The organism is Allostigmatella hybrida, from assembly GCF_020103775.1.
Taxonomy (GTDB): domain Bacteria; phylum Myxococcota; class Myxococcia; order Myxococcales; family Myxococcaceae; genus Hyalangium; species Hyalangium aurantiaca.
The window spans coordinates 114317-171987 of sequence record NZ_JAHXBH010000005.1 but is presented as its reverse complement, the minus strand read 5'-3'; the positions used below and the strand labels follow the sequence as shown (position 1 = coordinate 171987).

The 57671-nt window shown below is 68.0% G+C and carries 46 protein-coding genes (1 of these 46 cut by a window edge); 22 read left to right on the top strand and 24 right to left on the bottom strand.

Translation table 11 applies throughout. From position 1 onward, the window contains the following. A protein-coding gene (locus KY661_RS11535) for a hypothetical protein (protein ID WP_225410259.1) crosses the window boundary here: on the bottom strand, positions 1–219 show its 5' portion. It extends 201 nt beyond the left edge of the window; only the first 219 of its 420 coding nucleotides appear in the window; it begins with the start codon at positions 217–219; its stop codon lies beyond the left edge, outside the window. Between the two features lie 113 nt (positions 220–332). Here KY661_RS11535 and KY661_RS11530 point away from each other — a divergent pair, with 113 nt between their 5' ends. Then, entirely contained in the window at positions 333–1526 is a 1194-nt protein-coding gene (locus tag KY661_RS11530) for an LLM class flavin-dependent oxidoreductase (protein ID WP_225410258.1), read from the top strand. Positions 1527–1538: 12 nt separating this feature from the next. Here KY661_RS11530 and KY661_RS11525 read toward each other — a convergent pair whose 3' ends face one another. Together KY661_RS11525 and KY661_RS11520 are read right to left on the bottom strand one after the other, a co-directional pair. Continuing rightward, entirely contained in the window at positions 1539–3530 is a 1992-nt protein-coding gene (locus tag KY661_RS11525) for an ankyrin repeat domain-containing protein (protein WP_225410257.1), read from the bottom strand. 242 nt (positions 3531–3772) lie between these two features. Continuing rightward, on the bottom strand, positions 3773–4261 hold the full coding sequence (locus tag KY661_RS11520; protein WP_225410256.1) for a hypothetical protein: 489 nt from the start codon (positions 4259–4261) through the stop codon (positions 3773–3775). Positions 4262–5040: 779 nt separating this feature from the next. Here KY661_RS11520 and KY661_RS11515 point away from each other — a divergent pair. The 3 genes from KY661_RS11515 (at position 5041) to KY661_RS11505 (ending at position 9274) form a co-directional block, all read left to right on the top strand. Beyond that, complete coding sequence (locus KY661_RS11515; protein ID WP_225410255.1) at positions 5041–6213, top strand: hypothetical protein; 1173 nt, start codon at positions 5041–5043, stop codon at positions 6211–6213. Between the two features lie 124 nt (positions 6214–6337). Further along, on the top strand, positions 6338–6955 hold the full coding sequence (locus KY661_RS11510; RefSeq protein WP_225410254.1) for a glutathione S-transferase family protein: 618 nt from the start codon (positions 6338–6340) through the stop codon (positions 6953–6955). Positions 6956–7039: 84 nt separating this feature from the next. Further along, entirely contained in the window at positions 7040–9274 is a 2235-nt protein-coding gene (locus tag KY661_RS11505) for a glycoside hydrolase family 97 catalytic domain-containing protein (RefSeq protein WP_225410253.1), read from the top strand. Positions 9275–9292: 18 nt separating this feature from the next. On the opposite strand, the gene KY661_RS11500 is transcribed toward KY661_RS11505, so the two are convergent. Then, positions 9293–11197, bottom strand: coding sequence for a sensor histidine kinase (locus KY661_RS11500; RefSeq protein WP_225410252.1), 1905 nt, complete (start codon positions 11195–11197; stop codon positions 9293–9295). A gap of 426 nt (positions 11198–11623) precedes the next feature. Here KY661_RS11500 and KY661_RS11495 point away from each other — a divergent pair, with 426 nt between their 5' ends. The 4 genes from KY661_RS11495 (at position 11624) to KY661_RS11480 (ending at position 14983) form a co-directional block, all read left to right on the top strand. After that, on the top strand, positions 11624–12634 hold the full coding sequence (locus KY661_RS11495) for a hypothetical protein (protein ID WP_225410251.1): 1011 nt from the start codon (positions 11624–11626) through the stop codon (positions 12632–12634). Between the two features lie 86 nt (positions 12635–12720). Continuing rightward, positions 12721–13368: a 7-carboxy-7-deazaguanine synthase gene (gene queE / locus KY661_RS11490; RefSeq protein ID WP_225410250.1), complete on the top strand. Its 648-nt coding sequence runs from the start codon at positions 12721–12723 to the stop codon at positions 13366–13368. 23 nt (positions 13369–13391) lie between these two features. Beyond that, positions 13392–14174, top strand: a complete 783-nt coding sequence (locus KY661_RS11485) for an ABC transporter ATP-binding protein (RefSeq protein ID WP_225410249.1) — start codon at positions 13392–13394, stop codon at positions 14172–14174. A gap of 5 nt (positions 14175–14179) precedes the next feature. Continuing rightward, a complete protein-coding gene (locus KY661_RS11480) occupies positions 14180–14983 on the top strand; it encodes an ABC transporter permease (protein WP_225410248.1) in 804 nt (267 codons plus the stop codon). On the opposite strand, the gene KY661_RS11475 is transcribed toward KY661_RS11480, so the two are convergent. Then, positions 14980–15375, bottom strand: a complete 396-nt coding sequence (locus KY661_RS11475; RefSeq protein ID WP_225410247.1) for a DoxX family protein — start codon at positions 15373–15375, stop codon at positions 14980–14982. The genes KY661_RS11480 and KY661_RS11475 overlap by 4 nt on opposite strands. Before the next feature lie 328 nt (positions 15376–15703). On the opposite strand from KY661_RS11475, the gene KY661_RS11470 reads away from it, so the two are divergent. Beyond that, positions 15704–20998: an ATP-binding sensor histidine kinase gene (locus KY661_RS11470; protein ID WP_225410246.1), complete on the top strand. Its 5295-nt coding sequence runs from the start codon at positions 15704–15706 to the stop codon at positions 20996–20998. A 32-nt stretch (positions 20999–21030) separates the two neighbouring features. On the opposite strand, the gene KY661_RS11465 is transcribed toward KY661_RS11470, so the two are convergent. Next, positions 21031–21798 carry a polysaccharide lyase gene (locus KY661_RS11465; protein ID WP_225410245.1) on the bottom strand — a complete coding sequence of 256 codons (768 nt, stop codon included), beginning with the start codon at positions 21796–21798 and terminating at the stop codon, positions 21031–21033. 175 nt (positions 21799–21973) lie between these two features. Between KY661_RS11465 and KY661_RS11460 the strand changes: the two genes are divergently transcribed. Beyond that, complete coding sequence (locus KY661_RS11460) at positions 21974–23554, top strand: LVIVD repeat-containing protein (protein WP_225410244.1); 1581 nt, start codon at positions 21974–21976, stop codon at positions 23552–23554. A gap of 36 nt (positions 23555–23590) precedes the next feature. Here KY661_RS11460 and KY661_RS11455 read toward each other — a convergent pair whose 3' ends face one another. The 4 genes from KY661_RS11455 to KY661_RS11440 form a co-directional block, all read right to left on the bottom strand. Beyond that, on the bottom strand, positions 23591–24709 hold the full coding sequence (locus KY661_RS11455) for a S1 family peptidase (RefSeq protein ID WP_225410243.1): 1119 nt from the start codon (positions 24707–24709) through the stop codon (positions 23591–23593). A gap of 4 nt (positions 24710–24713) precedes the next feature. Beyond that, complete coding sequence (locus KY661_RS11450; protein ID WP_225410242.1) at positions 24714–25274, bottom strand: toxin-antitoxin system YwqK family antitoxin; 561 nt, start codon at positions 25272–25274, stop codon at positions 24714–24716. Positions 25275–25306: 32 nt separating this feature from the next. After that, positions 25307–26056, bottom strand: coding sequence for a hypothetical protein (locus tag KY661_RS11445; RefSeq protein ID WP_225410241.1), 750 nt, complete (start codon positions 26054–26056; stop codon positions 25307–25309). A gap of 172 nt (positions 26057–26228) precedes the next feature. Continuing rightward, positions 26229–26702: a peroxiredoxin family protein gene (locus tag KY661_RS11440; RefSeq protein WP_225410240.1), complete on the bottom strand. Its 474-nt coding sequence runs from the start codon at positions 26700–26702 to the stop codon at positions 26229–26231. Between the two features lie 149 nt (positions 26703–26851). Here KY661_RS11440 and KY661_RS11435 point away from each other — a divergent pair, with 149 nt between their 5' ends. Continuing rightward, on the top strand, positions 26852–27997 hold the full coding sequence (locus KY661_RS11435; RefSeq protein ID WP_225410239.1) for an alkaline phosphatase PhoX: 1146 nt from the start codon (positions 26852–26854) through the stop codon (positions 27995–27997). 16 nt (positions 27998–28013) lie between these two features. After that, the gene (gene malQ, locus KY661_RS11430; RefSeq protein ID WP_225410238.1) at positions 28014–29537 is read left to right on the top strand and encodes a 4-alpha-glucanotransferase; all 1524 of its coding nucleotides are present in this window, start codon (positions 28014–28016) and stop codon (positions 29535–29537) included. On the opposite strand, the gene KY661_RS11425 is transcribed toward malQ, so the two are convergent. The 10 genes from KY661_RS11425 to KY661_RS11380 are packed head-to-tail and all read right to left on the bottom strand — an operon-like array spanning position 29510 to position 41947. After that, on the bottom strand, positions 29510–30430 hold the full coding sequence (locus KY661_RS11425; protein WP_225410237.1) for a carbohydrate kinase family protein: 921 nt from the start codon (positions 30428–30430) through the stop codon (positions 29510–29512). The genes malQ and KY661_RS11425 overlap by 28 nt on opposite strands. A gap of 17 nt (positions 30431–30447) precedes the next feature. Beyond that, positions 30448–31464, bottom strand: coding sequence for an ROK family protein (locus KY661_RS11420; RefSeq protein ID WP_225410236.1), 1017 nt, complete (start codon positions 31462–31464; stop codon positions 30448–30450). Between the two features lie 13 nt (positions 31465–31477). Then, entirely contained in the window at positions 31478–32560 is a 1083-nt protein-coding gene (locus KY661_RS11415) for a sugar phosphate nucleotidyltransferase (RefSeq protein ID WP_225410235.1), read from the bottom strand. Further along, entirely contained in the window at positions 32553–34526 is a 1974-nt protein-coding gene (locus KY661_RS11410; protein ID WP_225410234.1) for a glycosyltransferase, read from the bottom strand. Before KY661_RS11410 ends, KY661_RS11415 begins: the two co-directional genes overlap by 8 nt. 12 nt (positions 34527–34538) lie before the next feature. Continuing rightward, positions 34539–36056 carry a phosphotransferase gene (locus tag KY661_RS11405; protein ID WP_225410233.1) on the bottom strand — a complete coding sequence of 506 codons (1518 nt, stop codon included), beginning with the start codon at positions 36054–36056 and terminating at the stop codon, positions 34539–34541. Positions 36057–36074: 18 nt separating this feature from the next. Further along, complete coding sequence (locus tag KY661_RS11400) at positions 36075–37367, bottom strand: aspartate aminotransferase family protein (RefSeq protein ID WP_075009592.1); 1293 nt, start codon at positions 37365–37367, stop codon at positions 36075–36077. Continuing rightward, positions 37357–37722: a cupin domain-containing protein gene (locus KY661_RS11395; protein WP_075009591.1), complete on the bottom strand. Its 366-nt coding sequence runs from the start codon at positions 37720–37722 to the stop codon at positions 37357–37359. Before KY661_RS11395 ends, KY661_RS11400 begins: the two co-directional genes overlap by 11 nt. Positions 37723–37778: 56 nt before the next feature. Next, positions 37779–38462: an HlyD family efflux transporter periplasmic adaptor subunit gene (locus KY661_RS11390; protein WP_225410232.1), complete on the bottom strand. Its 684-nt coding sequence runs from the start codon at positions 38460–38462 to the stop codon at positions 37779–37781. Between the two features lie 3 nt (positions 38463–38465). After that, positions 38466–40100 (bottom strand): ATP-binding cassette domain-containing protein, encoded by a 1635-nt coding sequence (locus tag KY661_RS11385; RefSeq protein ID WP_225410231.1) that lies wholly within the window; start codon positions 40098–40100, stop codon positions 38466–38468. Then, complete coding sequence (locus tag KY661_RS11380; RefSeq protein WP_225410230.1) at positions 40097–41947, bottom strand: ATP-binding cassette domain-containing protein; 1851 nt, start codon at positions 41945–41947, stop codon at positions 40097–40099. Before KY661_RS11380 ends, KY661_RS11385 begins: the two co-directional genes overlap by 4 nt. A 126-nt stretch (positions 41948–42073) precedes the next feature. On the opposite strand from KY661_RS11380, the gene KY661_RS11375 reads away from it, so the two are divergent. Genes KY661_RS11375 through KY661_RS11360 form a run of 4 tightly spaced genes read left to right on the top strand, consistent with a single transcriptional unit; the run spans position 42074 to position 46441 of the window. Further along, positions 42074–43177: a protein kinase family protein gene (locus KY661_RS11375; RefSeq protein ID WP_225410229.1), complete on the top strand. Its 1104-nt coding sequence runs from the start codon at positions 42074–42076 to the stop codon at positions 43175–43177. Between the two features lie 19 nt (positions 43178–43196). Then, positions 43197–44480: a family 4 glycosyl hydrolase gene (locus KY661_RS11370; RefSeq protein ID WP_225410228.1), complete on the top strand. Its 1284-nt coding sequence runs from the start codon at positions 43197–43199 to the stop codon at positions 44478–44480. Positions 44481–44504: 24 nt separating this feature from the next. After that, a complete protein-coding gene (locus tag KY661_RS11365) occupies positions 44505–45224 on the top strand; it encodes a phytanoyl-CoA dioxygenase family protein (protein WP_075009586.1) in 720 nt (239 codons plus the stop codon). Positions 45225–45235: 11 nt separating this feature from the next. Beyond that, a complete protein-coding gene (locus tag KY661_RS11360; RefSeq protein ID WP_225410227.1) occupies positions 45236–46441 on the top strand; it encodes a sedoheptulose 7-phosphate cyclase in 1206 nt (401 codons plus the stop codon). Here the strand turns inward: KY661_RS11360 and KY661_RS11355 are convergent. Then, complete coding sequence (locus tag KY661_RS11355) at positions 46428–47189, bottom strand: SDR family NAD(P)-dependent oxidoreductase (RefSeq protein ID WP_225410226.1); 762 nt, start codon at positions 47187–47189, stop codon at positions 46428–46430. The two genes, KY661_RS11360 and KY661_RS11355, sit on opposite strands and share 14 nt — an antisense overlap. A 151-nt stretch (positions 47190–47340) precedes the next feature. Between KY661_RS11355 and KY661_RS11350 the strand changes: the two genes are divergently transcribed. Next, a complete protein-coding gene (locus KY661_RS11350) occupies positions 47341–48459 on the top strand; it encodes a bestrophin family protein (RefSeq protein ID WP_317987249.1) in 1119 nt (372 codons plus the stop codon). Between the two features lie 10 nt (positions 48460–48469). Here KY661_RS11350 and KY661_RS11345 read toward each other — a convergent pair whose 3' ends face one another. Continuing rightward, positions 48470–49900, bottom strand: a complete 1431-nt coding sequence (locus KY661_RS11345; protein ID WP_225410224.1) for a BamA/TamA family outer membrane protein — start codon at positions 49898–49900, stop codon at positions 48470–48472. 158 nt (positions 49901–50058) lie between these two features. Here KY661_RS11345 and KY661_RS11340 point away from each other — a divergent pair, with 158 nt between their 5' ends. The 4 genes from KY661_RS11340 (at position 50059) to KY661_RS11325 (ending at position 55484) form a co-directional block, all read left to right on the top strand. After that, the gene (locus tag KY661_RS11340) at positions 50059–51390 is read left to right on the top strand and encodes a DsbA family protein (RefSeq protein WP_225410223.1); all 1332 of its coding nucleotides are present in this window, start codon (positions 50059–50061) and stop codon (positions 51388–51390) included. Between the two features lie 173 nt (positions 51391–51563). Continuing rightward, complete coding sequence (locus KY661_RS11335; protein ID WP_225410222.1) at positions 51564–54434, top strand: PAS domain S-box protein; 2871 nt, start codon at positions 51564–51566, stop codon at positions 54432–54434. A 3-nt stretch (positions 54435–54437) separates the two neighbouring features. Beyond that, entirely contained in the window at positions 54438–55004 is a 567-nt protein-coding gene (locus tag KY661_RS11330; RefSeq protein WP_225410221.1) for a class I SAM-dependent methyltransferase, read from the top strand. A 12-nt stretch (positions 55005–55016) separates the two neighbouring features. After that, on the top strand, positions 55017–55484 hold the full coding sequence (locus tag KY661_RS11325; protein WP_225410220.1) for a hypothetical protein: 468 nt from the start codon (positions 55017–55019) through the stop codon (positions 55482–55484). On the opposite strand, the gene KY661_RS11320 is transcribed toward KY661_RS11325, so the two are convergent. Further along, positions 55450–56409 carry a hypothetical protein gene (locus tag KY661_RS11320; protein WP_225410219.1) on the bottom strand — a complete coding sequence of 320 codons (960 nt, stop codon included), beginning with the start codon at positions 56407–56409 and terminating at the stop codon, positions 55450–55452. The two genes, KY661_RS11325 and KY661_RS11320, sit on opposite strands and share 35 nt — an antisense overlap. Before the next feature lie 148 nt (positions 56410–56557). Here KY661_RS11320 and KY661_RS11315 point away from each other — a divergent pair, with 148 nt between their 5' ends. Continuing rightward, on the top strand, positions 56558–57112 hold the full coding sequence (locus KY661_RS11315) for a hypothetical protein (protein ID WP_075009579.1): 555 nt from the start codon (positions 56558–56560) through the stop codon (positions 57110–57112). Between the two features lie 49 nt (positions 57113–57161). Here KY661_RS11315 and KY661_RS11310 read toward each other — a convergent pair whose 3' ends face one another. Continuing rightward, positions 57162–57671 carry a DUF3592 domain-containing protein gene (locus KY661_RS11310; protein WP_225410218.1) on the bottom strand — a complete coding sequence of 170 codons (510 nt, stop codon included), beginning with the start codon at positions 57669–57671 and terminating at the stop codon, positions 57162–57164.

Sequence of the window (57671 nt, the reverse complement as noted above, 5' to 3'; positions counted from 1 at the left end):
CTCCAGCGTGATGCTCACCAGCGTTCCGATTTCCGTCTCCGCCTGGCGAATGTCATCCCCCCGCGCACTCACTTCGCGCTGGCCATCCCGGTAGTGCAGCAACGGCTCTCCCGTGATGCTCGTCGCCGAGAAGGTGACGGAGATTCGCCGGTTGCGAACCGCGAAGGTATTGGCGGTGAAGCCTCGGGAGATGGGAGGTGACGCCACCGGCTCTGTCATCGTTGGATCCATGGCTGGAGAGAGAACGGATCTTCACGATGTGACGAACCTGGCCTCCGCGGGCAGGATGCGGGGGGACCTGGCTCCAGGAGAGCCTCAGTGGGGAGGGCAAGATGAGACTCGATATTTTCTCGGAGATGCAGCAACCGAAGGCGCTGTGGCGCGATGCGGACCACGAGCACCGCCTGATTCAGGAGACCCTGGCTCAGGCCCGCCTGGCGGATGAGCTGGGGTACGGCGTCTGGTGGCAGGTGGAGCACCACGCGGCCACGGAGTTCAGCTACAGCTCAGCGCCAGAGTGCATGCTCACGGCGATCGCCATGAGCACGAAGCGGCTGCACGTGGGCCACTCGTCCGTGCTCGCGCCCGCACGGTTCAATCACCCCATCCGCATCGCCGAACGGGCGGCCTTCATCGACCACCTGAGCGAGGGCCGCTTCCAGCTGGGCCTCGCCCGAAGCACCGTCCCCGAATGGCGCACCTTCAACATCGACCCGGATTCCACCCGGGGGCAGATGCAGCAGGCCTTCGAGATGATCCCCAAGATGTGGGGCCCCGAGCCCTTCTCCTGGGACAGCAAGGACTTCCAGATCCGGAACATCCACGTCGTTCCGAAGCCGTACCGCAAGCCGCACCCCGCGCTGTGGCAGGCCTGCTCCAGCCCTGCTTCGTTCGAGCAGGCGGGACGCAACGGGGTGGGGGCGCTCGGCGTGACGTTGTGGGCCTCCTTGGAGGAGGTGGCGGAGATGATCCACCTCTACCGGGAAGCCCTCCGCAAGCACTGCAAGCCGGTGGGCGAGTTCGTGAATGATCAGGTGGCCTTCTTCACCTTCGTGCATTGCGCGGACAGCGAGCAGGAGGCGATGGAGAACGGGGCCGCAAAGGCGGCGGCCTGGTACACCAACGGCTCACTGACCTTCTTCGAGGCGAAGGAGCACTTCATCCGGTCGGCCGCTGAACTGGATGTGCTGGCGAAGGATCCCGCGGGAGGAGGGCTGGCTGGCCAATACTCGCGAAAGAAGGACCCGAACGCGCCGCAGTCACGGGCGCAACGGCTCCTGGGCCGGGTGGTGCAGGGCGAGGAAGTGCCTGACGGGGAGCTGTGGGAGGTGCTGAGCGAGCAGGAGTCCTTGATCGTCGGCTCGAAGGAACAGGTGCGCAATCGGCTGAAGCGCTACGAGGCGCTCGGCATCGATGCACTCATGTCCTTCCACCAGGTCGGCGCCCTGGCGCACGAGAAGGTCATGAAGAGCATCCGCCTCACGGGAGAGCTGATTCCAGAGTTCAGCGCCCCCCGCGCGCCTTAGCGGAGGAGGCGCTCAGGTGAGCACGCTTCCCGTCTTGCGCAAGACATTGAACAGTCTTTCGCGGTCCAGCTGCGCCAGGGCGAAGGCCTTCGGCACGAAGACCTGTTGGAGTGACGCGTCCGAGGCGTCGAAGTCATCCACGGCGAAGTGATGCATGGCCTTCACCTTCGCCCGCACGTCGTAACCGTCCGCGATGACCGCCTTGGCCTTCAGCACACCGCCGACCCGGAGCGAGGTGTCGTTGCCGTGACCCCAGACCACCTGGGCCTCCAGGTCCTGGCCCACGATTCCCTCAGCATCCGTGTCCAGGCCGCTGGCGCGCAGCGAGCCGCCCACCACGAGCAACCCTTCAGGGCCCGCGTTGCGCAGCACGCCATCCACCGTGAGGTTGCCGGTCACGAGCAAGGGCCCATTCACGTGCACGTCACCTTTCACCACCAGGTTCCCTCGCACGAGGCGCGGGAGGCTGGAGAGGCGAGGCGTCTTCGCCTCGGCCGGTAGTGCATCCCGCGCGAGCTCCACCAGGGCCATGGCCGTCCAGGGAGGCTCGCCTTGTACCGCCCCCGCGAGCGCGTTCCAGGACGTGGCGCCTTCCAACGCGAGCCGTTGCAGGACCTGCTCGACGGCGTCCACGTCCTTGTCCTCGTAGTACCAGGCCTTGAGCACCGCCTTGCGCCGGAGGGCCAGCGCCTCCAGCATGGGCTGTACGTCGACCATGCCCTTCTTGCCCGTAGGCGCCCTGGCGCCCATGAGCTGGGCGAGGTGCGGATTGCCGTGCTCCAGCGCCTCCTTCACGGGCGTCTGGCCCACCGCGTTCTTGCGAGCCGCATCTGCCCCGGCTTGGAGGAGGACCTCGATGACGGGCCCTCGTTCCTTGATGCGCGCGTGTTGGTGCAGGGGCGTCCAGCCCTTGCCCGCATTGGGGTTGGCCCCCGCGTCGATGAGCGCCCGGGCCACGTCGGCCCGCCGCGCATCGAAGAGCGCCGTGCGCCCTGATGAGTCGAGTGCATCCACGGGCACGCCACCCTTGGCCAGCAGGGCGATGCAGGACGCACTGCTGTGTTCAGCCGCGGCATGGAGGGGCGTGGCCTTCGCCGCGTCGGTTGCGTCAGGAGAAGCCCCCAGACGAAGCAGTTCCTTCACCAGCGATGGGTCATCCACCCGCGCGGCCAGGTGGAGGGCTCGACGCTTGTGTTTGTCCTGGGCCTCCAGGTTGGCTCCCAGCGCGGCCAGGGCCAGCACCCGGCCGGTCCGGCTGTCGCCCTCGAAACCAGGGCCGAAGAAGGGGGCCGCGTCGAGCCCTGCCGCCAGCAGGAGTCCTTCGTCCAGGGCCTTGGCCTCCCTCTCCGGAGGACGCGGCGCGGGCGTCTGCTTCCGGAGCCAGGCGTGGAAGCCTTTGTCGGAGAAGGCGCCCTCCAGTCCTTGGAAAGCGATCAGGTTGCCGTCGCTCGCCGCCTCGCCGGCGCGCATGCAGGGAGACTTCTTCACCAGGGCGAGCAGTTTCCGGTAGCCCTGCTCCGGCGGGCCGCGCCGCAGCGCTCTCCACGCTTCGAGCCCGCGACGCGCGCACGCGTGGTCCACGAGTTCACGCAGGCCTTCGGCCTCTTCCAGCGCGGTCTCCGCCTGATCGAGCTGGCTCGCCGTTGGCTTTCGCCGCACCAGATCCTCGGCCCATTGGCTCAGGGCCAGTGAGCGCGCCTTCTGGGCGGTCGTCAGTTCTCCGCCGGACTTTGTGCCCTGGGTCAACTCGAGGACGCGGTCGCGAGCCCGCCAGTGCTCGGACTTGACCTCGCGTTCCCAGCGATGGGGCTCCGCGCGCCGCGTGGGCTCCCACGCCCAGTTGAGCGAGTGCAGCGCCAGCAGGTGGTCCGGGTCTGACGCCACCACCTCGCGCAGCAGCGGGATGGCCTCGTCCAGTTGGGGCGGCATCTCATCGAGCAACTGGTCCGCCTTCTTCATCAAAGCGGAGACATCGGGCTTCTTGGGCGTGGGGGGACGCGGCATGGTGGGCATCCTGCCAAGAGGAGGCGGCCACTGCTTGCTTGGCGGCATCTCCTCCACGCCGGTGGGAGCGGCTTCCTCAGTGAAAACAGGTGCTTGCGCGCGACGGCGCCCTGACCACAGTACGCGATCGCGGACGATGCCCGTCAACGGTACCAACCAGTCGGTAGCAGCCGCTTCACGGTACCAACCAGTGCTCACGTCGACGTGTCCGGCCTGGATGCGCGCCACGTCCCTGCACGGACTCAGCGCTCAGGCTTGATTCCCGCTGCTTCAGCAACGCGCCGCGCGTGCGCGATAGCCTGTAACCCCTCTCTGCGGAGGTAATGAGTCTTGCGGATGCGCAGCGCCATCCGCTCGACTTCGCGCAGCATGGCGAACGCCTGCGGGGCTTTCTCGGGGAAGTGAGGCAACGACTGGACGAAGAGGCAGGCCACATGGATCCGATGCGTCAGATCCGCGAATCCAAGCCGTTGACAGCGACGCAAGAGCGGCCCGAACTCATCCCATCCGGCACCGTAGGAATATGCCTCGCTGATGATGTCCTTAGCGGTGATCTGCTGGATGCGGCGCCGCTCAGCGGGTGAACGCGCCTCGCGGAGAAATTCCTTTTCCTGCTCTAGAAGACCCCGCGAGTACTCCGCAAGGGGCACCTTCGCCTGGAGCAATTCGATCATGCGCTGCTCGCGGCGCTCGCGGACACTGGCCCGCCATGCGTTGCGCGTCTCTCTCACGATCAACCCCCTGGACACGGCTTCCCGTTTGCCTCGTCCGGCCATACGCCTGTGCGCTTACAGAACTCCCAGCACGCTTTACACTGGCTCTCGTCGAACACGCGCCCCCATTCTTCGCCCTTCACCGTGTGTTTGCACCGCACGTAGTGATCAAGGCATCGCTCGCGCCATTCCGTTTGCTGCTCGGGCGTTGGAATGGGCGGGATGAACGGCTCGGGGCTCTGCTCGGGTTCGGGCTGCTTCTTGGGCTTGGGCTGCTTCTTGGGCTTGGGCTGATCCTTGGGTGGGGGTCTTGGCCTCCCTGTGCATCGCTCCCAGGCTCCAGGATGCTCCTTGAGACAGCACGTCTCGGTATCGTCTCCTGCCTGGCATCCCATCCCGTTCATGTAGCAGCCCGTCCCCGAGAGAAGGACTGGGAGCAGCAGGAGCACCCAACGTGACCGACGTGCCGCCCGACATGCAAACACGCTCGGTCGATCCATGAGACGGCCCCTATAAAAGCTGCGGGATCAGTCAGCTCCGGAATTATCTGAACCACTGCGCCCCTGTTGCGTAGGCGCGCACCACCCGGCCCGTGTCCGACGTGGCCTGCCTGGACGCTCGCCATACTCCACGAGCCGCGCGTCGAGGGGGGGCTTGGTCCCGGGATTCCGGGGACCAAATCCGAGGGGGGGCCGTTTTCCCCCTACACGGCTTCGAAAGCCGCCGCTTCCACACAGATCAACCCGCCATTCTCAGGGACTGAGCCTCAGTCTCGGGTTTGAGTGACAATGGCGGACATGACGGCTCGCCTTGCTTCCTTCTTCTGCCTCCTCGTTGCCTTGCCTGCTGCCGCCAACGTGGCCGCATCCACACGCACGCCGTCGGCTTTCGCCCTGTCTCCGGGAAGCGCGCGCACGCGCTCGGAGGTGCTCGGCGAGGAGCTGTCCTTCGACTGCTCGGGGGCGGAGCGCGAGGAGGCCTGCCGCTTCGAGGCGCGCTACCGGCTGCGCAACAGCACCTCCGAGGCGGAGGTCATCGACGCCGCCTTTCTGGGTATCCGTGTGAGCGAGGTGAGCGTGGCGTTCGACGGGGAGCCACTCCCGGTGGCGCAGGGACAGAGGGACCCACCCGAGTCCACATCCGAGGAAGCGCTCGGGCGGCTCGCTCGCACCGCGGTGGAGCGTTTCGGATTCACCCTCACGCTGCCGCCGGAGCGGGGAGGGGAGTTGGTGGTGCGCGGCGTGGTGCGGCTCGAGCGGCGCTTCCTTCCCTCAGGGTATGAGTGGCCTGCGGTGCACGCGCGCCACGTGCTGCTGTCCTCCAAAACGCAGCGGGCCACGTATTGGGACATCGACTACCTGCTGGGGCCCATCCGCACGTGGGCGGGCAGCCCCGAGCTCCACGTCACGGTGCGCATCCCCTCGGCGTGGGAGGTGGGGAGCAGCCCGGACGCCTCCGCGCGCACGCTGCCGGAGCCGGCGGGGTGGCAGGTCCGGCGCCAGGGCGCGCACGCGGTGGCGGAGCGGCGCATCGAGGGGGCGAGCGCGCCGGAGTGGTTCAACATCGCGCTCACGCAGCGCAAGCCGTGGTGGACTCCGGGCGGCGTACAACTGGGCGTGGGCGCCCGGCTCGGGAACGCCTCCCGCTTCATGGCGCGGCTCGGCTATCAGCTCGCCGCGCCCGAGTCCTTCCTGCACTCGCTCTCGGTGGAGACGGACTTTCGTGAGCAGCTCGTCCTCACGCCGCTCACACAGTACGCAACGCCGCAGATCCTCATCATCCCGAGTCTCGGCCTCGGGGTAGGCGTGCCGGTGCAGGTGCGTCCTGACGCCAGGCCGGGTGTGCGGGTGCTCGTAGACCTGCACTTGGGCCCGGCGGGAGCCGCGCTCAGCTGGGACCACTATCCCCGGCTGCGGGAAGGCTCGGACCCCTTCTCGCGTCTCGCCCTCCTGCTCCAGGTAGGGCTGTAGGCTACCCGGGTCGACAGCATCGAGGCCGACCAAACGATGGGGAGGCGTGACGCGGAGTGGATTCGCGGCGGGAGGGTACTCCGGGCTAGGGTTCGGCCCTCTTTTTCACCCTGGAGTCCAACCCATGAAGCTTCATGCCAACCCCCTGTCCACCGCCGCCTTCAAGGTCTTCGCCCTCGTCCATGAACTGGCCCTGCCCGTGACCCTGGTTCCCGTGGACATGATGAAGGGCGAGCACAAGTCGCCCGCGTTTCTCGCCAAGAACCCCAACGGCAAGGTGCCTGTCCTGGAGGACGACGACGGCTTCTGTGTCTGGGAGTCCAACGCCATCCTCTGTTACCTGGTGGCCCAGAAGCCCGGCAGTGGGCTGATGCCCACGGACGCGCGGGGCATTGCCCAGGTGCAGCAGTGGCTGCAGTGGCAGGCCACCACCTTCAGCCCGTCCACCCTCGAGGTGATGATGGAGACCGTCTACGTCAAGATGCTGGGCCGCGTGAAGGACGAGGCGAAATACCAGGCCGGTCTGGAGAAGGTCCGCCGGGACCTCGGCGTCCTGGAAGGGGCCCTTGCCCAGCGGGAGTTCCTCTGTGGCCCGCTGACGATCGCGGACTTCTCGCTCGTCTCCAGTCTGCTGCTGCGCGCTCCCATGGGCCTGGATCTGGAGGCCTTCCCCCGCGTGAAGACCTGGGTGGCCCGGATGGAGGCGCGCGAGAGCCTGCGCAAGGCCATGCCCGCCCTGTAGATAGGATGTCCTTGAATATCCGGTTTTGCTAGGAAGAGGGGGTGCCCTGTCGGGGCGCCCTCGTCGCCCAGGAGAACCGTCGTGATGCCATTCCTCCGTGCCCTCTTAGGGAGCATCGGTCTGCTGACCCTGGTTCCCGCCCACGCGTGGGCTCAGTGGACCGTGTCCTCGCCCAACGGCTCGACCCACATTTCCGTCAGCCTCAACCCTTCCACGGGAGCCCTGAGCTATTCCGTCACGCAGGGCGGTGCCGTGGTGCTCGAAAGCTCCGCGCTGGGGATCAGCACCAGCGCTGGCGACTTCGTGAACGGTTTGAGCTTCGTCAGCCGGAGCAACACCGTCATCAACGAGAGCTACTCCCTGCCGGGCCGGAAGAAGGAGAGCTACCTCAACTCCGCCAACGAGGCCGTGCTGCGCTTCTCGAAGGGTGGCCAGGAACTGCACCTGGCCGTGCGCGCGTACAACGACGGCGTTGCCTATCGCTACCGCATCCCCGGAAGCGGGGCGCTCTCCATCTACAGTGAAAGCAGCGCCTTCAACCTGCCGGACACGGCAACGGGGTACGCGCAGTCCTACGTGTCGAATTACGAGGGCTTCTACCCGGCGCGCAGCAGCTTCGCGAGTGGCAACTTCGGGATGCCGGTCCTGGCAACGGTGGGCACTCGGTGGGTTCTGCTGGCCGAAAGCGACATCGGGGGGAGCTACCACACGTCCCAGTTGACCGGGGGCAGTGGCAATACGCTGCGGTGGTCCTGGCCCACCGCGACGAGCGTGAACACGTCGCGGCAGTTCAACAGCCCCTGGCGGCTCGCGGTCATCGGCTCGCTCGCCACCCTCGTCGAGTCGAGCCTGGTCGAGAACCTGAGCGCGCCGTCTCAGCTCGCCGATACCTCCTGGATCCGGCCGGGCCGGGCGGGCTGGTCCTGGCGCGCCGGTGGGAACCAATCGGACTACAACACGCACGTCTCGTTCGTCGACTCCGCCTCGGCGATGGGCTGGGAGTACTACCTGGTGGACGAAGGCTGGCAGGCGAGCTGGGTGCCTTCGCTCGTGACTTACGCGAACACGAAGAACGTCGGAATCTGGCTCTGGGTGAACGACGAGGACGTCAAGACCGAGTCGCAGATGCGCACGCTGTTCAGCCGCTGGGCGGGGTGGGGCGTGCGCGGCGTCAAGGTCGACTTCTTCGACGGCGATTCCCAGGTCACCATGCAGCTCTACGAGAAGCTCGCCCAGGTGGCGGCGGAGAACCGGCTGCTCGTCAACTTCCACGGGTGCACCAAGCCGAATGGCATCGGCCGCAAGTGGCCCAACGTCCTCTCCCAGGAAGGCGTCTTCGGCGCGGAGCAAGGAGAGCTGTCCGCGGCGCACAACCTCTCGCTGCTCTTCACGCGCGGGGCCATCGGTTCCATGGACTACACGCCTGGCGCCTACTCGAACGCGGGCGGGCAGACCACGTGGGCGCACCAGACCGCGTTGCCCGTCCTGTTCGCGTCCTACGTCCAGCACTACTCGGACCATGGCGCGATGTACCGCGACAGCGTCGCCCGGGAGTTCCTGCGCGCGCTTCCCTCCACCTGGGACGACACGCGCCTGCTGGAGGGAACTCCGAGCCAGTACGCCACGCTCGCGCGCCGGCGGGGAAATGACTGGTACGTCGGAACGATCTCCGGTGGTGCGGGACGGACGGCGGCGATTCCCCTGTCGTTCCTGACCGCTGGGACGAGCTACACCGCGCACATCTACATGGACGGGACTTCGGACAACGACATCGCGTACCAGGTTCAGCAGGTGTCGAGCACCAGCGTGCTGAACATTCCCGTGAGAGCCAACGGCGGGGCGGCGATCCGCATCACGTCCCAGAGCGTGCCGGTGGTCCCGAGCGCCATCTACAAGATCATCAACCGTCAGAGCGGCAAGGCACTGGCCGTTCGGAATGCCTTGAGGTCTGACGGGGCGGATGTCATCCAGTGGGCGTACGTCGACAGCACTACCAATGATGAATGGCGGTTGGTCGACGCCGGGGGCGGATACTACGGCCTGCTCAACCGCAACAGCGGCAGAACCCTGGATGTCTACGACGCCTCGGCCACCGCGGGGGCGAAGCTCATCCAGTACACGAGCCGGGGGAGCGCCAACCAGCAGTGGCAGCTGGCCGATGTGGGCGGCGGTTACGTCCAGATCGTGAGCCGGAACAGCGGCATGGTCCTCGATGTCGAGGCCGCCTCCCTGGCCGATGGCGCGAACGTCATCCAATGGCCCTGGAGCGGCGATGCCAACCAGCAATGGCAACTGGTGCAGGTGGGCAGCGTTCCCTAGCGGAGCGGCTGCCACGCATCAGCTGGAGGCCAGCACCTCCGTGGGAAGGCGGATGGTGAAGCGAGCGCCCCCGCTGGGGGCGTTGTCCGCGGAGATCGTCCCGCCATGGGCTGTGACGATCTGCCGGCACACGTACAGCCCCAGCCCCAGCCCGCCATAGTGGCTCATCGGCACGGCGCGCTCGAACCTGTTGAACAGCCGGGGGATGTCCTTCTCTGGCAGGCCAGGTCCGCTGTCCGTGAGGATGAGGACTGCCTCGGTCCCCTCCTGCGTCATGGAGATTTCGACCTTGCACTCCGCCGCGTACTTGAACGAGTTGGACAGCAGGTTGGTGACCACCTGCTCGATGCGGAGGCGATCCCAGGTCCCCTCGATGGGCGCGTCCTCCTGGATGAGGATCTGACACTGGGCCGTGGCCGCCGCTTCGCGCAGGCGCTCGGTGAGCTCCTTCACCGCGGCGGTCAGCTCGAAGCGCTCCGGATGTAGGGTGAGCCGGCCGGTGGAGATCCGGGAGACATCGAGCAACGTCTCGACGAGGCTCGACAGGCGCCCGGTGCTGCGAAGCGCATGGCCGAGCTTGAGGGCGATCTTCTGATCGAGCGCCTCCACCTGCTTTCGGATCCCCTGGAGCTGGAGCTGGAGCGCCGTCAAAGGCGTCTTCAGCTCGTGTGCGGCGATGGAGAGGAACTCGTCGCGCAGCCGGATGGCTTCCTCGCTCTGGGCGAGCTGGAGCCGCTCCTGTTCCATGCGCTTGTGCGTGGTGAGGTCGCGCGTCACCTTCGAGAAGCCCAGGAGCTTGCCGCTCTCGTCACGCATGGCCGTGATGATGACGTTGGCCCAGAAGGACGTGCCGTCCTTGCGCACGCGCCAGCCCTCGTCCTCGACGCGGCCTTCCCGTTTGGCGGTCTCGAGTCCCAGGGCGGGCTTGTTCTTCGCGACATCCTCGGGCGGGTAGAAGCGCGAGAAGTGCTCGCCCACGATCTCCCGGGCCGTGTAGCCCTTCAGGTGGGCCGCCCCCTGGTTCCAGGTCATGACATGCCCGTTGGGGTCCAACATGAAGATGGCGTAGTCCTTCACGGTGGAGACCAGCAGCCGGAACCGCTCCTCGCTGCGCTGAAGCATCTCCTCGGTCTTGCGGCGCTCGGTGAGATCCCGCGTGACCTTGGCGAAGCCCCGGAGCTTGCCCTGCTCATCTCGCACGGCGGTGATGGTCACGTTCGCCCAGAAGCGAGACCCGTCCTTGCGCACGCGCCAACCTTCGTCCTCGACGCGGCCGTGCTCCGTGGCCTCGCGCAGCAGATCCCAGGGCTTGCCCCGGGCCACATCCTCCTCCAGGTAGAAGCGGCTGAGGGGGTGGCCGATGATCTCCTGGGCCTGGTAGCCCTTGAGCTGTTGAGCCCCGGTGTTCCAGCTGCTCACCCGCCCATCGGGTTCCAACATGAAGACGGCGTAGTCCCGGATGCTGGAGACCAGCAGCCGGAAGCGCTCCTCGCTCTGCCGGAGCTGTTCCTCGGCCTTGCGGCGCGCGGTCAGATCCCGGGTAATCTTGGCGAATCCCACCAGCGTGCCCGTGGCGTCGCGAATGGGGGTAAGGATGACGCTGGCCCAGTAGGGCTCGCCATTCTTGCGGATGCGCCAGCCTTCCTCCTCGAACCGGCCTTCGGTGGTGGCACACCGCAGCTCGCGCTCGCACTTGCCGGCGACGATGTCCGCGGGAGGGTAGAACAGGGAGAAGTGCCGCCCGATGATCTCCCCAGGGGTGTAGCCGTTGAGCCGCTCCGCGCCCCTGTTCCAGGTCTTCACACACCCGGAGGGATCCAACATGAAGAGGGCGTAGTCCTCGATGTGGTCGAGGAGCATCCGCGCGCGCTCTTCCTGGAAGGCCGATAGATCGGCGATGGCCGATGAGCCCCGGTCACGCATGGGGACGTCCCACGCTCAGAGAAGAAGCACGGAGCACGCCGGGGTGGGTGGGCTCCCGCGGCAGCTCGAAGAGGTGACCGGTCAGTGGCTGAGGCGCGTGCATGGTGAAGTTCTTGTGTCTAGTCCCCTCTGGGACAAGGTTGAATCTGGAACGATGCCATGTGCTCAACGGACATGGCAGCCTGACAGGCGCACGAGGAGCCTGCCCTGGTGACTCCGGACATCAGGTGGTGCCTGCCGTCATCGCGCTACAGGAGGCTGGGGAAGAGGGCGTTCGTCCTAAACGGCGGATTTTCCGGGAGAAGGGGACCTGGGCCCTCAGGGCTGGCGAGGACAGGGCGTTGGCATGCGTTCTGCTGTAGGTCCAAGTGTGCCGCTTGATGGCGGCCCCGGTGTCCTCCTCCCTCCGGCCTCGTGGAGTCTGAAATGTCCATCTCGCCCCTCAGCCGCCCTTCCTTCTCGACTCCCCCCCTGAGCACCTCCCCCCTCGAGCCGGTCCAGAGCCTGGAGAGCACCCCGGCGCTTCAGCCTCAGAACGGCTTGTTGCAGAGGTTCATGGCGGACACCTTCGAGCAGGGCCCGGGCAAGCTGGGCGGTGCCTTGGGCGCCAGCGAGGCGCTGGGGGCCTCGGGGGGCCTCGGACAGACGATGGACCAGCTGTCGCAGGTGTTCAGCGAAATCACGCAGCTGCTGGAGTCCATGGGCGCTCAGATGCAGGGCGGGCAGGGCGGCGCGGGCTCCACGCCCTCTGGGGCGCAGGCGTCCGGCGGCGCGCCCACGTCCCAGAACCGGGTTCCCGAGCTGGGCGGCCCGGCGCACGCCACCTACTCCAGCGACGCGGGCCCCGGCTTTGGCCCGCCCTCCGCGGGCTCCACGGATCCGGTGAACCCGAGTGAGCCGTGGCTGGCCAAGAACAACGTCGGCTCGCCCTACAACAGCAACATGCAGCTCATCGAGCCGGGGGAAAAGAGCCAGTTCAAGTACACCAACACCTTCACCAACACCACGAACGAGCCGCAGACCGTCACCCTCTGGAACAAGACGGGCGAGCACGGAGGACCGAACGACGGACAGAACTTCGACAAGAGCACCCCGAAGACGTTCACGCTGCAGCCCGGCCAGTCTCAGACCGTGGCCTTCGACAACAACAGCAGCGTGGCCTGGGCGGTGTCGAAGGACGGCTCGGTGAGTCCGGGCGTGAACTCCGGTCAGACGTGGGGCGAGGCGACGTTCGGAAACTCCGGCACGGGCTGGAGCGGTTACGACACCAGCCAGATCAGCCCGGCGGGCCACAATGGCCGCATGTCGATCAAGGACGAGGCCACGGGCGTCACGGTGACGGAGGCCAACGCCTGGCAGACGCCCCAGGATGACCCGGCGGGCCACGACATTGGCGTCCCTGCGGGTCCGCTGCACCTGAGCACGACCCTCGGCTGACAGACGCCCAAACGGGCGGGCCACCGAGCCCCTGGGGAAGCAAGGACGCTGCTCCGCGCTGGAAGGTGGGGTAGTAGAGCGTCGCCATGGCCTACGCTGTCAAAGAACTCTTCTATACGCTCCAAGGCGAAGGGGCGCAGACCGGGCGTGCGGCGGTCTTCCTGCGCTTCACCGGCTGCAACCTCTGGACGGGCCTTGAGAAAGACCGGGACCGGGGGCAGGGAGGCTGCAGCCGCTGGTGCGACACGGACTTCGTCGGGATGGACGGGCAGGGCGGTGGGCGGTTTTCCACCGCGGAGGCCCTCGCGAGCGCCGTGCAGGAAGCGTGGCGGCCCGGACTGGATGGCGGAACGCCCCTCGTGGTGTGTACGGGGGGCGAGCCCCTCCTGCAGTTGGACGCCCCCCTGGTGGCCGCCCTTCGCACCCGGGGCTTCGCCATCGCGGTGGAGACCAATGGAACCCAGGAGGCCCCGGCGGGCCTTGATTGGATCTGCGTCAGCCCGAAGGCGGGGGGGCACCTCGTGCTTCGCGCCGGCAATGAGCTGAAGCTCGTCTTCCCCCAGCAGGGACTCTCTCCGGACGACGTCGAGGGGCTCGCCTTCACCCACTTCTTTCTTCAGCCCCTGGACGGGCCAGACAAGCTGCGCAACATGCAATTGGCCGTCGAGTACTGCCTGGCTCACCCCAAGTGGAGGTTGAGCCTCCAGACTCACAAGTTCCTTGGCATCCCTTGACCTTGGGCGATGAGAACGGGACCATGACCCTTGCTACACCCTTGACGGGCGGGGCGGCCGCTCCCGCGAAGGTTCTCTCCGTCGTGGAGCTGCGCAAACAGTACGGCGCCACCGTCGCCGTCGACGGCGTCTCGTTCGAGGTGGGCCGCAATGAAATCGTCGGGCTCCTGGGGCCCAACGGTGCTGGGAAGACCACCACCATCAACATGGTGCTCGGGGTCCTGGAGCCCAGCTCGGGCAGCATCCACATCGAAGGCGTGGACCTCGCGAAGCGCCGCACCCAGGCGCTCTCGTGTACCAACTTCGCGGCGGTGTACGCCCCCTTGCCTGGCAATCTGACCGTCCGGCAGAACCTGCGTGTTTTTGGCATGTTCTACGGCGTGAAGCGTCTCGCGGAGCGCATCGAGGCGTTGCTCGTGCAGTTCGAGCTCCAGCGGTTCCGCGATGTGAAGTGCGGCGTCCTCTCCTCGGGAGAGCAGACGCGGGTGGCCCTGGCCAAGGCCCTGCTGAACCAGCCGCGGCTCCTGCTCCTCGACGAGCCGACGGCCTCGCTGGATCCCGCGACGGCGCGGGACATCCGCGCCCGCATCCGTGAGTTCTCCGCCCAGGGCTCCAGCGGCGTGCTCTGGACGTCGCACAACATGCAGGAGGTGGAGGAGGTCTGCGACCGCGTGCTCTTCGTGTCGCGTGGGAAGGTCCTGGTCGCGGGCAATCCCAGGACCTTGCCGCATGAGCACGGCAAGGCCACGCTGGAGGAGCTGTTCGTCACCGTGGCGCGGGAGCCGCTCTCGCTGGGGAAGGCCTGAGCCCCATGCTCTTCCAGCGCACCGCCGCCGTCTTCCTCCGTCAATTCTATCTCATCCGCGGGAGCCCCGCGCGCATCTTCCCGCTCTTCGTCTGGGTGGCCATCGACATCGTGCTGTGGGGGTTCATCAGCCAGTACTTCGGCTCCTTCACCGGGGTGGGCCACACCCTGCTCCCCTCGCTCCTGGGCGCCGTGCTGCTCTGGGACTTCCTGACCCGGGTCATGCAGGGGGTGACGATGGCGTTCTTCGAGGACGTGTGGTCGCGCAACTTCCTGAACGTCTTCGCCTCGCCCATCTCCCTGCCGGAGTACGTCGGTGGGCTCGTGCTCTCCAGCATCGCGACGAGCTCGGTGGGGCTCCTGGTGATGATCGCCGTGGCGGGCGCGGCCTTCGGCCTGTCGCTGCTCGTCTACGGCCTGATGCTCGTGCCGTTCTTGATGGTGCTCTTTCTGTCGGGGATTGCCCTGGGCATCTTCGGCACCGCGGTGGTGCTGCGGCTCGGGCCTTCCGCGGAGTGGTTCATCTGGCCCATCCCCGCGGTAATCTCTCCGTTCGCCGGTGTCTTCTACCCCGTCGCGACCCTGCCTGAATGGATGCAGGTCATCTCGCGCCTGGTGCCGCCGTCCTATGTGTTCGAGGGCGTCCGGGCCATCATCGCGGGCGGGCCCTTGCCGGGCACGTCACTGCTCTGGGGCCTGGGGCTGGCGGTGCTCTACATCCTGCTGGCGTGCGCGTTCTTCACGCGCGTCTTCCGGTACGCGGTGCGCACCGGACTCATTGCCCGCTACAGCGCCGAGAGCGTGACCTAGCCGCGCTTGCGCGCGGCGTCGACGCTCCAGATGCCCGAGCCGCGCGCGGCCATGTAGAAGAACACGAAGCAGTAGAGCACGGCGAGCTCGCCCTTGTTCACCAGGGGGTTGAGATTGCCCTGTGAGCGCAGGACGTGCCCCAGGAAGAAGGCGACCGCCATGGTCCCGCTCGACAGGAAGGCCGCGGGCCCGGTGAACAGGCCAATCGCGATGAGCAGGCCCGCGACGAACTCGATGCCGCCCGCGCCGTAAACCACGAATGCGGGAGCCTCTGCCGGAACACCGCCGAACATGCCGAAGAGCTTCTGCATGCCGTGGAGCGCGAACATCAGTCCAGCGGCGATCCGGAGCAGGGCATAGAGGCGTTCGGTGTGGGGATGCAGGAATTTCATGACGTTCTCCGCAAGCAGGTGAAAGAGGACAGACGCGGCGTTTCGCGCCGCGAGGGGCCCTCTCTACTGGCCCCACCCGCCGCCGGGAAGCGCCATCCCTGCCGCGCGTCCTCTTTGGGCTCCTGAAGACCCGGCAAGAACGGAATCACGAGGGCCTGAAAGCGCTTCTTCCAGAAAAAGCTGTGTGCCGTCACGGAAGCCCGGAAGGGGGAACGCACGCCAGCGGGCTGCCTGGCCGCAGGGTGAACGGACGCATCAACCCTGTATTCGCGTATTTTGATGTTTCACACACCGCCTTCCCTGGCGGGGTACGCTCCCGGTTTCCCCCATGCTGGACATTCCTGGTTACAAGGTCCTGGGCACGATTCGCGCGACCGGCTCGAACGTGCTCTTCCACGCGGTGCGTGAGGCCGATGGCCTGCCCGTCATCCTCAAGACGCCGATGATGCCCACGCCCGGGCCTGGCGAGCGCGAGCGCTACCGCCGGGAGTTCGGAATCCTGCAGCGGCTCCGGGACGTCCGGGGCGTGGCCAAGCCCTTCGCCTGCGAGCGGATCCGCGAGCGGCCGGTGCTCCTGCTGGAGAAGATCCAGGGCGAGACCCTCTCCGAGTCCATGGGCCAGCCGCTGGAGGTCTCCCAGTGTCTGAGCGTGGCCATCTCCCTGGCCTCGACCCTGGCGGAGATTCACTGCCGCCAGGTCATTCACAAGGACATCAAGCCCTCCAACATCATCCTGGAGCCCTCGGGGAACACGCGCCTCATCGACTTCGGGGCCGCCACGCTGCAGAAGGTCGAGCACCTGGATGCCGCGGCCCCCCACCTCATCGAGGGGACGTTGGCGTACATGTCGCCCGAGCAAACGGGGCGGATGAACCGGGTGGTGGACTACCGGACCGACTTCTACTCCCTGGGCGTGACGCTCTACGAGCTGCTCACCGGCCAGCGGCCCTTCCAGGGGCGTGATGCGCTCGAGTGGTTCCATGCGCACATGGCCCAGAACCCCCGGCCGCCGCACGAGCTCAATTCCCTCGTGCCCCCGGCGTTGTCGGCCATCGTGGCGAAGCTGCTGGCGAAGGTGGCCGAGGAGCGCTACCAGAGCGCCGAGGGACTGAAGGCAGACCTCGAGCGGTGCCGTGAGTCGCTGCGCCAGGAGGCGCCGGAGGGATTCACCCCGGGCACGCATGACGCGCCCCAGCAGTTCCAGCTTCCCCAGCGGCTCTATGGGCGCGAGGCCCAGGTCGCCACGTTGATGCGGGGGTTCGAGCGCGTCATCGCGACCGGCAAGCCCGAGCTGTTCCTCGTCAGCGGGTACTCCGGCATCGGCAAGTCCTCGGTGGTGAATGAGCTGCACAGGCCCGTGGTGCAGCGGCGCGGGTTCTTCCTGAAGGGGAAGTTCGATCAGTTCCAGCGGGACATTCCCTATCTGACCTTGGGACAGAGCATCCGCGGGCTGCTGCAGCAACTGCTGGCGGGAACCGATGAGGAGCTGGCCGAGTGGCGCTCACAGCTGACGCAGGCCTGGGAGGGCCAGGGCCAGGTGCTCGTGGACATCGTGCCTCAGCTCGAGGTGCTCGTGGGCAAGCAGCCGCCGATCCAGGAGCTGCCTCCCGCCGAGGCGCAGTACCGCTTCCACCGGGTGGTGCTCCGGTCCCTGCAGGTGCTCGCCACGGCCGAGCGCCCGCTGGTGATGTTCCTTGATGACCTGCAGTGGGCGGACCTGGCAAGCCTCCAGCTCATCCAGCAGTTGCTGTCCCAGCCGGAAGTTCCGCCCGTGCAGTGGATTGGTGCCTACCGCGACAATGAGGTGGACCCCTCCCACCCGCTGGCCTCGGTGCTGGAGGAGGTGCGCAAGGCAGGCGCCCGCATCACCCGGATCGGCCTGGAGCCCTTGAGCCTGAATCAAGTCGAGCAACTGGCCGCCGATGCGCTCCCGGGAGCGGGCATGGCGCTGTCCGTTCCGCTCGCGGCCATGGTGCACGAGAAGACGGGCGGCAACCCCTTCTTCCTGCTCCAGTGGATGGTGACGTTGAACCAGGATGGCCTGCTGGTACGCGAGCCCGGCGGCGGGTGGCGGTGGGATGCTGCCGGCACGCAGGCCAAGGGCTACTCGGACAACGTCGTCGGCTTCATGGTGGACAAGCTGCGCCAGCTCCCCCCGGGGACGCAGCACCTGCTGCGGCTGGCCGCGTGCGTGGGCAACGTCTTCTCGCTCCAGATGCTGAGGGCCCTGACGGACCTGGAGGAGGTGGGCACCATGGAGCAGGGGCTCGAGCCCGCGCTCCAGGAGGGACTGCTGGCCCGCTCGGGCCCGGAGCAATACCGCTTTCTGCATGATCGCATCCAGCAAGCCGCGCATGCCCTCATGTCCGAGGAGGAGCGCAAGTCCGCCCACCTGCGTATTGGCCGGTTGTTGCTCAGCAGCCTGACGCCCGAAGAGGTGGCGGAGCAGCTCTTCGATGTCGTGAGCCATCTCAACGCCGGGGCGGAGCGGTTCGACGGCCCCGAGGAGCGCCACCGCGCCGCGCGGCTGAACGCCGAGGCGGGCCGGAAGGCTGCGGCCGCGGTGGCGCCCGCTCCCGCCATCACCTACTTCTCGGCGGCGTTCGCGCTCATCCCGGGCGACCCCTGGCAGACGGACTACGAGCTGGCCTTCAAGGTGCGCTCCGCCCAGACGAAGTGCGAGCTTCAGCGCGGCAACGCCGCCGGGGCGCACCCGCTGGCGGAGACGCTGCGGGCCCAGGCCCGGAACAAGGCGGACGCCACCAGTGCCTACTGCCTGAAGAGCTCCTGCTGTCTGTATGCGGGCGACATCCAGGGGTCCTTGGCGTGCATGCTGGAGTGCTTGGAGAAGCTGGGCATGCGCTTGTCGCCGCACCCGTCCTTGGAGGAGCTGACCGCCGCCCATGACGAGGTCTGGTCGCTGGTGGGCCCCCGTCCCATCGAGAGCCTCCTGGACCTGCCGCCCTTGCGCGACCCAGACGTGAAGCTGCTGCTCGACGCCCTCTTCGGGCTCTTCGCGCCGGCGTACTATCTCAATCCCCAGTTGCTGGGCCTCGTCCTGAGCCGGATGACCGCGTTGACCTTGCGTCACGGTTTCGCGGAAGCGTCGCTGATGGGACTCGGCTGGTTCGGGATGCTGACCGGCTCCATGTTCAAGCGCTACCAGGAGGGCACGGCCCTGGGGCGGCTCGCCCATGGGCTCGTCGAGCGGCATGGGATGAACGCCTGCCGCGTCCAGGTGCTCATGAGTCTTCAGAGCCTCAGCTACTGGACCCAGCCCTACGCCGAAGTGCAGCAAATTACCCTCCAGTGCATTCACCAGGCACTCCAGGTGGGTGACTTCCATGCGGTCAGCTACGCCTTCATCTCGAACCTGTCACTGCGCTTGGCCCTGGGGCACCACCTGGATGACGTCGCCCAGGAGGCGGCCTCCCGCAGCGAGTTGATGGCCAAGATTGGGATTCAGGATGGCCAGGACATGCTGATCATCCTCGAGCGCTACGTCCATCAGATGCGCGGGCGCTCGTCCTCCTTCGGCTCGCTGAATGGAGAGGGATTCGATGAACAGGCTTTCGAAGCCCGGCTGACGCCGGAGCGCATGGCCACCCTGAGGTGCTTCTACTGGTTCATCAAGCTGCAGTCGCGCTTCCTGTGCGGAGCCTTGCAGGAGGCGCGGGAGGCCGCGGATCAGGCCACCCCCTTGCTGGGGTCCATGACTGGAGCGCTCACCCTGCGGGAGTATCACCTCTTCCGCGCCCTGACCCTCGCCGCGTGCTGCGAGGACGCAACGCCCGGGCAGCGGCGGGAGTTCCTCGAGGCCATCCAGGGCCACCAGCGGCAGCTCGCGGAGTGGGCCGCGCAATGTGCCGTGAACTTCCATGCGGTGGAGCGGATGGTGGCCGGGGAACTGGCCCGTATCGAGGGCAAGGGGGACGAGGCGGCGTGTGCCTACGAGGAGGCCATCCGCGCGGCGCGGGAGAGCGGGGCCCCGCAGTGGGTGGGGCTGGCCAGCGAGCTGGCGGCGAACTTCTGGCGCACGCGCAAGGCGCCCATCGTCTCCCTGGCCTTCGCGCGTGAGGCCCGGGCGGCGTACCGGCAGTGGGGCGCCAAGGCCAAGGTGCAGCAGCTGGACGCGCAGTGGCCGCCCCTTGGGGAGGACGTACCGGCCGACAGCAGCACCAGCAGCAGCAGCACGGAGTCGGCCCAGATCGATGCGATGACCGTGGTGAAGACCCAGCAAGCCATCTCCAGCGAGATCGTCCTGGAGCGGCTGGTGACCACGCTGCTGGAGGCGGCCGTCGAGAACGCAGGCGCCCAGCGGGGCGCGCTGCTGCTGCCGGAAGGGGACACCCTCGTGCTGGCGGCCACCTCCGGCGCTTCACCGGGCAGCCCCCCGGGGCCGCCGGGCGAGGACCCCGCGCAGGCGTTGCCGTGGACGATCCTCTCCTATGTCCGGCGCAGCCAGGAGCCGGTGCTCATTGGCGATGCCTCGAAGCCTCACCCGTTCTTGTCCGATGCCTACCTGGCACGCAGCAAGGCGCGCTCGGTGCTGTGCCTGCCGTTGATGCGGCAGGAGCGATTCTCCGGGGTGCTGTATCTGGAGAACAACCTGGCGACCAACGCCTTCAGCCCCTCGCGCCTGGCGCTGCTGCGGCACATCGTCTCCCAGGCGGCCATCTCCATCGAGAATGCACGGCTCTACGCCGATGTGGAGCGGGCCCGGGCGGAGCTGCGCGAGGCGAACGATGCGCTGGAGCTGCGCGTGGAAGAGCGCACGCACGAGCTCAAGCAGACCCAGGCCCGGCTGGTGGACACCGCCCGCGCGGTGGGAATGGCCGAGGTGGCCTCCAATGTGTTGCACAACGTGGGCAATGTGCTCACCAGTGCCGTCATCAACCTGGAGATGATGCAGCACGCGGTGGGGTCTTCCCGCGTCGGCCGGCTCAAGCAGGCCACCGCCCTCATCTTGAAGCACCGGGAGGAACTGGCCGAGTTCCTGGCCCCCGGTGCGCGGGGCGGGAACCTCCCCGGCTACTTGGCGGCGCTGGCCGAAGAGCTCATCGGCGAGCAGACGCGCCTGGTGGAGGACATCGACGCGATGAGCCGGCACATCGAGCACATCCGGGCCATCGTCCAGGTGCAGCAGACGTACGCCAAGACGTCGCTGATGACGGAGGAGTGTGACTTGGCCCAGCTCGTCGAGGATGCCCTGCGCATTCAGGCTGCGGCGCTCAAGCGCCATGGCGTGGCGCTCCGGCGTGAGGTGGCTCCGGTGCCCCTGCTCAAGGTGGACAAGCACAAGGTGCTGCAGATCCTCATCAACCTCATCAGCAACGCGAAGAACGCGCTGGACGCGGTGCCCGAGGGCAAGCGCAACCTGTGCGTGCGGCTGCGGGTGGAGGACAAGCGGGTGCGCATCCAGGTGGTGGACGACGGCATGGGCATCACGCCGGACATCCAGGAGAAGCTCTTCACGCATGGGTTCACCACGCGGAGGGATGGCCACGGCTTCGGCCTGCACTCGAGCGCGCTGGCGGCGCAGATGCTGGGCGGGCGCCTCACGCTGGAGAGCGAGGGACACGGCAAGGGCGCCGTGGCAACGCTGGAGTTTCCATTCGCGTGAGGCGGCGCCCAGGCCCTACGGACTGCGCGGGGCTACCACTGAGAGGGGTCGGCGTCGGCGAAGGTGGTGCCCGCGCCAATCTCGTCGAACCAGATGCTGCGCGTTCCCTGGCTGCCCTGCATGTACCCGGTGTCATGCCAGCCGTTCGCGTAGAGCCCGACGCGGAACTGGAAGTACCGGTCGTCCGCGACGGTGGTGCTCAGGTTGTACTGCTCGAGGACCTTCTGGCCGTTGAACCAGAGCTTGTAGAAGCCGGTGCCGTCGCTGGCCCACTTCACGTGCATGACGACCTTGTGCCATTGCCCGGCGGAGACGGTGGCGAGGTTGCCGAACGTGACGGTCTTCTGGCTGCACACGGTGCCCTGCTTCACGCGCGTGAAGAGCTGGTTGCCCTGCAGCCAGATCATGCTGGACGGCATGTAGTCGTCGCAGCCCGTATTGGAGAAGTCCGCGATGAACTGGGCGATGTTGAAAGACTGCGGCTGGAACTGCCAGTCTTCCTGCAGCCGGAACGCGAAGCCGTAGAAGCCCGTGTCGCCGCGGCGGTACACGTTGTGCTTCACGACTTCCGAGTGATAGCGGCCGGAGTACGACGGATCATACACCTGGGTGACCTTGATGGCGGTGGGGCCCTCGTAGGTGACGTTCGTGACTTCATTCACGGTGCCCTTGTGCTCCCGGTTGATGGCGTTCCATCCCGAGAGGGTTCCGGAGTTGTGGAAGAGGACGGCGGCCTCTGCAATCAGGCCGGTCGCAAGCAGGGAGAGGCCCGCCGCGGCGGCGATGTTCTTGAGGTTCATGGGACTCCGGAGGGAAGAAGTACAGGCCAGTGAAGGCTGGTTAAGTGGACTATGCCGTGAATCCCGTGTGGCGGCAGCTCATTTTCCCGCCTTGAAAAGGGAGTACCCTCGGGAGACCAGGGGGAAGAAAGGGCCGGGAACACGTTCTCCTGGAGTGTTCAACGGAGGAATGGGCATGGCCTGGAAACGCACCGGTGGAAGCTTGTTGGCGCTTGGGATTGCGCTCACGGGGTGCTCGGAGGACTCACGGCCCCCGGCTTCTCCCGATGCTTCAGTCCCCGAGCGCGCTGAGTGGGATGGCACCTATGTGCCGCTCGAAGAGCTGGGCAACCGGGTGGACACGGGCCGGTATGCCTCCTGCGGCATCGTGTCCGGCGCGGCGCCCTGCGGGGAGTTGTCGAGCTTCGATCTCTCGGCGTGCGATGACGCGTCCCTGGCCCAGGCGGGCCAGGAGGGCCTGTACATGCTGGCCATGCGCCAGGAGACGAACTCCGGAGCCGGCAGCTACGACTTCTCCTCCTCGTTGATCCTGAGCGCGGATGGGGGAACGCCGCTCTTCAACAACCGGCCCGCCACGGAGCTGCGGCAGGGAAACTCCCGTCTCTTCTACACGGACCAGAGCTATCCCGATGGCGGCACGCGCCGCACGTCGCTCGTCACCTGCGCGGCGCCGCAGGTCCCCGAGTTCAACGGGTGCTACGTGTCCTGCGTCAACGGGCGATTGAGCAGCCGGGCCACCTTCACCTCGTCGCGGATGACGTGGGCCCGGGGAGAGCAAGAGGCCTCCGGCCTGGAGAAGGTCTCCGAGCGCTTCGTGGACATCGCCATGCCGGTGGATGTGTACGTGGCCCACAACCACGCCTACGTGGTGTCCATCACCGGCTACGGCATGCCGGGAGGGCTGAGCGTCTTTGACGTGAGCGACAAGGCGGCCCCCGTGCTGGTGAAGACCGTCCAGTTTCCGGGAGATGGCATCTGGAACGGGGTGTGGGCGAAGGACAACGCGCTCTACGTGGCCAGTGACGCCCGGGGCGTGCTCCTCTTCGACATCCAGCAGCCGGGAGATCCCCAGTTCGTGCGCAGCCTCTCGCTGGGAAACGACCGGGTGCACACCGTCTTCGTCGAGGGCAACCGCCTCTATGCCACCGACGTCAAGGGCGTCATCCTCTACGATGTCTCTAATGCCCTGGAGCCGGTCGAGCTCAACCGGTACAACCCTTTTACCAACGGCACCCCGCACGACATGTTCGCCGTGGGCCACCGGCTCTACGTCAATTACTCGACGGATGGCTTCGTCATCGCCGATGTGAGCGATCCCCAGAACATCCAGACGCTGGGCACCTACAACTTCCCCAACCACTACAGCCATGCGAACGCGGTGGGGGTCTTCGGAGGCCGGACCATCGCGTTCATGGGCGGAGAGGGGCCGTTCGAGCACCTGCGCACGCTCGATGTCACGGAGCCCTCCCAGATGGTGAAGATCGGCACATTCCAGCTCCGGCCCATCGTCTCCATTCAGAACATGGTGCTGGTGGGCAAACGCCTCTACCTCTCCTGGTATCAGGAAGGGGTGAGGGTGCTGGACGTGTCCAACCCCACCCAGCCCACGCAGGTGGCGTACTTCAACACCTTCCGGGAGAACGATGTGAACCGGGGGGGCTACTTCGATGGCTCCATCGGCATCCGCGTCCCGGGAGATGGGTACATCTACACGGTGGACACCTCGCGGGGACTGCTCATCCTGCGAGAGCCGTGACGCAGGCGTCGAAGGCCTCGACGCCGCGGATGGCCTTCACGGTGTAGAGTTGTAGGTCCGCACCGGGCCGGCGCAACGAAGGGGCCTCCTTGCGGCCAGTGCCAGCAGCGCGAGGAGGAGTCCCCCCAGGGGGCCTTGGCCTCCCGAGGCCGAGCAGCCGCCTCCCGCGGCCTTCACACACGGTTGCCACACGCGGCACCCATCACCCGCCTTCACACACAGGTGGGTGTCATCGGATTGCGTGCAGGCCGGGCCGAAGCGGCCTGCCTCCAGGCCCGCCACCGCACAGCTCTTCTCCCCGGAGGCCCACGGGACACAGGCCATCCCCAGGGGACAATCGGCGTGTTCCTGGCAACGCACCGTGCATGCGTCCACCTCGGGGCCGAAGGGCTCACGTGCACGAGGCGTCTGGGCTGCGTCCTCCAAGGCCCTCTGGAGGAAAGCCTCATGCACGTCGATGCGCATGTTGGTGCCCGTCGTGCAGGCGAGATTGCCGTAGGAGGTGACGCCCACTAGATGCTTGGCCCCCCCTGTCTCCAGGAACACGGGACCGCCGCTGTCCCCGCTGCAGGACATGCCGGGTGCGGCCGTGATGGAGAAGGTCTCTTCCGCGGCCGCGCTCACCTGGGCGGTGCCGCTTCGCCGGTGGCCGGTGCGGCCCTGGTCATCGAGGCCGAAGCCCACCACCTGGACGGTCTGTTCCACCCCGTCTTCTGGAAAGGCAGCCCCGGTCAGCGGCACCGGGGCCACGGGGGCATTCGCGGCCAGAATCAGCACCCCGATGTCGTTCTTTCCCGGCAGCCAGGCGGGGTGTATCCGGCCATCGAGGGTCCGCACGCGCTCGGGGGGACGGGCTTGCGAGGCCTCGGAGGCGAACACCACCGAGAGCGACCGCGGGTAGTCAGCGTTCTCGATGCAGTGCGCCGCGGTCAGCACGGCCCGGGGGGAAATCAACGTGCCTGTGCAGGTGACCGGCTGCGCCTCGTCCGGCTCCCCGCAGAGCGGCGACACCGGGACGAGCGCACCCACCGCGGGGAAGCCGGGTTCGGCTACCCCGCCGGTGACCGCCTGCCTCTGCACCGCGAGGCGAGGCTCCCCCGGCAGGCCACACGCGCCCACCGCCAGGGCGAGCAGCATGACGGTGGGCCCGCGCATGGACTCACTCCTTGGCGAAGTCGCCCTGCGGCTCGGCCGAGGCATGGCCCTGGAGATCCCAGTAGGTCCACTGCCCGGTTTGACGGCCGTCCTCGTAGAGGCCCTGGGCGGCCAACACCCCGTTCGGATGCCATTCGGAGTAGGGCCCCTGTGGGCGCTGCCCCACGAGCGTTCCTTCGGCCCACACCTGACCGTCCGAGCGCCACGCCGTCCACTTCACCTCGTTCGAGCCGGGAGAATGGACCTCCTCGCGGTTCTTGGGTCCTTCCTCGTAGTAGAGCGTCCACTGGCCCCGCTTGAGGCCGCCCTGGTACTCGCCTTCGAGTTGTTTCACTCCGGTCGCGAAGTAGCTGACCCAGCGGCCTTCCATCTTGCCCTGGGCATAGCTGCCCTCGGTCTTGAGCTTCCCATTGGGGTGCCACTCCGCCCAACGGCCATGCTTCTGGCCATCGGGCTTCGCGCACCACTGCAGGGTCCCTTCCGGTGGGGCGCGGCCATGCAGCCGTGCGCCGTCAGGACAGGGGCTGGAGGAACGGTTGCACGCGAAGGCCGTGCCCGCGAGCACGGCCAGCGCGGTGAGAAGGGGCAGCGGGGTGGTTACTCGCAGGATCCGACTCCACTGCAGCTGCAGTTGTTGCTCGCGAACGAGTAGTCGTCCGAGGCGGACGCGAAGCTGCCGAGGCCGTAGTCGTGCTTGGCGCAGTCCTGGGTGTAGGCCGTCGTGCCCACGCACTTGGGGGTGCTGTTGATGCCACAGCCCTGGCCGCAGCGGCCCTTGCAGCCGTTGCCCGAGCCGCCGTTGCAGCTACAGCCCCGGCCCGCCTGGCGCGTATAGCCACCGATGTTCTGGCTGCCGCAGGAGCAGGAGATGTGCGTCCAGCCGCGCTCCGCAACGAAGCGGTACGGCGAGAGGGGCTCGCCCACCGGGACGATCTGCATGAAGCTCGTCTGCCGCATCGCCGCGTTCTCGACGCGCGAGCGCGCCGAGTCCTCTTCCGGCACGGCCTTGGAGATGCCCTCGAGCAGCGGGGTGATCAGCCGGGCCTGCGCCGCGTCGAGCGGGTTGCCGTTCGGCATGAAGTGGCCCTCGCCCTGGTTGTAATCAATGCGGAACGCGATGACCGGATCCCCGAAGTCGTACGTCACCTCCACGACGTTGGGAGCGCTCTCCACCAGCATCGCGCGCACGGACGCGCCACCCGACTGGTAGCTGGCCTCGAGCATGGACGGGTGGTGCTGAAGCATCGCGAAGCCTTCGGCCTCCTCCGCCACGCCCACAGGTCCGTTCGAGCAGCCCAGCGCCATCGTCAGCGCCATCGTGATTCCACACAGGGAAGCTGTTTTCATGTCTCTCGACTCCTCATGCCGCGCCAATGCGCAGGAGGGAGAGACGCTAGAAAACGTATCGATTGGAAGTCTATAAAAAATGAATAAAACGAATTTGACGTAACACGTCAAAAAGCCCCCAGCCCGGTGTACCCTGTGACACGGGTCACCGTGGACAAGGGGCTGCGCTGACTCAGGGCGCCGGTGCGGCGCTGCTGGAAGCCTGCGAATGCATGAGGAGTCTGAGCGCGGACTCCACCTTCTGCGCCGCGTCAGGCCCGGAGAGGTGGTAGCGCAGCCAGCCTTCCGCACTGAAGAGCAGGAAGGAGGGGTGCTGGGTCACGTGGTAGACCTTCGCCATGGAGCCGTCATCCACCGCGATGGGGTAGCTCAGGCCGTGCTGGCGCGCGAAGTCCTCCACGGCGTTGGTGTCGCGCAGCTCTTGCTCCGAGCGCGTGACGTCGACACCGATGACCTTCAGTCCCTGCGGGCCGAAGGCCTCGAGCCAGTGCTTCACCTCGGCGAGCTGGGCGGTACAGGACTCGCAGTCCATGGACCAGAAGTGGAGGAGGATGGGCTGCCCATCCAGCTCGGAGACATGGACAGGGGCGTTGATCCAACCACCGTCCGGATCCAGCAGCTTGAGGGGAATCTTGGGCGTGGACATGAGGGCTCCGTGGGTGTGCCTGCACTCGGTATCCCTCAAGCTATGCATGTGTCCCTGGGGCTCCCAGGAGGGTGGCTGTCCGCTCGCTCAGCCGGGAGGCGCCCGGGAGGCTTCCCTCCCTTGGCGTTCTGCGGGAAAACTCGGGCGTCATGAACCGCCGTCACCTGCTTCACCTCGCGCTCCTGGGCGGAGGCTCGCTCGCCCTGGGGCCAGCCTTCTGGCGCAACGCCTATGCCGCCCCCCTGAAGCCGGGAAAGAGCCCCTATGGGGCGCTCGCGCAGGCGCCCGACGCGCAGGGCTTGCGCCTGCCCAAGGGGTTCTCCTCGCGCCTCATCGGGCGGGCAGGAGAGGCGGTGCCCGGAACGCGCTACACGTGGCACCCCGCTCCGGATGGGGGCGCGTGTTTTCCGCTCCCGGAGGGCGGCTGGGTTCTTGTCTCCAACAGCGAAGCGGACCCCGGGGGCGCGTCCGCGGTGCGCTTCAACGCCCAGGGCGCCATCCAGGACGCCTACCGCATCCTCCAGGGAACCGATACCAACTGCGCCGGGGGCCCGACGCCCTGGGGCACCTGGCTGTCGTGCGAGGAGACGGGCCGGGGGCGTGTCTGGGAGTGCGATCCCTCCCGGCCCTCCCAGGGCGAAGCGCGGCCCGCGCTGGGGGCCTTCATGCATGAGGCGGTGGCGGTGGACCCCGTGGGCCGGAGCCTCTACCTGACCGAGGACATGCCGGATGGACGGCTCTACCGCTTCACCCCGGCGAAGTGGCCCTCGCTGGAGGCCGGCACGCTGGAGGCGGCCCGCGTCGAGGGCGATCCGCTGACGGGCGCCACCGTGAGCTGGGTCAAAGTCAAGCCGGATGCGCCCGCGTCGGATCAGGACAACGCGGACCTGTCGAGCGAGTTCAGCGGGGGCGAGGGGTGCTGGTACGACAGCGGCACCGTCTACTTCACCACGAAGTATGACAACCGGGTGTGGGCGCTCACCGTGGCCACCGGCCGCCTGGAGATCCTCTACGAGACGGCACGCCACCCGCACTCCCCGCTGTCCGGGGTGGACAACGTGGTCGTCTCCCGCGCGAAGGAGCTCTTCGTCTGCGAGGACGGGGATGACATGCAGGTCTGTGTCCTCACCCCGAAGCTGGGCGTCGCGCCTTTTCTCCAGGTGATGGGCCACAAGGGCTCGGAAGTCACCGGGGCCGCCTTCAGCCCGGATGGGCGCAGGTTCTACTTCAGCTCCCAGCGGGGGGCGGATGGGCGGGGCGTCACCTACGAAGTCACGGGCCCCTTCCGCCGCTGAGCCGCAGGAAACCGTCATGAATCCTTTGGAGTCCAGTCCCAGGAGGAGCGGCCTCATCCTCCACCCCACGTCGCTTCCGGGCCGCTTCGGTCTGGGAGACCTGGGGCCGGAGGCCCGGCGCTTCGTGGATGTCCTGTCGGCCACGGGCCAGCAACTGTGGCAGATCCTGCCCCTGGGGCCCGTTCACGAAGAGTGGTTCTCCCCCTATGCCGCGTACTCCGCGTTCGCCGGCAACCCGCTGGTGCTGAGCCCCGAGGTGTTGCACGAGCAGGGCCTGCTGCGCGCGGATGAGCTGGAGCGCGCTCCTGCCTCCTGCCTGGAGCGGATGGACTTCCGCCAGGTGCTCGAGCTCAAGGGGCGCCTGCTGGCGAAGGCCAGCCAGGCCTTCCGGAGCAAGGCCTCCGCCTCCCAGCGGGAGCAGTTCGAGCAGTTCCAGCATGAGGCGCGCGGCTGGCTGGACGACTACGCGCTCTACATGGCCATCCGCCAGGGGCAGGGCCGGGCCTGGCGCCGGTGGGAGGAGGGGCTGCGGCGCCGGGAGCCGGAGGCCCTGGCGTCCGCCCGCCGCGCCCTGGCGGAGGACGTGCTCCATCACAAGTACCTTCAGTTCGAGTTCCACCGGCAGTGGGGCGCGTTGAAGGCCTACGCCAACAGCCGGGGCGTGCGCATCGTGGGGGATGTCTCCATCTACGTGTCCCAGAACAGCTCGGATGTCTGGGCCCACGGAGAGTACTTCCAGCTCTCGCCGGAGACGCTCGCCCCCGCGTGGGAGTCCGGCGCCCCGCCCGATGACTTCTTCTGCGCGGAAGGGCAGCGCTGGGGAATGCCTGTCTATGATTGGAACCGGCTGGCCCAGGAGGATTACCGGTGGTGGGCCGCCCGGCTCCGCCAGAGCTTCGAGCGGTTTGATCACGTGCGGATCGACCACTTTGGAGGGTTCGAGGCGTACTGGGCCATTCCCAGCGGAAGGCCCGCCCTGGAAGGGACCTGGGCGCCCGGCCCCGGGACGGCCTTCTTCGAGTCCATGCGCCGTCAACTGGGCCCCCTTCCCGTCGTGGTGGAGGACCTGGGCTACATCACCCCGGCGATGCGCGCGCTCCGGGACGCGTTCGGCTTCCCGGGGATGTGCGTGCTCCAGTACGCCTTCACGAAGACGCCGGACAATCCCCACGTGCCCTACAAGTGCCGTCCGGGCTGCGTCGTCTACACCGGGACGCACGACACCCACACGTCCCTGGGGTGGCTCCAGACGGCGCCGGAGTCCGAGCGGAGTGATGCCCTGGAGTACCTGGGCGGGCCCGCTCCGGAGACCTTCCACTGGGAGCTGCTCCGCCTGGCCTGGTCCTCGGTGGCCCAATGGGCCCTCGCCCCGCTGCAGGATGTGATGGGGTTGGGGGCCGAGGCGCGGATGAACCAGCCGGGCAGTGCCAGCCCCCTCAACTGGAGCTGGCGCTTCCGGTGGGAGCAGCTCACGGACGAGGCCCTGGCCCGCCTGGCCTCGTTCACCCGGACTTATGGGCGCGCGCCCCCGGAGTCCTGAACGAGCTGCTCCAGCTCCGCCTCGGTGAGGAAGCCACTGGCCCCCGCCTCCGTGCCGATCTTGAAGGCGGCGAAGGCCACGGCCCGGCGCAGGGCCTGAAGCGGCTCGCGCGACTGGGCATACGCGTGCAGGAAGCAGGAGAAGAGCGCGTCCCCCGCCCCCACGGTGCTGACCACGGGCAGGCCTCGCAGGGCCGGGACATGGTGCGGCGCCGGCTCTCCGCGCACCGAGAGCAGGGCGCCTTCCTCGCCCAGGCCCACGACGATGATGCCGTTGCCGTAGCGCTCCCGCACCTGGTGGACCCACTCCGTGGGGGCCACCGGCAGCCGCTCGTGGCTCATGAAGAGGATGTCCGCGGCGCGCATGAACTCCTGGTTGTACGGATCCTCCAACTGGGAAACGGTCTGCACGTCCGTGGCGATGGGGACCCCGGCCTCCCGGGCGAGCCGGAGCAGCGGGCGGCAGAAGTTGGCATTGCCCACGGCCGCGAGCGTGCACCCCTGAAGGGCCTGGACGAACTGCTCCTCCGGGTACGCTTGCTCCTGGATGTCCTTCAGGTCGATGTGGATCTGCCGCCGCCCCTCCCGGTCATAGAGGATGAGGGAGTGGGGGGTGTCCGTCAGGGGCTCCAGGGCAAAGTCCGGCGAGAGCCCCTCCTGGACGAAGGTCTGCCGCACCAGTCCCCCGGCGGCATCCCGTCCCAGCAGCGTGGCGCACCGCACCTCATCGCCCAGCGTGCTCAGGGCCCGGGCAACGTTGTAGGCCCCGCCCGACACGCTGCTGCCGAGGGAGAAGAAGGGGTAGCGGACCGGATCATATTGAAGGGGGAAGGCGTCGATCCGGTAGGTCATCTCCAGCGCCACGATTCCCGCCACCAGGATGCGCTGCCCCATGTCCGGCTCCCGCTGCGTCACGCCGCCCGGACGTCTGCCGGGGAGGACTGGAGGAAGTAGTAGCCCAGGCCGTAGAGGCTGTGGTCGTCATCGTTCTGGCCCAGGCGGAGCATGGCCAGACGCTCCGGCTCGGACAAACAGAACAAGTCACAGCGGGCCAACTGGGCGTTCAGCCCGGCGAGGTAGCGCTCGCCCAGCGCCATGCAGAAGCCGCCAATCAGGACGAAGCGCTTCACGCCAATGGCGTTGTAGAGCAGCGCCAGGCTCGCGGCGAGGTGCGCCTGGCCGAAGGCCACCACGTCGCTGGCCAGCGCATCGCCCTCCTGGAGGGCGGACACCACCGCGTGGGTGTCGATGCGCTCGGCCTCCCCATTCGCGAGGCGCCACAGCGCGGAGCCCTGGAAGCGGGCGGGCTCCCGGCGGGCCCAGAGCCGCGCCAGCCGCTCGGTGCCCCGGCCGGAGGCGATGGCCCCCAGGTGGCCCTGGCCGCCGCAGTCACAGGGCAGGGCGTTGTCTCCCTCGACCACCTTGTGGTGGCCCAGCTCGCCCCCCAGTCCCTGGCCGTTGAGCAGCATCCGGCCGCCCGCGAAGACCTTGTTGCCAATGCCCGAGCTGATGGTGATGACGCCGAAGTCCTCGTTGAACCAGGACTGGTAGCGGTACACGGCCGCGGAGATGTCGTTCATGACGGCGACCGGCACGTCCAGCTCCTGCTGGAGCCGCTCGCGCAACGGAACGCTGCGAAGGGTGCTGCCCCACAGGGTGGGCGCGCTGTGCACCTCGCCCCGCTCATTGACCGGGCCGGGGAACGAGATGCCGACACCGGCGATGGGGTGGCGCGCGGCGTGGGCGCGGATGTGGCCCAGCACCTGCTGGATCAGCTTGTCGAAGAGCTCTCCGGGCGGCACGCCGGGGTTGTTGAGGAAGTTCTCCACGGGCCCCCGGCCGATGTCGAGCAGCTGCTGGGTGGCGCTGTCGAAGACGGCACTGCGGAGGTTGGTGCCTCCAATGTCGATCACCACGTAGTGAGCCATGTGCGCTGTGTCCCTATTCCAGGCGTCCGATGAAGTCCGACTCAATCACTTCGTGAGCGCAGACGATGGAGTCCTTCACGCGCACCCCGGGGGCAATGTGGCTGCCGGGCAGGAGGACGCTGTTCTCGATGGAGGCTCCCTCCCCGACGGTGGCCCCCGCGAAGACGACCGAGTGGTTGATATGGGCCGGGCCCTCCCGGAGCGCGGCGGGCACGATGGACTGGCGCACCCGGCCCGTCTCCGTGCGCACGGAGTGCTCGCCGCCGGGGAGCACGCGCGGCATCTCCTCCAGGGGAACGCCGATGCCCTGGAGCAGGTTCATGTGGGCCCGGTGGTAGCGGTGCGCCGTGCCGATGTCCTCCCAGTAGTCCGGGAAGGGGTAGCACTTGATGACCTCCCCCTCGGCCAGCATCCGCGGAATCACATCCCGGCTGATGTCGTGCTGCCAGGCGGTGCCCTGGAAGCCCTCCAGGTAGCGGTAGAGGATGTCGTTGCGGAAGAGGCACACCGCGGTGAAGACCTTGTCCGAGGTGGGCTGGGGCGGCTTCTCCACGAAGGCCCGCAGGTTCATCCGCGAGTCGACCTCCACCATGCCGAATAGGGAGACGAACTCCAGGGGGATCTGCTGGAACCCGATGGTCAGCGCCGCGCGCTGCTCCAGGTGGAAGCGGTACATGTCCCGGTAGTCGAACAGGTAGACATGGTCCGAGTGCAGCACGAGCGTGTGCCGGTAGGGCGGCGTGTCGATGTAGGGCCGGTTCTGGATGAGGGCATCCGCGGTGCCCTTCTCATCCGCGCGTTGCACCTCCCGGTACACCTGCTCGGCGGGCTGCCGGTGCAGCGCGTTGAAGGGGCCGAAGTGGATGGGAATCCGAGAGTGCCACGTCTCGCGCAGGTAGGTGTGGAGCTGCTCCTCGTTGTACCGGGACATCAGCAGGACTTCGTCGAGCCCCGAGCGCTGGGCGTTGTGCAGGCTGAAGTCCATCAGGTGGCAGCGGGTGCCGAACGGGATGACCGGCTTCACCCGGGTGGCCCCGAGCCGCCCCATGCGCTTGCCGTAGCCGCCGGCCAGCAGGACCGCGCGGAGGTCATTCATGGACCGCTCCATCCCAGAACTGGCTGCCATCGGCCAGGGTGACGAGCAGGAACAGCGGCTTCTGCCGGGCGGCGGCGGGCAGGAGCGCCTCGAACGTGTCCGCCGAGCGGGTGAGCAGCGTCCGCTCGAAGCGTCCGCCCTCCGCCTCGAAGAAGGACTCGACCTGCCGGGCACCGTCCAGGCGGTACTGGAGCTTCCGCCCGGCCTCCGAGGCCGTGTCGCTCAAGTCCGGAAGCCCGGGCGAGGTGGGCTCGCGCCGGCGCAGGCCGAGCAGCTCGCCCTCGGCGCTGATCGCGGCCTTCCAGCCCTGCGCGGGCTCCGGCGCGGGCCGGGAGCCGGGGGCGGCGGTGCCCACCGTCCGGGGAGCCTTCCAGAGCGGCTCCATGACCTTGAGGTGGGCCTGTGCGCTCATCTTCCAGGTGAACTCCTGGGCCCGGGCCCGCGCCCGTTGGGAGAGCTGCTTGTAGCGGGGACGGTCCTGGTACAGCGCGAGCGCCTCTTGCAGCGCGCGGACCAGCGAGTCCACCAGCGTCTCGTCATTGGCCAGGAAGGAGCGAACCACATCCAGCCCCGTCACCTGACTGGGCGCCCCGCAGAACGCGCGGCTGTGCCGCCAGTGCTTCATGCCGAGCTGCCGGCTGGCGATGGGGACGCAGCCGGCGAGCATGGCCTCGCCCTGGGCGATGAGGAAGGTGTCCATCTCGAACTTCGAGGGGAAGAGGCCGAAGTCCGCCGCCGCCGCCATGGCGACGAGGTCCTCCTCGGGCCGGTTGTGCCACTCCAGGCGGACCTGCTCCGGGAAGTCCTTCGCCAGGGCGTGGTAGGCCGGATCCGGGATGCCGTTGCCCGACAGGCAGCGGAGGATGAAGTTGCACTGCGCCCCCGTCTCCAACACCTTGCGCGCCGCGCGCACCAGCTCGTTCTGCCCCTTGTGGTGCACCGCGTAGCGGGCGTTGTGGAAGAAGGTGGGCAGCTCGGGCCGCAGCCCCAGCCCGCGCAGCACGTCCTCCCGCCGGTACTGGCTGAAGTCCGTCTGGTGCCAGCGGCCGCTGATGGCGCACCAGCCCACGAACATCTTCTGCTCGTTGCGCTGGGTGACTTCGGCCACCTTCAGCCGCCGGAACATGGCCTTGAAGGCCGTGCCCTCGAAGTTCCGGTAGAACTCCAGGTGTCCCTCGGACAGGAAGTCGACGGCGTCGCTGTACTTGAGCAGCAATGGGTAGAAGGCGATGTAATCGTCCGGGTAGGGGTAGTGCAGGTGGGTCTCGGGCAGGTACCCATTCAGGCAGCGGCTGAAGGCATCCGTCTGCGGCGCGTCGTTGAAGGGCGCCAGGTCGACGTGGACGCCCAGGAAGTCGAGCTGGGCCTGTAGCTCGGGCCGGTACACCTTCTTGTTGACCGGCATGTTGCTCTGCACGGTGCTCACCATGCGCTTGTTGGCATCGTCCCGGAACGCGAGCGGCAGCAGGTACTGGTAGAAGGGCTCGTGGGCGTGGATGAGCAGCTTCTCGTCCGCGAAGAACTCGCGGATGAAGAGCACCATGTCCATCTGGAACACCAGCGGCTTGAAGAAGCCCAGGTCCTTTCCCTTGCTCTCGTAGGGCGGATAGAAGGTGTCGCTGTACCGGTCCAGCATGTCATTGCACAGGAAGTACAGGTCCACGCCCTGGTGGCGGATCCGGTAGGCCCGCGTCTCCAGCTCCAGCTCCTGCCGGGGCTCGAAGCCGCGCCACACGCGCGGATCCAACTGGAGGGGCAGCGTGTAGCGGCGCCGGTAGGGCAGCTCCTCCACGGGGTAGTTCTTCTGGAGGTAGTCGAGGCGGCCGTGCGCGGCGGTGAGCACGGAGACCTGGTGCCCCTCGTCCCGGAAGGCGCTGGCCAGGTTCCAGGTGTAGACGGAGATGCCGCCCTTGATGAAGCTGTAATCAAAACCGCCGCATTCCAGATAGCACTCGAGGATGTGCATGACGTCGTCGCTCTATTCGAGCCCTTCCAGGTGGAGCAGGTAGTAGAAGTCGCAGTATTTGAAGAAGTCGCGGTTGTAGCTGTAGTTGTATTCCAGCTCCTGGAGGAGCCGGCAGACGTAGAAGAGCCGCGCATGGCTGGGGTGGATGTCCAGCGCGGTGCCGCGCTCGAAGGCCCTCAGGTACGCGCGCTCGATGCAGCCGAAGAGCCCCTTGCTCCAATCCGAGAGCACCGTGAGCTGGGCCTGGCAGGAGGGCGGCAGGCTGCCGGGGTTCTCCAGCACGAGCCGGGTGGCCTCCAGCTGGGTGTTGCCCAGCACGTCCTTGATGCCATCCAGGATCTCATCGAAGGCGAAGTACTGGATGGCGCGCAGCAGGCTGAGCAGATCCTGCAACACGGTCTGGGTGAGGAAGGCGGGGGCCTGGGCGTCGAGGCTGCGCGGGGAGACGTCGAGGATGGAGAGCCGGGGCGCAGCGCCCTCCGAAGCGGCGACGAGGATGTGCGAGAGGTGCAAGTCTCCGTGGGCGATGGTGGCGGGCAGCGGGGGCAGGTGGCGCAGCTTCCCAGGCGACAGGATGTCGTGGGACACCCGCTGGAGCTGCCGCAAGACCTGGGCGCGCAAGGGGGCGGGCAGGGACGCATCTTGCGCCACGGCGGCATGGAGCCGCTCCCAGCGGGCCCGGTGGGTGTCGAGGTAGGGGGCGAGCTGGAAGAGGGCCGCCTCGCCCGTCGAGGCACCCAGCCCCTGGTTCAGGCGCTGGTGAAAGAGCAGCAACTGCTCGCCGAGCTTGCGGCACAGCGGCTCCAGCTCCGCGAGCCCGCCGCGGGTGAAGGTGCCGGCCTCCTCTGGGGCCGCCACCACCTGCGCGATGAGGGCTTTGATGTGACGGCTGAGCGGCAGGTAGATGGGCTCGCCCTCGACCAGCGCCGTCATGGCCCCCAGCGCCTGGAGCCCCGTGCCGTCCTCGTAGGTGATGGAGCCCAGCAGCTCCGGGGCGAGGCCGCTGCCCGCCAGGAGCTGCAAGGCCCGGAGCTCATTGCCTCCATCGGTGCTCAGGCGCTTGTAGAGCTTGCAGACCCAGCGGTCCTCCCCGTGGCGAAGCTCGCTGAGGCAGTTGGACGACATGTCCACCTTGAAGGGGGTGACCTCCAGGGCGGGCGTCCCCGGCGAGGGCATCCGGGTCCGGCAATGCAGGGCGCGCTGCTTCTCGGTGGTGAGCGTCCGCTGCTCGCGCATGCATTGGAGCATCGCGGTGATGAACCCCGCGTCATAGGACGCATCGCTCAGCTGCGCCTCCTGCCCGGCGGTGGGGGTGACGCGCAGGGGGACGAAGTAGCGGTTGCCCGAGCCGTGGAAGCGCAGCAGCGTGAGCACGAAGGGGCTGGCCCCTCCGGGCAGCTGCACGAAGTCCTCGATGTCGAGCCCCGCGTCCTGGCCGCTGGGCTCACTCAGCCAGCGCTGGCCCTGGAAGGATTGAATCAACCGGGAGCGGTTCGCCTCGAGTTGGGTACGGGAGACCTGTCCTGTCATGGCGCTCACCTGGGAAGCTCAGACCTTCTGGTCATGCATCTGCTTGAGCACTTGGCCGAACACGTCCAGGGCCTGCTCCAGCTCCTGCTCGCTCACGGTGAAGGGCGGCCCCATGCGGATGATGTGGCCCCCCACACACGTCTTCACCCCCAGCTCCATGCAGCGCCGGAAGAAGAAGCGGGCCTTGGCCGCATCCGGCTCCTTGCCCTGGGGCGTCGTCACGAACTCCAGGGCATAGAGCAGCCCCACGCCCCGCGCGTCCCCCACGAAGGGGAAGTCCGCCTTGAGCGCCAGCAGCCCCTCCCGGAGCCGGGCGCCCAGCCGCTTCACCCGGTCCAGGAGCTGCTCGGACTCCAGCACCTCCAGGGTGGCCCGGGCCGCCGTCATGCTCAGGGGGTTGCCACCGAAGGTGGAGGAGGCCGCGCCGCCCTGGGCGAACTCCCCCTCGTTCAGCAGGCTCTTGCGCCCTGCCAGCATGGAGAAGGGAAAGCCCGAGGAGAGCCCCTTGGCCGCGGCCACGATGTCCGGCTGGACGTTGAAGAGCGAGCACGCGAGGAACTCGCCCGTCCTGCCCCCGCCCGTGACGATTTCATCCGCGACGAGCAGCACCCCGTTCTTGCGGCACTCCTCCTGAATCATCGGCCAGTACTCCAGCGGGGGAACGATGACGCCCGCCGCGCCCTGGATGGGCTCGAAGAACAGGGCCGCGATGTTCTTCTTGCTGCTGATGTGCTTGTTCACGAGCTGGGCGCACTGCATCTCGCAGCTCGGGTAGGTGCGTCCGAGCGGGCAGCGGTAGCAGTACCCCGGATAGCCCAGCACCGAGTTGCCGGAGAAGGACGTGGTGCCCACGTCCCAGTGCACCAGCATCCGGGCCCCCATGGTCTTTCCATGGAAGCCGTAGCGCAGGGCCGCCAGCCGCTGGCGCTGCGGCGGCACGGCGCCGAACACGGCGCGGATGGCGGCCTCGATGGCCTCGGCGCCCGTGGTGAAGAAGGCGAAGGTCTGCAGGTGCTCGGGGAAGTGCTGCGCCAGCTTCTCGCAGAGGGCGGCGCGCGCGTCGGTGGGAAAGTCGTGCACGTTCCACAGCCGGTCCAGCTGGCGGTGCATGCTGCCAGTCACATGCGGGTGCCCGTGCCCGGTGGACTGGGTGAAGATGCCCGCGGACATGTCCAGGTACTGCTTGCCTTCCGCGTCGAACAGCAGCGTGCCCCGGCCGTGGGTGAAGGCCACGCCGCCCAGCGCCGCCTCCTCGGAGATGCCCTGGTTGAGGTAGCGGCGCTCCGTCTGGAGGATGTCCTCAGTGCTCACTGTCGCCGTCCTTGCTCACCTGGAACACCACCAGCGTCACGTCCTGGCCGGAGTTGTTGTACAGGGCGTGCTCGCCCGAGGGCGGATTCACCAGCACGTCCCACGGCTTGACCTGGACGCGCTCGTTGCCGAACAGCATCTCGCAGTGGCCGTTGATGATGACGTACCACTCGCGGTTGTCGCCATGCCGGTGGCGGCCAATGGTGGCCCCGCTGGGGATGATGACGAAGTCGATGAAGTCCACCTGGACGGGAGAGTCCTTGCGCGTGAAGGCGCGGAAGACATGGATGAAGCCCTCGCCTCCATGACACCCATGCTCCTGCTTCATCAGTTCCTGCAGCATGTTCGTGCGCATTGTCGCTCCCGTTCAGCTCGCTAAAGACTCGTACCCCGGAAAGGGATGTGTGGGTTTCATCGGGCAGGCCGCCCCAGGCTCTCCACGAAGAGCCGCCACAGGGACACCGGTGGCATCTCCACCTTCACCGTCACCCGGTGGCCTGGCGCCAGCCCAGGGCCGCCTGGGACCGAGGCGGACGCCTCGCCGTGGGACGTCTCCCCGGGAAGGGAATACACGCGTTCGATCGCGCCCACCAGCGACGCCCGGTCTCCATCAAGCACGTGGACCTGAGCCCCCGGCGAAATGCCGCCCTGCCAGCGCCCCTCCAGGGGAAAGCGCACCTTCCAATGCGTGGTGTCGGCGAACTCCGCCACCAGCTCCCCGGCCCGGACGGGCCCGGTGGTGCGGTGGAGCAGGTCCGAGCGGAGCACCACACAACGGCAGGGGGCGGCGTAGACGCGGGGCGTGCCACCGCTGCTCCCCGGGGCGGCCGTGAACACCGGCTCGCCCGGCGCATAGACCTTGCCCAGCTCGAGCCGGTTCTGCTGGATGAGGCCGTCCGCCTCGCTGAGGAACTGTTCCAGCCGGCCCGGCTCGACGCGCCCGTCCGCCGTGTAGACCTCGTGCAAGGGCCGGGTGGCCAGGGTGGCGAGCAGGCCGATGCCGGAGGCCACCACGCCGAAGGCCAGCAGCAAGGTGCCGCGGTAGTCCCCGGAGCCCACGTCGCGTTCGTACAGGCGGTAGAGGAACTCGAGCACGGTCTACTCCAGGCGCCGCAGGGTGCCCTGCGCCAACCGCAGCACCTGGCTGGCATGGCGATGCGCCCCAGGGCGATGCGAGATGATCAAGAGGATGCGGTCCGCGGCGGCTTCGGAGAGGCGTTGAAAGAAGAGTTCCTCGGTGTCTGTGTCCAGGCTGGCGGTGGGCTCATCGAACAGCATCACGGGCGCCGCATGGTACCACGCGCGGGCCAGGTGCAGCCGCTGCTTCTGGCCGCCCGAGAAGTTCGTGCCCTCGTTCTCGACCTTCCAGGACGCGGCTTGATCCTCGCGCACGAAGAGGCTGGCGGTGGACCGGTGCAAGGCTTCCACCAGACGTGCCGAGTCGGGCGTGTTGCCGAAGAGGGTGATGTTCTCCTCCACGGTGCCATCCAGCAGCAGGCTCTGCTGGGGGCAATACGTCATCCACTGGGACAGCTCCGCTGGGGACAGCGTGCTCACGTCCCGGCCATTCCACAGCACCTGTCCCTGGGTCGGCCGCACGAGCCCCGCGAGCAGGTGGAAGAGGGTGGTCTTCCCGCCGCCGCTCGGCCCCTGGATGACATAGACATGGCCCGGCAGGAACTCGAAGTCCACCGAGCGCAGCAGCTCCCGGCCCGCCCGCTCGAACGTCACGCCCCGCAGCTCCAGCCGCTCCAGGCGCCCGGGGCTCACGGTCTCGCGGGCGCGGCGGGAGGACTCCGCCAGCACCGGCAGCACCCGGGCGAACTGGGCATCCGCCTCCGCCAGCGCCTTGGACAGCCGGCTCAGCCGGTAGACCGGCTCGTAGGCAAAGCCCACCAGCAGCAGGCTCAGGGCCAGGTCTCCCGCCGTCAGGCGCCCCTCGAACATGGCCAGCGCGCCCAGGGACACCAGGGCCAGGTACGTGGCCCCGTGGAGCATCTGCTGCCCCAGGGCCTGGCCGCTCTCGGCCAGGTCGCGCCGGAACGCCGCTTGATGGATGGTCCGGTTGTCCTGCTCCAGGGACTGGAGGATCGTCTGCTCGGTCCCCGTCAGGGTGATGAGCTTGCGCCCCTTGAAGATGTCCACGTACGCGCTCGCCAGTTGTCCCTTGGAGGTGACGTAGGCCGTCGAGAAGCGGCGGCTGGCGGTGTGGTGGAGGGCGAAGTTGAAGGCGTGGAGGAGGAGGAACCCCAGGCTGATGAGCAGGAAGACCGGGTTCACCAGGTACAGCACCCCCATCACCGCCAGGGACACGCACAAGGCATAGGCGCAGTAGTAGACGAACTCGGGCAGCAGCATCTGGAAGTTGGTGAGAATCAACGAGATGCGATTGACCAGCTCGCCTTCCCCCAGCGCGGACAGGCGCGTGATGGGCAGGGTGATGACGGACTCGAAGTAGCGCTTCAGCAGGCCCTTCTCGATGAGCTGCCGCAGGCGCAGGAACAGGTAGTCCTGCAACGCATTGAGCACCGTGCGGTTGAACACCAGCAGCAGCACGAAGAGGCAGAACAGGTGGAACTGGCGGGTGCTGCCCCACGGCAGCAAGGAGTCGACCACCACCTTGAAGCTGCTGGGAATCACGAACGAGAACAGGGAGACGAAGGCGATCAACCCCAGCAGGATCGCCCAGTAGGCCCCGTAGCCGGTGCGCAGGTAGCGCAGCAGGGCCCTCACGCAGCCGGCTCCCGCTCATGCCCCGGGGCGGCCGTGCTCAATGTGACGCGGCCCTGCTCGACGCGCAGGACCTGCTCGAAGCGCTGGAGGACCTCCGGGGCGTGGCTGATGACGAGGACGATGGCATCCCGCAGGGCGAGGATGCTGTCCAGCACCAGCAGCGCATTGGCCTCGTCCAGGGCGGAGGTGGGCTCGTCGAAGATGTAGATGTCCGCAGGGGTGGCCAGGGTCCTGAGCAGGCAGATCCGCTGCCGCTCTCCACCCGACAGCTCGGAAGGGCGCTTGTGGCCCCAGAGGGGCAGGCCCAGCTGGTCCGCCAGCCGCTGCCACGCCTCGCCGTGGCCGGCATCCCCCCGGGCGGGGGTGGCGTTGGCGGCGGCGCTGCGGTCCAGGAAGACGAAGTTGGCCTGGTCGTGCAGGGCCACCCGGCGCCAGAAGCCCGGCAGCTCCGCGGGGGAGAGGGGCTGCCCATTCACGAGCAGCCGGCCCGTGTCGGGGTGGAGCAAGCCCAGGAGCACATCCACGAGCGTGCTCTTGCCCGCGCCACTCTCGCCCTGGATGGCGCAGTGCTGCCCCCGGCGCAGCTCCAGGGAGACGTCCCGGAGCACCTCGGGCTCACCGGGACGGTAGCGGAAGCTCGCCCCTTCCAGCCGCAAGGAGGTGATGCGCGGGGCCTCCCCCTCGCGCGGGCCCGGGGCCTCCTGGACTGGCGCGCTCATCAGCTCGTCGAGGATGTCGTAGTTGGCCTGCATGGACTGGCCGTACACGTAGATGCGGTACACGTCGTCCAGCTTCGGGGTGACCATGGTGACGAGCACGTAGGCGGTGACCAGGTCCCCCAGGCTGATGGTGCCCGCCAGATACAGCGAGCCGCCAATCCAGAGCACCGACAAGAAGCTGAGCAGCGTCAGGGTGACCCGGCTGTTGTACGCCAGATTCCAGGTCAGCCACTTCCGGGCCTGGTTGTTGAAGTGCCCGGCGGCGATGTGGGCGAGCCTGCGCTCCACCGCCTCCGCGCCCTGGAAGCGCAGCAGCCAGTGCGAGGCGAACGCGGCCTTGAGAAAGCCGCTGAGCCGCCCCATGAGCTTCGGCTCCTGCCGCAGGGAGGGGGTGGCCCGGTCCGAGAGGAGGATGGGAACCCCGCACGTCAGCACCACCGCCGGGACGACGATGAGGACAAACGCGACGTGAAACGAGAGCAGCGCCACGGCGGAGACCACGATGAGACACAGCGAGCGCAGCAGGTTCCGCAACGTGTAGAGTTGGTGTTTCTGCAAGACCTCCAGGACATCCGTGAGGTGGCTCAGCAGCCGCCCCTGCTCCTGACGCCGGTAGAGCACATAGGGCATGTGGAGCAGACGCTCCCAGCAGCGCATCACCAGCCCCTGGGTGATGTGAAAATTGCATTGCGCGGCCCACGTGTTGAGCAGGAATTCAAGCAACGTTCCCGTCACCAGCACGGTGGCGGCCACCGCCGTCAACACCCACAGCGACGAGGTATCATGGCTGTATCGCAGGTGTTGCAACACGGTGCCCAGATACCAGGCGAACGCGAAGGGAAAGCTGAAGACCGCGCTGCCCGCGCTCAACACGAACAGCAGCGCCGCGGCGCCCCGGTGCCGGCTCAGCTCGGAGAAGACGCGGCGCAGCCCCTTCACGTTCAGTGCCCGGCGCCGCTCCCGCTCCAGCAGGGCCGCGGCGCTCTCGGCGGCCCCCGCGTGCGCGGGCCCCAGCTCCTTCAGGGCTTCTTCGACCAGGTAGCCCTTGTCACGCTGCAACCGGCGGATGTGGGCGAGGGCTTCGCTGTCCAGCAGGCGATGACGCTCAAGGATGGACAGCAATGACACAGGTTAATCCTTACGGCACGGCACCAATTCATTGGATTTTAGGTGGATCAAAATGCCGTGTCAACGGAAGTCCCGGGGGCCCGGGCAGGGCTGGCGACGCTGGGAAATCTACGGTAGAAGGCCCCCATGAGTCTGGAAAAGGAGAGACAACAGTCCCAGCTTGCGTTCCAGGCAAGCGGCCAGCAAATCGAGGTGGGCGAGAAGTCCGCCCTGCCGCTGCCCGTGGAGCAGTTGGCCCACACCACGCCCCAGAGCGAGTATGTGGTCAAGGCCATCGAGTCTGGGTTGACGGCCTATGTCTACCGGATCCAGGCCGGGGGCCGCCACTGGACGCTCAAGCGGAAGCGGGCCGAGAGTCTGGTGAAGAATGTGGATGGCCAGACATCGTTTCTCAACGAGGTCCAGCGCCGCCGCGACATCACCGCGCTCCAGCGCCAGCCGGAGACGGCCCCGCTGTTCACCCACATCGTCGAGACCCAGTACGCCTCCTTCCTGGATGGGGTCATCCTCTCGCCCTGGATCGAAGGCGAGCGGCTCCAGCGCTTCGACGGCCGGGTGTATGACCAGCTCTTCGGCACCATCGTGAACCTGGAGTTGAACGGCCTCTTCGAGTGGGACTTCTGCCCGGGCAATGTCCTGGACGACGGCCAGAAGATCTTCCTGTTCGACTTCGGGTACATGTACCGCTTCGACCCGCGCCAGCATTACAACAACAACGGCTTCGCGACCCCGTTGTTCCACGGCGTCGAGCGGTTCGAGACGCGCAACTTCTTCGACCACCTCCTGCGAAACCCCCACGGCCTGGATGCGCAGGGGCTCTTCGGCGTCTACCGCGAGGAAAAGACATACGCGCTGAAGCACTACGAGAACAAGCTTCAGCGGCTGGAGGCCATGAAGGCCGTCGAGCCCGTCTTGCAATGGCAGGCGGCCATCAACCAGCGCTGGCGGCAGGCCCTGCGCGGCAATGACAGTCTTCACAAGCTGTACTTGATCGAGTCCTTCCGCTCCAACGTGCTGGACCTCTTCGATGACTTGCATGGCAAGTCCTGCACGCCCATCACGCTCAAGAAGGCGGAGTTCGCCGTGAACACCCTGCGCGAGCACTTCACGCTGCTGCGCGAGGAGAACGGCCTGTTCTTCGGCGATGAGACGAAGACGCAGGATGAGCTCATCCTCAAGTACCAGGAGCTGAGGGCCAAGGCCGTGGAGTATCAGCTCCCCACGAGCTGAGGCCCCTGCGAGCACTCCCGTGAGCGGCGCACAGACCAGCCTGTTCATCCTGGGCGGCAGCAGCTTCTACACGCTGCTGCTGGTGGAGTCGCTGCACCGCGCGGGAGTCACTTCGCACCTGCGCCGCATCACCCTCTTCGGGCGGGACCGGCAGCGGCTCGAGGCCGTGGCGCGGATGTGCGGGCACCTGACGCGCGCCTCGGGGCTCCGGACGGACTTCACCACGGACTTCGAGACCTGCCTGGACGGGGAGTATGGCCTCGTCTTCAACCAGCTCCGCTTCGGGGGCATGGCCGCCCGCGACCTGGATGAGAAGATCGCCCTGGCCCAGGGGCTGGTGGCCGACGAGACCCTGGGCATGGTGGGGGTCAGCAACGCCATCCGGACCCTCGTGGGGCTGACGCCCTTCCTGGAGACGCTCCGGGGCAAGGCCGGGCCCTACACCCTGGTGAACTTCACCAACCCGTGCAGCATCGTCACCCAGTACATGCTGGAGCGGTTCGGGCTGCCCGCGGTGGGAATCTGCGACTACCCGGAGGTCCTGCGCTCCGCGTATGCCGAGCTGCTCCAGCAGCCGCGGGCGGCGGTCGACCTTCAGTACTTTGGCGTCAATCACTTCGGCTTCGTCCACGATGTGCGGCTGTCGGGACAGAGCATCTTCTCAGAACTCAAGGAGCGCCTGGATGCGTGTGCCCTGGCGCCCGCGTACCACCGGGCCTTCGAGTCGATCGTCATCCCCGCGTGGGATTTGATCTTCAACCGGAATGCGGTCTGGGAAGGGCAGCGGCAGAAGCCCAACCGGGCCTCGTTCCTGTATGCGCTCGAGCAGGAGCTGGCCGACAAGGTGAGACAGACACCCCTGGAGGCGCTGGCTCCGGAGCCCTTCCTGGAACGGCTGGCCGCGCGGCGGTGCGATTGGTACGATCTCATCGTCACCCCCGTGCTCTCGAACCTGCTTCAGCTCGCCCGCGACCCGTTGATCCTCAACCTGGGAGTCCCGGACCCTTTTGGTCTGGGCTGCCGCACGTGCGTCGTCGAGACCAACGCCCGCATGGGGGCCGAGGGCCATGTGGCGCTCGCGCCGCCGGAGCACGTGGCCCGCCTTCCCGAGTTCACGCTCGTCAAGCAGATGAAGCAGGCCGAGGTGGAGCTGCTGGAGGCCATCCTGGAGCGCTCGCCCCAGCGGGTGCTGCGCGCCTGCCTGATGAACCCGATGATTCAGGACCACCGTGCGGTCCGGGCCTACTTCTCCGCCCTGTCCGAGGTGGACCCGCTCATCAAACCCCTATCCCCGTCGCCGTAACCGGCGAACGTCATGGAGTGCCCCATGGAGAGCCCATCGGTGGACAACACACGCTGGCTGTTCGACACGTCCCGTTTCCAGGCGCAGGGCTACATCCACCTGCCGTCCTTCGTGCATGGCGCCGAGCTGGAGGCGCTCCAGGCCGAGGTGCTGGCGCTCATCTCCAACAAGGCGCTCATGGTGCCCCGCGAGGGCTCCGAGCACTTCTTCAAGAAGTACCAGTCCACGAGCTACTGCTACGTGGACCGGCACGCGCACGTGCCCACCCTCGCGGCGCTCATCGAGCACCCCCGCCTGCGCCACATCGTGCGCGAGCTGCTGCCGGAGGAGGGGCTCTTCCATGCCTCGCTGGTGCAGTACCACAAGGCCGGCGAGGGGCAGGCCATCCCCTGGCACCAGGACATCGACCCGGAGACCGTCGGGGCGGGGCAGATGTTCAACTTCCTGCTCTACCCGTTCGACACCTCGCTGGAGTCCGGGGCCCTGCACGTGGTGGAGGGCAGCCATGGGAACAAGCGCCTGCCGTCCGGCGAGCCCCACGGCGACCTGCCGGGCCAGAAGCAGCTTTGCCCGAAGGCAGGCGATCTGGTCATCACGGATTGCACCCTGTTCCATAAGGTGAACCACAACACCTCGGGCCGGGACCGCGTGTCGATCAACATGCGCTTCCGCAATGGTGCGTTGGATCGGAAGCAGACCTCCGTGGGCATCTATCGAAATGGGCGAGTGAACTACGCGGGTTGAGTGACGACATCATGGCGCATATCAAGGTGGTGGGTGGCGGTACGAGCGTTCTGGGCACCACGCTGCAGGTCGCCGCGCAGGCGGACTTCGGCTACGGCGTGCACAACGAGGACGGGCTCTTCGAGCCGGGCAGCTCGCTGCTGCTCGGCCTGTGCCGCGACGCGCGCATGCTGGTGTGCATCAGCCCCTCCGTGGACCGGCTGCACGGGGAGCGCATCCGCCAGTACTTCCGCGCCCACTTCGCGCCGGAGCAGTACCGCTTCCTGGTGCTGAGCACCTCCGAGTCGAACAAGTCGATCGAGAACGTGCTGCGCCTCTGCGAGGCCGCCAAGTCCTTCAGCCTGGACCGTCACGGGCTGCTGGTCGCTATCGGCGGCGGCATCGTCCTGGATACGGTGGGCTTCGCCGCGTCCATCTACCGGCGGGGCATCCGCTACATCAAGGTGCCCACCACCCTGGTGGGCCAGGTGGACGTGGCCGTGGGCGTGAAGACGGGGGTGAACCTGGCCGGTTCGAAGAACCTCATCGGCACGTACTACCCCGCCTACGCGACGCTCAATGACCGGGGGTTCCTGTCCACCCTGCCGGCCCGGGAGCTGCGCTGCGGGCTGGCGGAGATCATCAAGATGGGGCTGGTGTGTGATCCGGAGATCTTCACCGCCCTGGAGCGGCACTTCCTGCCGCCCCTGAGCCGGCGCCTGGAGCACGCGCTGCCGCAGGAAGCGGTGGTGGGCGCCATGGTCCGGATGATCGAAGAGCTGCAGCCCAACCTGTTCGAGCTGAACCTCGAGCGCCTGGTCGACTTCGGGCACACCTTCAGCATGAGCCTGGAGACGGCGAGCGGCTATGCCCATGCCCACGGCGAGGCGGTGGCCATGGACATGGCGCTGTCGGCCTGCTTGAGCAACGAGCTGGGCATCCTCGCGCAGGCCGAGTTCGAGCGGATCCTCACGCTGCTGGAGGTGGTGGGGCTGCCGGTGTTCGACGCTTCGCTCTGCTCGGTGGATGCGATGTGGCAGGCGCTGATGGAGGTGAACGTGCACCGCGGGCACCGCATCAACCTGGTGATTCCCGCCCGCATCGGCGAGGGGATGTTCCTGCACGGGCTGGAGGATGTCCCCCGCGAGGCGCTGGCGCGGGCCATCCGCCGCATGGCGGAGCGCGCCCAGCGCGGGCGCGCGGGCCTGCCTCCCGCGGTGCCCGTCAGCGCCGCTTGACGGCGAAGGGCCCGAAGCCCTGGTCCGCGGGCATGACCTCGACCACGTTGATGTTCACGTGGGCTGGCCGGGTGACACACCACTGCACCACGTCCGCGATGTCGGCCGGCGTGAGGGGCTCCATCCCCTCGTAGAGCTTGCTGGCGCGCTGGGTGTCGCCCCGGAACCGCACCTGGGAGAACTCCGTTTCGACCATGCCTGGTTGCACGTCGGTGACCCGCACGCGCGTGCCCACGAGGTCCGCCTTCAGGTTCTGCGAGAACTGGTGCAGGAAGGCCTTGGTGGCGCCGTAGATGTTGCCGCCGGGGTACGGGTAGGTGGCGGCCACCGAGCCCAGGTTGACGATGTGGCCGCGGTTGCGCCGCACCATGCCGGGGAGCAGGGCATGCGTGAGATAGACGAGCCCCTTGCAGTTGGTGTCGATCATCGTCTCCCAGTCATCGAGGGAGGCCTCGTGCGCGGCGTCCGTGCCCAGGGCCAGGCCCGCGTTGTTGACGAGGATGTCCACGGAGGCGAACTCCGCCGGCAAGGCGGCCAGGGCGGCCTCGACGTCCGGGCGCGAGCGCACATCCAGCACGAGCGGGTGGGCGGGCACCGCGAGCTTCGAGGCCAGTGCCCGCAGCCGGTCTTCCCGCCGGCCCACGAGGACGAGGCGTACACCGGCCTGTGACAGGGCGAGGGCGCAGGCTTCGCCGATGCCCGAGCTGGCCCCCGTGACGAGGGCTGTCCATCCGTGAAGGGTGTGCATGGGGAAATCCTTGGAGCGGCTGCTCATTCCCGGACATCGTCCGGAAGGGAAGAGGGTCCTGAGGGTCGCAGTCCATGTTACATGGCCCGCTCGCTCCACCTGTGAAGGAACGCGCTGGATGATCGTTGGACGGATGTTGTCCTGGCGTATCGTGATCCGATACACGGGCCGGCCAGTCGCGCTGCATGTGCTGCTCGCCCTGGGCATTGCCGCCGCCCATGAGTGGTGGGGCGCCACCTGGCTGGCGGTTCCCGCGCTCCCCGTGACCGTGCTCGCCGCCGCGCTGGGGGTCCTGCTGGCCTTTCGCAACAACTCCGCCTACGACCGGTGGTGGGAAGCCCGGACGCTGTGGGGGGGGTTGGTCAATACCTCACGCTCCTTCGCCCGCCAGGTGCTCACGCTCCTGCCAGCCCCCACGCACCGGCCGCTCGAAGGCAGAACGGAAGGGGCTGAAAATACCCCCCGCCTGATGCAGACGGCGAAAGAGCCTTCGCCGGCCTCCCAGCTCTCCTTCTGGTCCGTGACGAGCGATGGCGCCGTCCGGGACCGGCTCGGCAAGGCGTACGAGGCCTATCCCCTGGACTCGCTGCCGGCGCGGCTCGTGTCCCTGGAGATGCCGCAGGAGGTGCAGGGCACCCGCGGGGTCATCACCGGCCTGTTCGAGGGCATCAGCGATGAGGCGCGGGAGCTGGTGTATGCGCAGATCGGCTTCGTGAACGCGCTGCGCTGCCACCTGCGGCGCCAGGATCCGTTTCCGGAGATCGCCCCGTTCTTCCGGTCCTCGGTGCTCGAGGCCCTGCGCGAAGAGCACAACGTGCCCACGGCGATCCTGCTCTGGATTGGAACGCGCCTGCGGCTGCTCTTTGGCCAGCTCCACGGCGAGGAGCGGGTGTTCCTGCTGGTGGCGCTGAACAACACCCTCAATGAGCTGACGAACATCCTCGGCGCGTGCGAGCGCATCAAGAACACCCCCCTGCCCCGGCAGTACGACATCCTGCCCCGGGCCATGGTGCGGGCCTACCTGGCGATGCTGCCGCTGGGGGTGGTGAACGACCTGGGGTGGCTCACCCCTCCCGTCACCGCCATCATCGCGTTCATGTTCATCGCGATGGACGCGGTGGGGCACGACGTCGAGACCCCGTTCGAGAACAGCTTCAGCGACACGCCGATGACGGCGCTCTCGCGCACCATCGAGATCAACCTGCGCCAGTCCCTGGGGGAGACGGAACTGCCCCCGCCGGTGCAGCCCATTGATGGGCTGCTCTACTGACGGGCCGGGGTCAGGTGGGGCTCACCCCGGCCACCAGGTAGAAGCGGAACTCGCCCGAGTTGACGCCGTAGGCCACATCCACGCCGAGCAGCGGCAGGACGATGCTGCGCAGGTACAGCCGCAGCCCCGCGCCCACCCCCTGCGCCACGGTGGCGTTGTCCAGCCCGCTCTGGGCCTCCGGCAGGTAGCCGCGCACCACCCGGCCGGTGATGTCCCGCAGCTTCTTGTCCTCCGGCAGCGAGCGCCACATCAGCAGGCCCGAGTCCGAGAAGCCCACGCCCCGGAAGGACAGGGAGCGGATGGTGAACAGGGGAAAGTGGTACTCGGCGGTGAAGGACAGGCGGGTGTCCCCGCGGAACTGCCGGTACAGGAAGCCGCGCAGCGAGCCCGCGCCCGCGACCAGCTCCTGGTGGAACGGCAGGTCCTGGCCCAGGCTGGCCTCGGCGCGCAGCACCAGGTTGTGCTCCTGGAAGAAGCGGATGCCGTGCCGGTAGAGCACCCCGGCGCGCTGGTAGCGGAAGTCGCTCCACACGCTGGGCGAGGACAGCTCCCAGGAGCCTTCGAGGTTGATGCCCTCCATCACCGCGTGGAGGTTCTGCCGCGTGTCGAGCCCCACCATCAGCCGCAGCGAGGTGTCGCGCTGCGCCGGGCCGGGCTCGAAGGCCGGCTCCACCACCTCCGTGTCCGTGGAGGGCGGCCGCGCGTCGATGAGCATCAGCCGGTACTTGGCCGCCACGCGCACCCGCTCGGCAATCATCGCCGCCAGCTCCCCCGTCACGGAGGCCGAGTTGAGCCGCGTCCGGCGCAGCACCTCCGGGACATCCTGGCTCGCGTCCGGGCGGAACTCCTCCACCCGGTCACTGCGCAGCTGCCCCTCCAGGCTCAGCCGCAGCGGCGGAAAGCCGAAGAGGTTGGGGTCCAGGTAGCCCACGAACAGGCCCGTCTCCGCCGTGCTCACCTGCGCGCCCGCGACGAACTTCTTGCTGCGGCCCCAGAGGTTGCTCTCCGCGTACAGCACGCCGCCGCCGATGTTCGAGTTGGAGAGCGAGAAGGTGGGGGCGATGACCCAGGAGGCCTTGTCCTTCACCTCGAGCAGCACCCGCACCTGGCCCTCCGCCATGGGCTGCGTGCTGACGCGCACTTCCTGGAAGAGGCCCGTGGCCACCAGGCGCCGCTCCACCCGGGTGAGCTCCTCCGGGGAGAGGGCATCGCCCGCATCCAGCCGCGAGTAGGCTTGGACGGTCTCCGGGCGCGTCTTCTCCGCCCCCAGCACGGTCACTTCTCCCACCACCTGCGTGAAGGTAGACGTTTCTGGGAGCGCCAGGTTCAGGTCCGGGGAGAGGGGCTCCTCGGGGAGGGGGGAGGCTTCCTGGGCGCTGGCCAGGGACACCCACAGGCACCCCATCACTCTTCCGTACCGCCTCAGCCGTCGTCCGTTCATGGGCGAGAATCCTACCTGGGGCTTCCTCGAAGGGCTGCCCGGGAGACAAACGAGAAGTCCCTGAAACCCCGAAGCCTTTCTGTTCACTCTTGAGTAGAGTTCCCCGGCTCGCGGGTCTCGAATGCCCGGGTGCTTCAAACCCCTAGTGGAGTGCATTGATGAAGACAGGTGTATTGGGCCTGGTTGTGGGCCTGTTGGTGGGATTGGGCGTGGCAGGGGCTCTCTGGAGCCGGGGCGCTCCCGCGGATACCTCGAAGGCCGCGACCGCCCAGGCCGCCGCGGCCCCTGCGGCGCCCGCGGCGGCCCCCACGGCCCCTCCGCAGCGTCCGTTGGTGTCGTCCACCGTCTTCAAGGTCCCCCTGGACGACTCGCCTTCCCAGGGCCCCGCCGACGCGCTGGTGACGCTGGTGGAGTTCACCGACTTCCAGTGCCCGTTCTGTTCCCGGGCGAGCGCCTCCGTGAAGCAGGTGATGGAGGACTACCAGGGGCAGCTGCGCGTGGTCATCAAGCAGCACCCGCTGGCCTTCCACGCGCGCGCGCGCCCGGCGGCGCTGGCGTCCCTGGCGGCGCACGAGCAGGGCAAGTTCTTCGAGTACCACGACAAGCTCTTCGCCAACCAGAAGGCGCTGGATGACGCGAGCCTGGAGACGTACGCGAAGGAAGTGGGGTTGGACATCAAGCGCTGGAAGAAGAGCCTGACGGACCCGAAGCTGGCCCAGGCGGTGGACCGGGACACGGCGCTGGCGGTGTCGCTGGGCGCCGGTGGCACGCCGGGCTTCTTCGTCAACGGCCGCTTCTTCTCGGGCGCGCAGCCCATCGAGGTGTTCCGCGCCGTCATTGAGGAGGAGCTGGGCAAGGCGTCCCTGCTGGTGAAGGAGGGCATGAAGCCTTCGGACGTGTACGCCTCGGTCCTCGCCCACGGGGCGAGCGCGCCGCCGCCCCCGCCCGAGCCGCCCGCGCAGAAGGTGGACCTGGGCACCGCGCCGGCCAAGGGCCCCAGCGACGCGCCCGTCACGCTCGTGGCCTTCTCGGACTTCGAGTGCCCGTTCTGCTCGCGCGCGGCGAACACCGTGAAGCAGCTGGAGGGGGAGTACCAGGGCAAGCTGCGCGTGGCCTTCAAGCACCAGCCGCTGCCCCGGCACGCCAACGCGAAGCTGGCCGCGGCCGCCTCGCTGGCCGCCAACGAGCAGGGCAAGTTCTGGGAGTACCACGACAAGCTCTTCGCCAACCAGACGGCGCTGGACCGGGCCGCGCTGGAGCGCTACGCCGAGGAGCTGAAGCTGGACATGGGCAAGTTCAAGTCGGCGCTCGACTCCAACAAGTTCGACGCGCAGATCTCCGCGGACTCCGCCCAGGGCCACCAGATTGGCGCCGCCGGCACGCCGACCTTCTTCGTGAACGGCCGGCCCATCGTGGGCGCCAAGCCCATCGAGAACTTCCGCCGCGTCATCGATGACGAGTTGCGCAAGGCGGGCGTGGCCGCCCGCTAACCCCGCGAGGGCCACCGCGCCCGGGGGCTTTTGGCGCCCCGGTGCGCGGGCAGGTAACGGCTTCGAGGCCCTTGGGCCTCAGCCTGCTTGCCTGCCAGAGGTTTCGAGGAGAAAGAGTCCTGGATAGAGGGTTGCCCCTGGTTTGGGGGTGAACATCCTCATCGAGGACCCTAATGAGCCCGCCGCTTCCAGAGGACGCCCGCAGGAAAGCATCGCCACCTCGGGATGATGGGAATTCCTCCGCGAAGTCCCTGCCGGAGCTTCTGGACGCGGGCCAGACCGCCTTCTTCCTGCACTGGGTTCAGCAGGCCCGCTTGCTGGGCGCAACCCAGACGCTCCCGGACGAGGCGCTGATCGGCACGCTGCCACGCTTCCTGGAAGAAATGACCGGCGCCCTGCGGCAGGAGGCGGGGGGGCCCAGCGGCTCCCCGTTGCCCGGGCACAGCCACGTGGCCGCGGCCCATGGCCGTCACCGGGTCCGCCTGGGGTTCGACGCGGCGCTGGTGGTGCGTGAGTTCGCGCTGCTGCGCGATTGCCTCTTCGAGTGGATCCAGCAGCGCGGCCTGCATCCGTCCGTGGCGCAGCTGCGGCTGCTCTCGCGCTGCATCGACACCGGGACGCGGGAGGCCCTCTCCCAGTTCAGCTCGGCGACGCAGGCCTCGGCCGCGGACGGGGAGCAGCTCACCGTGGCGCGCTACCGCCTGGTGATGCTGGCCACCAACGATGTGGTGTGGGATTGGGATCTCATCTCGAACGAGGTGGTGTGGAACGAGGCGGTGCGCCTGGTGCTCGGCCACGCCCCCCAGGCCATCGGCTCGGGGCTGTACCTCACGCCCGCGGCGTGGTGGCTGGAGCACATCCACCCGGAGGAGCGCGAGTGGATCTCGGAGAGCATTCACGCCGTCATCGACGGAAAAGAGTCCTTCTGGCGGGAGCGGTACCGCTTCCGCCGCGGGGACGGCACCTACGCGGCCGTCGAAGACCGGGGCTACCTGGTGCGGGACGCGGGAGGGCGGGCGCTGCGCATGGTGGGGGCGATGCAGGACGTGACGGCCCGCCATGCCGCCGAGGAGGCCCTGCGCCAGAGTGAGCTGCGCTACCGGCGGCTGATCGACGCGGGCGTCTTCGGCATGCTGGAGTGGAGGGCCGACGGGGCCGTCACCGCGATCAATGACGCCCTGCTGGGGCTGCTGGGGCTCACCCGCGAGGCCGCGCTGGCGCCGGGCTTCGGCCTCTGGAAGCGCCTGGCCGCTGGGAACGGGGCGGCCCTGACGCAGTTGACGGAGACCGGCGCGTTGCCGCCCTTCGAGGCCCGCTACGGGCGCGAGGATGGCCGCCAGGTGGACCTGCTCGTGAGTGGGTTCGCCCTCGATGCGGGGCATACGCGCGGCCTGGCGCTGATGCTCGACACCACCCGGCTGAAAGCGGTGCAGGAAGAGCGGGAGCGCCTGATGGTGCGGCTGCAGGAGAGCGAGGAGCGCTTCCGCAACATGGCGGACCATGCCCCCGTCCTGCTGTGGGTGACGGAGCCCTCCGCCTTGTGCTCCTACCTCAGCAAGGGGTGGTACGACTTCACCGGCCAGACCGAGGCCGAGGGGCTGGGGTTCGGGTGGCTGTCGAAGGTTCACCCGGACGACGCGAAGCGCTCCAGCGAGGTGTTTCTGTCCGCCAACGCGCGGCAGGAGGCCTTCCGGCTGGACTACCGGCTGCGGGGCAAGGGCGGGGAGTACCGCTGGATGATCGACTCGGCCTCGCCCCGGTTCGCGCCGGACGGCGAGTTCCTGGGCTACATCGGCAGCCTCACCGACATCACGGATCGCAAGCAGGCCGAGGTCGAGCGCGAGGAGTTGCTGGCCCGCGAGAGCGCGGCCCGCGAGGAGGCCGAGGAGGCCAACCGGCTCAAGGATGAGTTCCTGGCCACCGTCAGCCACGAGCTGCGCACGCCGCTCACGGCGATGCTCGGCTGGGTGCAGATGCTGCGCATGGGCACCCTGCCGGCCGCCAAGCACGCCCGGGCCCTGGAGACGGTGGAGCGCAACGCCCGGGCCCAGGGCCAGCTCATCGAGGACTTGCTGGACGTGAGCCGCATCATGTCCGGCAAGCTCAAGCTGGAGGTGATGCCCGTGGAGGTGAGCGTCGTCGTGGAGCAGGCGCTCGAGAGTGTGCAGCCCGCCGCGGCCGCCAAGGGCATCCGCATTCAGGCCGCGCTGGACTCCACTGGTCACGTCATGGGGGATGCCCAGCGGCTGCAACAGGTGGTCTGGAACCTGCTCTCGAACGCGGTGAAGTTCACCGCCAAGGGCGGGCGCATCCAGGTGCTCGTCGAGCGGCGCGACTCCTCGGTCGACATCACCGTGGCCGACACCGGCCGGGGCATTCCGGAGAAGTTCCTGCCGCACGTGTTCGACCGGTTCCGGCAGGCCGACGGCAGCACCACGCGCAGCGCGGGAGGGCTGGGGTTGGGGCTGTCCATCGTCCGGCACCTCGTGGAGTTGCACGGCGGCACCGTGCAGGCCCTGAGCGAGGGGGAGGGCAAGGGGGCCACCTTCATCGTCACCTTGCCCATGTCCGTGGCGCTGCGCCGGGAGGTGGTCATCCCGCGCTCCATGGCGCCGGACCTGCCTCGGGGGCTTCAGTGCCCGCCGGAGCTGGCGCACCTGCGCGTGCTGCTCGTGGATGACGAGGAGGACACGCGGGAGCTGCTTCGGACGTTGCTCGAGGGCTGCCAGGTGACGATCTTCACCGCCGCCTCGGCCGAGGAGGGGCTCGCCACGCTCGTGTCGAAGCGGCCCGACCTGCTCATCTCCGACATCGGCATGCCCGGGGTGGATGGCTATGGCTTCATCGCCCGGGTGCGGGCCTTGAGTGCCGAGGAGGGGGGGCGGACGCCCGCCGTGGCGCTCACCGCCTACGCGCGGATGGAGGACCGGGCGCGGGTCCTGCTGGCGGGCTTCCACAGCCATGTGCCCAAGCCCGTGGAGCCGGTGGAGCTGCTCGCGGTGCTGGCCTCGCTGTCCGGCCGGTTCGCCCTGGACAGGGAATAGGCCATGGCCGAGGAAGACCGTCAGAAGTGGAACCAGCGCTACCGGGAGCCGGGAGGCAGCGGGGAGCCCTCGCGGTTTCTCCAGGCGCTCGGGGCCCGGTTGCCGGAGCGGGGCCGGGCGCTGGATGTGGCGGGCGGGCGCGGGCGCGAGGCGCTGTGGCTGGCGCGGCGGGGGCTGGAGGTCACTTTGGTGGACATCTCGGAGGTGGCGCTCGTCCAGGCCGAGGCCGCGGCGCGCGAGGCGGGCGTGGGCCTCCAGACGCGGCAGGTGGACCTGGAGACGGGAGCCCTGCCGCCGGGGCCGTTCGACGTGGTGCTCTGTCTGAACTTCCTCCACCGGCCGCTGTTCGCCGCCGTGGCCGGGCGGCTCTCGCCCGGAGGGCTGTTCGTCTTCGCGCAGCCGACCCGGAGCAACCTTCAGCGCCACCGGCACCCGTCCGCCCGGTTCCTCCTGGAGGACGGCGAGCTGCCCGGACTGCTCCAGGGCCTGGAGGCCGTCTCGTACACCGAGGGGTGGACCGAGGAGGGGACGCATGAGGCCCGGCTGGTGGCGGTGCGTCCGGCCCAGTAGGCTGGGCCGCACATGGCCCGCCGCAAGAAGACGGAGGACGAGAGCACCCGCCGCGTCCGCAACCTGATTGCCCTGGATGCGGCGTTGATCATGCGGCGGCTGGAGGCGCGCCGGGACGAGATGTTCGTCCTGTTCTCGCGCCTGCGCAGCCGCGAGCCTATGCTCACCACGCTGACCACCCGCTTCACCAGCGCCACGTTCCACGACCTGGTGCACCTGCCCGAGAAGGAGCAGGCCGTGGTGCATGGCTTTCACGAGCGGTTGGATGAGATGCGCTGGTACTTCACCTACACCGAGGACATGCCTGGCACCGTCCAGCAGACGTTCAGCGTCCTGTACCGGCGGCTCGAGGAGGCCTACCGGCAGCTGGTGGTGGCGCTGGGGCCCCCCCTGTCTCCCCAGGGGGCGGTGGTGGTGGAGGCCGAGCCGGTGCGCCCGGAGCCCGTCACGGGCCCGCCGCGCCTGCCGCGCCGCGGGTGAGGCGCCAGGCCGCGTGGGCGCGGTACAGCCCCAGGGCGTAGAGCCCCACGAGCACGGCCAGACAGACCCAGGCGAGGGTCATGTACCGGTGGACCAGCGTGTTGACGCTCCAGCCGAACATGTCGGTGAGGGCCGAAGGGTCGCTCGGCCCGCTGCCCTCGTTGCGGCCAAAGGGGATGGAGCCGAAGTTGCGCCGCGCGTCCCACCAGACCTTGAAGATGTCCACGAAGGCCGCCGCGCCGATGACGAGGAACCCCCAGCGCAGCCACCCCTCGTGCAAGGCGCTGCCCTGGGGGGCGTAGAGGGTGGCCATCAGCAAGGTGCCCAGGATGAGCCCGCCCCCATCTCCGTTGAAGTAGATGAGGGCCCGCGCCACGTGCGAGCGCACCAGGACGGTCCCCACGAATTGCAGGCCCAGCAGCACGAGGCCCGCGATGAGCAGGGGACGGTGCGCGCGTCGCCAGCCGCGGTAGACCATCAGCCCGAAGGCCCCCGCCAGCAGCACCGAGAAGAACGGAGAGCGCACCTCCTCCACCGAGGTGGCCCAGGGGCCGGGAAAGGCCTTGTAGCCGCAGAGCCAGGCGGTGAGGGCGTGTCCGGACTCGTGAACCCACATCGAGAGGAAGACGCGCGTCACGGTCCGCCCCAGCCCGGAGGAACACAGGAGCCACATGCCGAGCAGGGCCCCGGGCAGGGCGAACGCGCGGATGTAAAACTCCCGCGCGGCATCCTCGGCCGCGCCCCGCCAGACGAGGGGAGGGGAGAGGGGCTCCGGGCGCACGGCTTCCGCCAGGACAGCGCCGGGGGCCTTCGCCGCGAACCGGGCCTCCGCCTTGGCGTAGTAGACGCCACACTGGGGGCATTCCGGGGCGGGCGCCCGGGGAGCGCCGCACCGGGGGCAGGTGCTTGAGGCAGGAGACGCCATCAAAAGCGAGTTTACAGGAGTTTCGCCAGGAGGATGGGAACCGAACGCTTCTCCCGAAAAGCCCTGCCTCTTGCAGGCGGTTTGGCTACAACGCGCTCCGCGTACCGGGACGGTCCCGGGTTGGCACCGAATTGAAGGAGTGCTTGTGATGAAGCGGAACGGAATGCAGTGGCCGGCGTTGGCGCTCGTGGCGGGTCTCATCTTCACCGTGGAGGCGTCCGCGCAAGAGGTTCGCCGCGGCGGCGTGGGCCGTTTTGGCTCGGCGGGAGAGATCGTCCTCAGCTCGGACCTCTCGGGCAGCATCGGCTACCGGAGCGCCGGCGATGGCCAGTTCTTCATCGTCCTGCAGCCCGCGGGGGACTACTTCCTCAAGGAGAACCTCTCGCTGGGTGGCTACGTGACGCTGGCCACCGTGTTCCAGGAGGGGCCCAACGCGGTCCAGGCCGGCCTGGGCGTGCGCGGCGGCTACAACATCTGGCTGAACGAGACGGTGTCGGTGTGGCCCCGGCTGGGCCTGGGCGTGAACCACGAGGACTACGGCATCGGCGATCGCACGTTCCTGTCGATCAGCCTCGAGGCGCCCTTCCTCGTGCACCTGACCTCCAGCTTCTTCATCGGCGCGGGCCCGGGGCTCATCACGGAGCTGGGGGACGACACCTCCGCGACGCTCCAGGTGTCCACGCTGCTGGGTGGCCACTTCTAAGTTGTAGAGAGCAGGACGCGCGCCGGGGAGCGTTTCCCGGCGCGCTGTTTCATCCCCGTGAGTCCCCGGGACGGGCCCGCTGCTTCATGGCGAGGACGAGCTTCTCGCGGAGGGCCCTGAGACGCCGCGCCGAGTCTCCGTGCTCGTGCCTGAAGTACAGGACCGTTCCGGCGAGGCAGAAGAGGCCAAAGACCCCGAAGAAGATGCTGCCCAGCCAGGGCCCCACGCCCGAGAAGTACACGGTGTGGGTACGGGGGTCCACGCGCAGCTCCACGGTCTCGCCCAGCCTGTCCGTGGTGGAGGGGCGGTCCTGCTCGACAGGGGACTCGTGGGAAACACCCTGCAGCTCGTAGCGCACCCGGTACTCGTAGCACGTGTAGGAATACTTCCGCTTGTCCTTGTCCGTGGACGTGCAGACCAAGGGGTTGTAGCCGCTGATCACCCCTGGGACGCTCACGGAATGGGCCGTGAAGCCGGCGGCATTCACGCCGAACGCAACAGCTCCCGCGAAGAAGCCGAGGGTGACCGCTCCCAGGATCAAAAGGCCTACCCAACGCAT

Excerpts from the sequence above, each read along its gene's own strand:
- KY661_RS11530 (WP_225410258.1), top strand. The coding sequence starts at position 333 with ATGAGACTCGATATTTTCTCGGAGATGCAGCAACCGAAGGCGCTGTGG.
- KY661_RS11525 (WP_225410257.1), bottom strand. The coding sequence starts at position 3,530 with ATGCCGCGTCCCCCCACGCCCAAGAAGCCCGATGTCTCCGCTTTGATG.
- KY661_RS11515 (WP_225410255.1), top strand. The coding sequence starts at position 5,041 with ATGACGGCTCGCCTTGCTTCCTTCTTCTGCCTCCTCGTTGCCTTGCCT.
- KY661_RS11510 (WP_225410254.1), top strand. The coding sequence starts at position 6,338 with ATGAAGCTTCATGCCAACCCCCTGTCCACCGCCGCCTTCAAGGTCTTC.
- KY661_RS11505 (WP_225410253.1), top strand. The coding sequence starts at position 7,040 with ATGCCATTCCTCCGTGCCCTCTTAGGGAGCATCGGTCTGCTGACCCTG.
- KY661_RS11500 (WP_225410252.1), bottom strand. The coding sequence starts at position 11,197 with ATGCGTGACCGGGGCTCATCGGCCATCGCCGATCTATCGGCCTTCCAG.
- KY661_RS11495 (WP_225410251.1), top strand. The coding sequence starts at position 11,624 with ATGTCCATCTCGCCCCTCAGCCGCCCTTCCTTCTCGACTCCCCCCCTG.
- queE (WP_225410250.1), top strand. The coding sequence starts at position 12,721 with ATGGCCTACGCTGTCAAAGAACTCTTCTATACGCTCCAAGGCGAAGGG.
- KY661_RS11485 (WP_225410249.1), top strand. The coding sequence starts at position 13,392 with ATGACCCTTGCTACACCCTTGACGGGCGGGGCGGCCGCTCCCGCGAAG.
- KY661_RS11480 (WP_225410248.1), top strand. The coding sequence starts at position 14,180 with ATGCTCTTCCAGCGCACCGCCGCCGTCTTCCTCCGTCAATTCTATCTC.
- KY661_RS11475 (WP_225410247.1), bottom strand. The coding sequence starts at position 15,375 with ATGAAATTCCTGCATCCCCACACCGAACGCCTCTATGCCCTGCTCCGG.
- KY661_RS11470 (WP_225410246.1), top strand. The coding sequence starts at position 15,704 with ATGCTGGACATTCCTGGTTACAAGGTCCTGGGCACGATTCGCGCGACC.
- KY661_RS11465 (WP_225410245.1), bottom strand. The coding sequence starts at position 21,798 with ATGAACCTCAAGAACATCGCCGCCGCGGCGGGCCTCTCCCTGCTTGCG.
- KY661_RS11460 (WP_225410244.1), top strand. The coding sequence starts at position 21,974 with ATGGCCTGGAAACGCACCGGTGGAAGCTTGTTGGCGCTTGGGATTGCG.
- KY661_RS11455 (WP_225410243.1), bottom strand. The coding sequence starts at position 24,709 with ATGCGCGGGCCCACCGTCATGCTGCTCGCCCTGGCGGTGGGCGCGTGT.
- KY661_RS11445 (WP_225410241.1), bottom strand. The coding sequence starts at position 26,056 with ATGAAAACAGCTTCCCTGTGTGGAATCACGATGGCGCTGACGATGGCG.
- KY661_RS11440 (WP_225410240.1), bottom strand. The coding sequence starts at position 26,702 with ATGTCCACGCCCAAGATTCCCCTCAAGCTGCTGGATCCGGACGGTGGT.
- KY661_RS11435 (WP_225410239.1), top strand. The coding sequence starts at position 26,852 with ATGAACCGCCGTCACCTGCTTCACCTCGCGCTCCTGGGCGGAGGCTCG.
- malQ (WP_225410238.1), top strand. The coding sequence starts at position 28,014 with ATGAATCCTTTGGAGTCCAGTCCCAGGAGGAGCGGCCTCATCCTCCAC.
- KY661_RS11425 (WP_225410237.1), bottom strand. The coding sequence starts at position 30,430 with ATGGGGCAGCGCATCCTGGTGGCGGGAATCGTGGCGCTGGAGATGACC.
- KY661_RS11420 (WP_225410236.1), bottom strand. The coding sequence starts at position 31,464 with ATGGCTCACTACGTGGTGATCGACATTGGAGGCACCAACCTCCGCAGT.
- KY661_RS11415 (WP_225410235.1), bottom strand. The coding sequence starts at position 32,560 with ATGAATGACCTCCGCGCGGTCCTGCTGGCCGGCGGCTACGGCAAGCGC.
- KY661_RS11410 (WP_225410234.1), bottom strand. The coding sequence starts at position 34,526 with ATGCACATCCTCGAGTGCTATCTGGAATGCGGCGGTTTTGATTACAGC.
- KY661_RS11405 (WP_225410233.1), bottom strand. The coding sequence starts at position 36,056 with ATGACAGGACAGGTCTCCCGTACCCAACTCGAGGCGAACCGCTCCCGG.
- KY661_RS11395 (WP_075009591.1), bottom strand. The coding sequence starts at position 37,722 with ATGCGCACGAACATGCTGCAGGAACTGATGAAGCAGGAGCATGGGTGT.
- KY661_RS11375 (WP_225410229.1), top strand. The coding sequence starts at position 42,074 with ATGAGTCTGGAAAAGGAGAGACAACAGTCCCAGCTTGCGTTCCAGGCA.
- KY661_RS11365 (WP_075009586.1), top strand. The coding sequence starts at position 44,505 with ATGGAGAGCCCATCGGTGGACAACACACGCTGGCTGTTCGACACGTCC.
- KY661_RS11360 (WP_225410227.1), top strand. The coding sequence starts at position 45,236 with ATGGCGCATATCAAGGTGGTGGGTGGCGGTACGAGCGTTCTGGGCACC.
- KY661_RS11355 (WP_225410226.1), bottom strand. The coding sequence starts at position 47,189 with ATGCACACCCTTCACGGATGGACAGCCCTCGTCACGGGGGCCAGCTCG.
- KY661_RS11345 (WP_225410224.1), bottom strand. The coding sequence starts at position 49,900 with ATGAACGGACGACGGCTGAGGCGGTACGGAAGAGTGATGGGGTGCCTG.
- KY661_RS11340 (WP_225410223.1), top strand. The coding sequence starts at position 50,059 with ATGAAGACAGGTGTATTGGGCCTGGTTGTGGGCCTGTTGGTGGGATTG.
- KY661_RS11335 (WP_225410222.1), top strand. The coding sequence starts at position 51,564 with ATGAGCCCGCCGCTTCCAGAGGACGCCCGCAGGAAAGCATCGCCACCT.
- KY661_RS11330 (WP_225410221.1), top strand. The coding sequence starts at position 54,438 with ATGGCCGAGGAAGACCGTCAGAAGTGGAACCAGCGCTACCGGGAGCCG.
- KY661_RS11325 (WP_225410220.1), top strand. The coding sequence starts at position 55,017 with ATGGCCCGCCGCAAGAAGACGGAGGACGAGAGCACCCGCCGCGTCCGC.
- KY661_RS11320 (WP_225410219.1), bottom strand. The coding sequence starts at position 56,409 with ATGGCGTCTCCTGCCTCAAGCACCTGCCCCCGGTGCGGCGCTCCCCGG.
- KY661_RS11315 (WP_075009579.1), top strand. The coding sequence starts at position 56,558 with ATGAAGCGGAACGGAATGCAGTGGCCGGCGTTGGCGCTCGTGGCGGGT.
- KY661_RS11310 (WP_225410218.1), bottom strand. The coding sequence starts at position 57,671 with ATGCGTTGGGTAGGCCTTTTGATCCTGGGAGCGGTCACCCTCGGCTTC.